The 57671-nt window shown below is 66.4% G+C and carries 51 protein-coding genes (1 of these 51 running past the window's edge); 20 read left to right on the top strand and 31 right to left on the bottom strand.

All coding sequences use genetic code 11. The features are described from left to right. On the bottom strand, window positions 1-132 hold the beginning of the coding sequence (locus tag KK488_RS12820) for a cytochrome-c peroxidase (RefSeq protein WP_250890381.1). The gene continues 843 nt to the left of window position 1, outside the view; the window shows 132 of its 975 coding nt (coding positions 1-132); it begins with the start codon at window positions 130-132; its stop codon lies off the left edge, out of view. Further along, window positions 129-668: a homogentisate 1,2-dioxygenase gene (locus tag KK488_RS12815; RefSeq protein WP_214624082.1), complete on the bottom strand. Its 540-nt coding sequence runs from the start codon at window positions 666-668 to the stop codon at window positions 129-131. Before KK488_RS12815 ends, KK488_RS12820 begins: the two co-directional genes overlap by 4 nt. A 120-nt stretch (window positions 669-788) precedes the next feature. Here KK488_RS12815 and KK488_RS12810 point away from each other — a divergent pair, with 120 nt between their 5' ends. Then, window positions 789-2891 carry a TonB-dependent receptor plug domain-containing protein gene (locus KK488_RS12810; protein ID WP_349356892.1) on the top strand — a complete coding sequence of 701 codons (2103 nt, stop codon included), beginning with the start codon at window positions 789-791 and terminating at the stop codon, window positions 2889-2891. A 43-nt stretch (window positions 2892-2934) separates the two neighbouring features. Here KK488_RS12810 and KK488_RS12805 read toward each other — a convergent pair whose 3' ends face one another. The 6 genes from KK488_RS12805 to KK488_RS12780 all read right to left on the bottom strand — a co-directional run bounded on the left by KK488_RS12805 (window position 2935) and on the right by KK488_RS12780 (window position 11751). Beyond that, entirely contained in the window at window positions 2935-3609 is a 675-nt protein-coding gene (locus KK488_RS12805; RefSeq protein WP_214624081.1) for a PA4824 family protein, read from the bottom strand. After that, window positions 3606-4097, bottom strand: coding sequence for a DUF1003 domain-containing protein (locus KK488_RS12800; RefSeq protein ID WP_214624080.1), 492 nt, complete (start codon window positions 4095-4097; stop codon window positions 3606-3608). The genes KK488_RS12805 and KK488_RS12800 overlap by 4 nt, the downstream gene beginning before the upstream one ends. Before the next feature lie 236 nt (window positions 4098-4333). Then, window positions 4334-6808, bottom strand: coding sequence for a TonB-dependent receptor (locus KK488_RS12795; protein ID WP_349356891.1), 2475 nt, complete (start codon window positions 6806-6808; stop codon window positions 4334-4336). Further along, entirely contained in the window at window positions 6790-7758 is a 969-nt protein-coding gene (locus tag KK488_RS12790) for a FecR family protein (RefSeq protein ID WP_214624079.1), read from the bottom strand. Before KK488_RS12790 ends, KK488_RS12795 begins: the two co-directional genes overlap by 19 nt. Further along, entirely contained in the window at window positions 7748-8245 is a 498-nt protein-coding gene (locus tag KK488_RS12785) for a sigma-70 family RNA polymerase sigma factor (RefSeq protein ID WP_250890380.1), read from the bottom strand. The genes KK488_RS12790 and KK488_RS12785 overlap by 11 nt, the downstream gene beginning before the upstream one ends. A gap of 302 nt (window positions 8246-8547) precedes the next feature. Next, the gene (locus tag KK488_RS12780; protein ID WP_214624077.1) at window positions 8548-11751 is read right to left on the bottom strand and encodes an autotransporter outer membrane beta-barrel domain-containing protein; all 3204 of its coding nucleotides are present in this window, start codon (window positions 11749-11751) and stop codon (window positions 8548-8550) included. Between the two features lie 154 nt (window positions 11752-11905). Here KK488_RS12780 and KK488_RS12775 point away from each other — a divergent pair, with 154 nt between their 5' ends. From KK488_RS12775 to KK488_RS12765, 3 genes are all read left to right on the top strand, one after another. Further along, entirely contained in the window at window positions 11906-12079 is a 174-nt protein-coding gene (locus KK488_RS12775; protein ID WP_214624076.1) for a hypothetical protein, read from the top strand. 171 nt (window positions 12080-12250) lie between these two features. Continuing rightward, window positions 12251-14176 carry an outer membrane protein assembly factor BamB family protein gene (locus KK488_RS12770; RefSeq protein ID WP_214624075.1) on the top strand — a complete coding sequence of 642 codons (1926 nt, stop codon included), beginning with the start codon at window positions 12251-12253 and terminating at the stop codon, window positions 14174-14176. 23 nt (window positions 14177-14199) lie between these two features. Continuing rightward, entirely contained in the window at window positions 14200-15099 is a 900-nt protein-coding gene (locus KK488_RS12765; RefSeq protein ID WP_214624074.1) for a VOC family protein, read from the top strand. A gap of 3 nt (window positions 15100-15102) precedes the next feature. On the opposite strand, the gene KK488_RS12760 is transcribed toward KK488_RS12765, so the two are convergent. Beyond that, a complete protein-coding gene (locus KK488_RS12760; RefSeq protein ID WP_214624073.1) occupies window positions 15103-15462 on the bottom strand; it encodes a c-type cytochrome in 360 nt (119 codons plus the stop codon). Window positions 15463-15689: 227 nt separating this feature from the next. Here KK488_RS12760 and KK488_RS12755 point away from each other — a divergent pair, with 227 nt between their 5' ends. Beyond that, complete coding sequence (locus tag KK488_RS12755) at window positions 15690-16100, top strand: GFA family protein (protein ID WP_214624072.1); 411 nt, start codon at window positions 15690-15692, stop codon at window positions 16098-16100. 53 nt (window positions 16101-16153) lie between these two features. Here the strand turns inward: KK488_RS12755 and KK488_RS12750 are convergent, their stop codons facing one another. From KK488_RS12750 to KK488_RS12720, 7 genes are all read right to left on the bottom strand, one after another. Then, window positions 16154-17566, bottom strand: coding sequence for an MFS transporter (locus tag KK488_RS12750; RefSeq protein ID WP_214624071.1), 1413 nt, complete (start codon window positions 17564-17566; stop codon window positions 16154-16156). A 171-nt stretch (window positions 17567-17737) separates the two neighbouring features. Next, window positions 17738-18667, bottom strand: coding sequence for a TauD/TfdA dioxygenase family protein (locus KK488_RS12745; protein WP_214624070.1), 930 nt, complete (start codon window positions 18665-18667; stop codon window positions 17738-17740). A 10-nt stretch (window positions 18668-18677) separates the two neighbouring features. Continuing rightward, window positions 18678-21386 carry a TonB-dependent receptor gene (locus KK488_RS12740; protein ID WP_214624069.1) on the bottom strand — a complete coding sequence of 903 codons (2709 nt, stop codon included), beginning with the start codon at window positions 21384-21386 and terminating at the stop codon, window positions 18678-18680. Between the two features lie 234 nt (window positions 21387-21620). Then, window positions 21621-22418 carry an N-acyl homoserine lactonase family protein gene (locus KK488_RS12735; protein WP_250890376.1) on the bottom strand — a complete coding sequence of 266 codons (798 nt, stop codon included), beginning with the start codon at window positions 22416-22418 and terminating at the stop codon, window positions 21621-21623. A 55-nt stretch (window positions 22419-22473) separates the two neighbouring features. Continuing rightward, entirely contained in the window at window positions 22474-23382 is a 909-nt protein-coding gene (locus KK488_RS12730; protein WP_214624068.1) for an NAD(P)-dependent oxidoreductase, read from the bottom strand. After that, window positions 23375-24175: an SDR family NAD(P)-dependent oxidoreductase gene (locus KK488_RS12725; RefSeq protein ID WP_214624067.1), complete on the bottom strand. Its 801-nt coding sequence runs from the start codon at window positions 24173-24175 to the stop codon at window positions 23375-23377. Before KK488_RS12725 ends, KK488_RS12730 begins: the two co-directional genes overlap by 8 nt. Further along, window positions 24168-25532, bottom strand: a complete 1365-nt coding sequence (locus KK488_RS12720) for an MmgE/PrpD family protein (protein WP_214624066.1) — start codon at window positions 25530-25532, stop codon at window positions 24168-24170. The genes KK488_RS12725 and KK488_RS12720 overlap by 8 nt, the downstream gene beginning before the upstream one ends. 182 nt (window positions 25533-25714) lie before the next feature. Here KK488_RS12720 and KK488_RS12715 point away from each other — a divergent pair, with 182 nt between their 5' ends. Together KK488_RS12715 and KK488_RS12710 are read left to right on the top strand one after the other, a co-directional pair. After that, a complete protein-coding gene (locus KK488_RS12715; protein WP_250890374.1) occupies window positions 25715-26734 on the top strand; it encodes a LacI family DNA-binding transcriptional regulator in 1020 nt (339 codons plus the stop codon). Between the two features lie 84 nt (window positions 26735-26818). Continuing rightward, the gene (locus KK488_RS12710) at window positions 26819-27547 is read left to right on the top strand and encodes an SDR family NAD(P)-dependent oxidoreductase (RefSeq protein ID WP_214624065.1); all 729 of its coding nucleotides are present in this window, start codon (window positions 26819-26821) and stop codon (window positions 27545-27547) included. Between the two features lie 98 nt (window positions 27548-27645). On the opposite strand, the gene KK488_RS12705 is transcribed toward KK488_RS12710, so the two are convergent. Both KK488_RS12705 and KK488_RS12700 read right to left on the bottom strand, forming a co-directional pair. Then, window positions 27646-29277, bottom strand: a complete 1632-nt coding sequence (locus tag KK488_RS12705) for a thiamine pyrophosphate-binding protein (protein ID WP_214624064.1) — start codon at window positions 29275-29277, stop codon at window positions 27646-27648. Beyond that, a complete protein-coding gene (locus tag KK488_RS12700; RefSeq protein ID WP_214624063.1) occupies window positions 29277-30203 on the bottom strand; it encodes a TauD/TfdA dioxygenase family protein in 927 nt (308 codons plus the stop codon). The genes KK488_RS12705 and KK488_RS12700 overlap by 1 nt, the downstream gene beginning before the upstream one ends. Before the next feature lie 169 nt (window positions 30204-30372). Here KK488_RS12700 and KK488_RS21390 point away from each other — a divergent pair, with 169 nt between their 5' ends. Beyond that, window positions 30373-30810: a PaaI family thioesterase gene (locus KK488_RS21390; protein WP_214624062.1), complete on the top strand. Its 438-nt coding sequence runs from the start codon at window positions 30373-30375 to the stop codon at window positions 30808-30810. A 130-nt stretch (window positions 30811-30940) separates the two neighbouring features. Here the strand turns inward: KK488_RS21390 and KK488_RS12690 are convergent, their stop codons facing one another. Then, window positions 30941-31510, bottom strand: coding sequence for a carboxymuconolactone decarboxylase family protein (locus KK488_RS12690; RefSeq protein ID WP_214624061.1), 570 nt, complete (start codon window positions 31508-31510; stop codon window positions 30941-30943). 141 nt (window positions 31511-31651) lie between these two features. On the opposite strand from KK488_RS12690, the gene kce reads away from it, so the two are divergent. The 4 genes from kce to KK488_RS12670 all read left to right on the top strand — a co-directional run bounded on the left by kce (window position 31652) and on the right by KK488_RS12670 (window position 34473). Beyond that, a complete protein-coding gene (gene kce, locus KK488_RS12685; RefSeq protein ID WP_214624060.1) occupies window positions 31652-32575 on the top strand; it encodes a 3,5-dioxohexanoate:acetyl-CoA acetone transferase in 924 nt (307 codons plus the stop codon). 210 nt (window positions 32576-32785) lie between these two features. Further along, entirely contained in the window at window positions 32786-33733 is a 948-nt protein-coding gene (locus KK488_RS12680; protein WP_214624059.1) for a LysR substrate-binding domain-containing protein, read from the top strand. A 32-nt stretch (window positions 33734-33765) separates the two neighbouring features. Next, window positions 33766-34224, top strand: coding sequence for an NUDIX domain-containing protein (locus KK488_RS12675; protein WP_214624058.1), 459 nt, complete (start codon window positions 33766-33768; stop codon window positions 34222-34224). An 84-nt stretch (window positions 34225-34308) separates the two neighbouring features. Next, window positions 34309-34473: a hypothetical protein gene (locus KK488_RS12670; protein WP_214624057.1), complete on the top strand. Its 165-nt coding sequence runs from the start codon at window positions 34309-34311 to the stop codon at window positions 34471-34473. Between the two features lie 46 nt (window positions 34474-34519). Here the strand turns inward: KK488_RS12670 and KK488_RS12665 are convergent, their stop codons facing one another. Continuing rightward, the gene (locus tag KK488_RS12665) at window positions 34520-35296 is read right to left on the bottom strand and encodes an SDR family NAD(P)-dependent oxidoreductase (RefSeq protein ID WP_214624056.1); all 777 of its coding nucleotides are present in this window, start codon (window positions 35294-35296) and stop codon (window positions 34520-34522) included. A 235-nt stretch (window positions 35297-35531) separates the two neighbouring features. Here KK488_RS12665 and KK488_RS12660 point away from each other — a divergent pair, with 235 nt between their 5' ends. Beyond that, window positions 35532-36383, top strand: coding sequence for an EthD domain-containing protein (locus tag KK488_RS12660; RefSeq protein WP_214624055.1), 852 nt, complete (start codon window positions 35532-35534; stop codon window positions 36381-36383). Between the two features lie 46 nt (window positions 36384-36429). Further along, the gene (locus tag KK488_RS12655) at window positions 36430-37137 is read left to right on the top strand and encodes a CoA transferase subunit A (RefSeq protein WP_214624054.1); all 708 of its coding nucleotides are present in this window, start codon (window positions 36430-36432) and stop codon (window positions 37135-37137) included. A gap of 515 nt (window positions 37138-37652) precedes the next feature. Here KK488_RS12655 and KK488_RS12650 read toward each other — a convergent pair. The 4 genes from KK488_RS12650 to KK488_RS12635 all read right to left on the bottom strand — a co-directional run bounded on the left by KK488_RS12650 (window position 37653) and on the right by KK488_RS12635 (window position 40966). Then, complete coding sequence (locus KK488_RS12650; protein WP_214624053.1) at window positions 37653-37988, bottom strand: hypothetical protein; 336 nt, start codon at window positions 37986-37988, stop codon at window positions 37653-37655. A gap of 25 nt (window positions 37989-38013) precedes the next feature. Further along, window positions 38014-39180 (bottom strand): iron-containing alcohol dehydrogenase, encoded by a 1167-nt coding sequence (locus tag KK488_RS12645; protein WP_214624052.1) that lies wholly within the window; start codon window positions 39178-39180, stop codon window positions 38014-38016. A 115-nt stretch (window positions 39181-39295) separates the two neighbouring features. Further along, entirely contained in the window at window positions 39296-40219 is a 924-nt protein-coding gene (locus tag KK488_RS12640) for a LysR family transcriptional regulator (RefSeq protein ID WP_214624051.1), read from the bottom strand. Window positions 40220-40309: 90 nt separating this feature from the next. Next, on the bottom strand, window positions 40310-40966 hold the full coding sequence (locus KK488_RS12635) for a sulfite oxidase-like oxidoreductase (RefSeq protein ID WP_214624050.1): 657 nt from the start codon (window positions 40964-40966) through the stop codon (window positions 40310-40312). A gap of 126 nt (window positions 40967-41092) precedes the next feature. On the opposite strand from KK488_RS12635, the gene KK488_RS12630 reads away from it, so the two are divergent. The 5 genes from KK488_RS12630 (at window position 41093) to KK488_RS12610 (ending at window position 48063) form a co-directional block, all read left to right on the top strand. Beyond that, complete coding sequence (locus tag KK488_RS12630; protein ID WP_214624049.1) at window positions 41093-42280, top strand: BaiN/RdsA family NAD(P)/FAD-dependent oxidoreductase; 1188 nt, start codon at window positions 41093-41095, stop codon at window positions 42278-42280. A gap of 99 nt (window positions 42281-42379) precedes the next feature. Beyond that, entirely contained in the window at window positions 42380-43387 is a 1008-nt protein-coding gene (locus tag KK488_RS12625; RefSeq protein ID WP_214624048.1) for a DUF6282 family protein, read from the top strand. A gap of 16 nt (window positions 43388-43403) precedes the next feature. Continuing rightward, window positions 43404-44360, top strand: a complete 957-nt coding sequence (locus tag KK488_RS12620; RefSeq protein ID WP_214624047.1) for an aldo/keto reductase — start codon at window positions 43404-43406, stop codon at window positions 44358-44360. A gap of 57 nt (window positions 44361-44417) precedes the next feature. After that, window positions 44418-46037: a hypothetical protein gene (locus KK488_RS12615; RefSeq protein WP_214624046.1), complete on the top strand. Its 1620-nt coding sequence runs from the start codon at window positions 44418-44420 to the stop codon at window positions 46035-46037. 73 nt (window positions 46038-46110) lie between these two features. Continuing rightward, window positions 46111-48063 carry a CocE/NonD family hydrolase gene (locus KK488_RS12610; RefSeq protein WP_214624045.1) on the top strand — a complete coding sequence of 651 codons (1953 nt, stop codon included), beginning with the start codon at window positions 46111-46113 and terminating at the stop codon, window positions 48061-48063. Window positions 48064-48250: 187 nt separating this feature from the next. On the opposite strand, the gene KK488_RS12605 is transcribed toward KK488_RS12610, so the two are convergent. The 3 genes from KK488_RS12605 to KK488_RS12595 all read right to left on the bottom strand — a co-directional run bounded on the left by KK488_RS12605 (window position 48251) and on the right by KK488_RS12595 (window position 52194). Then, window positions 48251-49756 carry a CoA-acylating methylmalonate-semialdehyde dehydrogenase gene (locus tag KK488_RS12605; RefSeq protein ID WP_214624044.1) on the bottom strand — a complete coding sequence of 502 codons (1506 nt, stop codon included), beginning with the start codon at window positions 49754-49756 and terminating at the stop codon, window positions 48251-48253. 23 nt (window positions 49757-49779) lie between these two features. Beyond that, window positions 49780-50466: a hypothetical protein gene (locus tag KK488_RS12600; protein WP_214624043.1), complete on the bottom strand. Its 687-nt coding sequence runs from the start codon at window positions 50464-50466 to the stop codon at window positions 49780-49782. Between the two features lie 102 nt (window positions 50467-50568). After that, window positions 50569-52194, bottom strand: coding sequence for an NAD(P)/FAD-dependent oxidoreductase (locus tag KK488_RS12595; RefSeq protein ID WP_214624042.1), 1626 nt, complete (start codon window positions 52192-52194; stop codon window positions 50569-50571). 109 nt (window positions 52195-52303) lie between these two features. On the opposite strand from KK488_RS12595, the gene KK488_RS12590 reads away from it, so the two are divergent. After that, window positions 52304-53161, top strand: coding sequence for a dienelactone hydrolase family protein (locus tag KK488_RS12590; protein ID WP_214624041.1), 858 nt, complete (start codon window positions 52304-52306; stop codon window positions 53159-53161). Between the two features lie 328 nt (window positions 53162-53489). On the opposite strand, the gene KK488_RS12585 is transcribed toward KK488_RS12590, so the two are convergent. The 4 genes from KK488_RS12585 to KK488_RS12570 all read right to left on the bottom strand — a co-directional run bounded on the left by KK488_RS12585 (window position 53490) and on the right by KK488_RS12570 (window position 57573). Then, on the bottom strand, window positions 53490-54461 hold the full coding sequence (locus KK488_RS12585; RefSeq protein ID WP_214624040.1) for an aldo/keto reductase: 972 nt from the start codon (window positions 54459-54461) through the stop codon (window positions 53490-53492). 304 nt (window positions 54462-54765) lie between these two features. After that, window positions 54766-55635, bottom strand: a complete 870-nt coding sequence (locus KK488_RS12580; RefSeq protein ID WP_214624039.1) for a helix-turn-helix domain-containing protein — start codon at window positions 55633-55635, stop codon at window positions 54766-54768. A gap of 13 nt (window positions 55636-55648) precedes the next feature. Continuing rightward, window positions 55649-56215 (bottom strand): nuclear transport factor 2 family protein, encoded by a 567-nt coding sequence (locus KK488_RS12575; RefSeq protein WP_214624038.1) that lies wholly within the window; start codon window positions 56213-56215, stop codon window positions 55649-55651. Then, complete coding sequence (locus KK488_RS12570) at window positions 56212-57573, bottom strand: MFS transporter (RefSeq protein WP_214624037.1); 1362 nt, start codon at window positions 57571-57573, stop codon at window positions 56212-56214. The genes KK488_RS12575 and KK488_RS12570 overlap by 4 nt, the downstream gene beginning before the upstream one ends. Between the last annotated feature and the right edge of the window lie 98 nt (window positions 57574-57671).

Genomic DNA, 57671 nt, shown 5'->3' with positions numbered 1-57671 from the left:
ACCCAGCGCGATCCGCGCCGTCTCCTTCCTGGCATTGGGAGGCAGCGCGCGCCGATCCACCGCCTGCGCGGCGGCCAGCCCGAGGACCAGCGCCACTGCCGCCAGCAGCGGCGTCGCGACGCGGCGGATCATCTGGATGCTGTCGTCACCAGGACGCGGATCCGCGGACTGCCATTACCGACGATCTGCAGCACATAGACGCCGGGATCGAGCCGGAAATCGACCATCTTGCGCACGCCCGAGCAATCCGGGCCATGGCCGTGGCTGATCGATTCAAGGCTCTTGCCGTCCGACACGACATCCAGCCACGCCGCGCTGTCGATCGCGACGCGATAGACGCCCGCCTTCACGACATGGAAGGCCGCCACGCCGCCGCTGCTGACCGATCCGCCCGGCCGCTCAGGGCGCAACGCATATGTGACGCTGGGCGTGGGCGCGAGGGCGAGATCGACGGCCTGCCCGATCTCCAGGCCCGCTGCCGATGCCGCTGCGCCATCTGTCGCGGCAGTCAGCGCATTGGGCGTCTTCCAGCTCGCCAACTCCGGCGGCAGCGCGGCCGAGCTCGCCGGGCAGGCTGCGCCTGATGGCTCGGCCATCTGCTGCGCAAGGGCCGGCGCCGACGCGGCGGCAAGCAAAGGCAGCGCGAGGAAGGTGAGGCGTTTGCGCATCAGTAATGGCCCTTTTGAAATTGGTCTATATTTTGACATATACAGGATACTATCTCCCTTCATATACGGCCTGCCGCGCCGTTCGGCGCATAAAAATTGAAGACCGAAGGGGAAAATCTCGTGAAAGCCCGCCTGCCGTGCGCCGTCAGCCTGCTCATCGCTTTGCCCGCCGCCGTCCAGGCGCAGGAGGCCGGGAATGATGCGGACGCCAAGTTCCGGCTCGGCGAGATCGTCGTGACCGGCCAGCGCGGCGAGGGCGTCGCGATGGGCAGCGACACGGTCAGCCAGGCGGCGCTGGAAGCCTTCGGCAAGGTGCGGCTGGACGAGGCGGCGAACCTCATCCCCGGCGTGACAATGGGCAACAGCGGCGGATCGCGCAACGAGCGGCTGATCTTCGTGCGCGGCTTCGACCGCTTTCAGGTGCCGCTCTCGATCGACGGCATCCGCGTCTATCTGCCCGCCGACAACCGCCTCGATTATGGCCGCTTCCTGACGCCGGACGTTGCCGAGATCCAGGTCGCGAAAGGCTATGCATCGGTGCTCGACGGGCCGGGCGCGATGGGCGGCGCGATCAACCTCGTCACTCGCAAGCCGGCCAAGGAACTGGAAATCGAGGGCCGCGCCGAGATCGATCTCGACCGCAACGCCGACTATGCCGGCTACACCAGCTTCGGGCTCGTCGGCACGAAGCAAGGCACATGGTATGCGCAGGCGAGCTATGCGCGCAACGTCACCGATCACTGGACCTTGCCGGCGAGCTTCGTCGCGAAAGTCCCGGCCAATGAGGATGGCGGCGACCGCGACTTCTCGAAGAGCGCGGACAGCCGCGTCAACCTGAAGGCCGGCTTCACGCCTAACGCGACCGACGAATATTCGATCAGCTACACGCATCAGGAAGGCACGAAGAACGCCCCGCTGCACATCAGCGACACCAGCAACGCCTCGCTGCGCAACTGGAGCTGGCCCTATTGGGACATCGAGAGCTACTATTTCCTCTCGACCACCGCGCTCGGCGACAAGGCGACGCTCAAGACGCGCGCCTACTACAGCAATTACGACAATCTGCTGCGCTCATGGGACAATCGCAACCAGAACAGCCAGGCGCTCCCGCGCGCCTTCAACAGCCCCTATTCGGACAATGCCTATGGCGGCTCGCTCCAGATCGATATGAACCTGGTGCCGCAGGACCGGCTCAGCCTCGCGTTCCACTATCGCCACGACGAGCATCAGGAGACGCAGACCAGCCGGCCGGATTCGGTCACGCCCGCGCCGACCGTCGAGCCGGTCCAGACCAGCGACGAGCGCAACTGGAGTATGGCGGCCGAGAATCGCTACGCCTTCACCCCGCAGATCACGCTGACCCTGGGCATCAGCTATGACTGGCGCGACACGGATCGGGCGCAGGAATATGGCGTGCCCGCCGGCCAGACCGGCGCATCGCGGCTCTACCAGTTCCCGCTGCGCAATGCCGAGGCGGTCAACGGCCAGGGCCGGCTCGACTGGACGGGCGAAAATGGCGACAAGCTCTATGCCAGCGTCTCCTCGCGCGCCCGCTTCCCGACTCTGTTCGAGCGCTTCTCCAGCCAGTTCGGCACCGCCGAACCCAATCCGGACCTCAAGCCCGAGCGCGCGATCAACTATGAGGTCGGCGGCGCCAAGAACTTCGGCGCATTGCACGTCTCGGGCGCGGTGTTCGTCTCGCGGATCAAGGACGCGCTCGTCTCGGTACGCCTCGCCAGCAACCGCAACCAGCGCGTCAACATCGGCTCGGCCGACTATGCCGGCGCCGAGATCGCGACCGACTATAGACTCGGCGACACGCTGCAGGTCGGCGGCAACTACAGCTATATCCACCGCAGCTTCGATGTCGGCACGGCGCCGATCGGCGGCTTCATCCGCCAGTTCCAGCTGACCGACGTGCCCGATCACAAGGGCTTCGGCTATGTCTCGTGGAAGCCGCTGCCGGGCCTCGAACTGCTGCCCAGCGTCGAATGGGCGGGCAAGCGCGTCACCGTCACCCCGGCGACCGCGAACAACGACGTGCCAGTCTATTACAAGACCGGCCGCTATGTCCGCGCGGATGCGAAGATCAGCTACGCCGTGCTGCCGAATGTCGAGGTGGGCGCGGGCGTGCGCAACCTGTTCGACGAATATTATGTGCTGACCGACGGCTTCCCGGAAGCGGGGCGCAGCTACTTCTTCAGCCTCAGGGCGAAATATTGATCGGCCGCCACCCCGGCTCCGGCCGGGGTGGCACAAAGGCGCGCTATCGCCGCACCGTCACCCCGAAGGTGACGGCATTGGGCGTCGCGCCGTCGAGATAGCGCCCGGCCAGCAGATCGAGATCGACCCGGCCGCCGGCAACCGTCCAGCGCAGGCCGGTCTGGCCGCCCATCTTGCCGCGGCTCCGGCCGAACGTCTCGGCCATCAGCCCGAGCCCGGCGCTGATCCGGATTTCCACCTGACCGCCTGCGAAGAGGTCATGCGCATCGGTCGCCCGCGACCATTGCCAGCCGGCATCGACGTTGAAGCGCAGGATGTGGCCGGCGGGGATCGTCAGCGGCATGATCAGCGATGCCGTCTCGAACCGGCCCCGGTCGAGGCCGAAGCCGAGGCTGCCCGACAGGCCGATGCCGAGGCCGCGCTGCTCCGGTCGCAGCACCAGCTTCGACGACAGGCCGGCGACCGTGTCCTGCTCGCCTGCCGACCAGCCATGCGTGACGAGCCCGCCCATCTCCAGATTGGGCCAGGCCGTCCGCGTGCAGCCCGGCGTCACGTTGACGAGGCCACCGTCGCTCGTCGCCGATACCCAGGTCTCGACATGGCAATCCCCGGGCGTCTCGACAGCGGCATCGTCCACGACATGCGCACCGCCCGCCCCGAAAGCCGGTGCGGCGGTGAGCAACGCGCACGGCAGCCAGGCACCGCGCGCGCCCTTCACAAAGTGGCGTCGTTGGCTGTGTCGGTCAGGTCGTCGGCGCGCGGTTGCGACGACAGATTGAGATGCTGGTCGCCCGCCATCGCCAGCAGCAGGTCGATCTTGTCGTGAAGGTTCGCGATCTGCGCCTCCGAGCGGAGATTGGTTTCATAGTCCATGCGCGCGTCGAGCCTGTCCTTCGCTGCCTGGCGGTTCTGGCTCATCATGATGATCGGCGCCTGCAGCGCGGCCAGCATGGAGAGCATCAGGTTCAGAAATATGAAAGGGAAGGGATCGAAGGCGTGGCGCGCGAGCACCACCGTGTTGAGGATGGCCCAGGCGACCAGCAAGACACTGAAGCCGATGATGAAGGTCCAGGAACCGCCGATCGACGCGACGCGATCGGCCAGGCGTTCGCCGAAGGTCGAGCGCTCGTCGAACAGCTCGTTGACATCCTGAACGTGCGGAGCCCGCAGGAAGGGGCCCGTGAAGAAACGGAGTGCTGCATTCATGTGCTCACCTCAGGCGACCGTACCGCTTGGCGGCGCCGGTGAGCTGATTGTCAGATCAGGTCGCCAGCTCCCTCGGCGGGACGGTCCTTCGACTATGGTCGTTGTCAGACATTGGTCCCTCAGAGAGGAAGTTGCGGATCGACTCCGCGCGGAGCCGCGGCCCAGATGGTCCGCTTCGCAAGCCGCGTCAAGACGGCGGAAAGGCCCCCGGACATTTCTTCCGGGCGGGCCCTGACTCAGTAGCGATAGTCAAGCGCGATGCGGATCGTGCGCGGCCGCTGCGGCGTCACGAAACCGCCGGACGAGGTCTCGAACGGCGTGCCCAGCGCGAACTGGTTGCCCTTGGTGTCGAGCAGGTTGGTGAGCGTCACCGAGACGCCGCGCCGGTCATTGCCCCACCGTGCGGTGGCGCCGGTGTCGACATAATCGCCCTGTTCGTCGCCCAGCTTGGGGCCGATGCCGAGGCGCGAGGGGCCAAGATATTTGAACCAGGCGTTGAGGCGCAGGTCGTTCGCCCCGCCCATCGGCACGCGATAATCGATGCTGCCTTGCATCGCATAATCGGCGACATTGGGAATGCGGCCCAGCGCCGCCGTTGGTCCGAACGTGCCGATCGTGCCGAGCGCGGGCATGCCGAAGGATGGCCCGGTGACCGGCAGCGCGAACGTAGCAAAATAGGGCAGGCGCGCGATTTCCGGCGAGAGCGCAAGTACCTTGCTGTGATTATAGACGGCGTTCAGCTCGATCTTGAGATCGTCGGACGGATAGAAAGTGATGCTGCCTGCGATCGACGTGATCCGTCCGTCGCCGATATTGGCGGTGCTCGGCAAGCCGTTGCCGTCGATGAAATCGGCCTGAATGTCGCGCCAATAGGCATGGGCGAGTGAGAGGCTCGCGGCGACGCCCCGCTGCGGATCGCTCCAGCGCGCGCCGCCCTCCCAGCTTTCGACATGATCGTTGCGGAACTGGCGCACGAACATGCCCTCGATCGCGAGGCCCCCGGGGCGGAAGCCTTCCTCGTAGCGGACATAGAGCGTCACATCCGGCGCGACGCGGGCGAGCAGTTCGGCCGAGGGCAGCAACTGCGTCTCCTGCCGCTCCGCCGTGATGTCGATGCCCGCCGCCCGGAAGAAGGGCTGCACATCTTCCGCCATGCCGCCCAGGCGGCTGTGCGTCAGCCGGCCACCCCCGCTCAGCAGGATGCTCGGCAGGAGCTCGATGCTGAGCTTGCCATAGGCGGTGAACTCGGTGACCGTGTTGGTGACGCCGGTCGTGGTGGCGCGGGTGCGGCCCTGCTCGAAGGACCGCTTCTGCACCGTGTTGTTGTCGATCGCGCTGAAGCCGAGCACCCAGCCCAGCCCATCCTCGACCGGATGCCACAGCCGCGTCTCGTTGACCCACATATGGGTGCGGTTGCGCTGCTCGAATAGATTGGGCGCGTCGCCCGGCTTGGTCGCGTTGAAATGCTCGTCGAGCACGTGGTTCACATAGGCGTTGGACGTCTGGAACTTGATGTCGCCCCAGTCCTTGCGCACGACGATCGTCGCCATGCCGTAATGGGCGTCGCTGCCCTCGACCACCGGGCTGGAGCGGGTGAGCGGCGGTCCACCCCGATCGGCATATTGGCTGTCGTCGATGACGGTCGACTGATAGATGCCGCCGACGTCGAGCGTCCAGGCATTGCCGAGGTCGAACCGCACGTCGCCGCGCCCGCCGGCGATCCGCGAGCGATTGACGTCATTCTCGCCGCGCAGCGGATTGTCGATATAGCCGCCCTCGCTGATGCCATAAGCGGTGAAGCGGGCGGCATGGCGCCCGTCGCCGAAGGGCAGGTTGACCGTCGCGGCCAGATCGCCACCCGGCGCACCATGCTGGGTCGCGCTGACCCCCGCCTCGGTCTGCAGCATGAAGCCGCGCGGATCGGGGTCGTTCGGCACCATCCGGATGATGCCGCCCAGCGACCCCGCGCCGTAGAGCGTGCCTTGCGAGCCTTCCAGCACCTCGACCTGCTTGATGTCGTGCAGGCGCAGGTCCGGATCGGGCGCGTTGTAGGAAAGGCGCAGATCGCCATAATATTGGCCGACCGTCGCCTGGGTCGGCCCGGTGAAACTCGAATCGGCAATGCCGCGGATGAACAGCTTGTTGCGCCCCGGCCCGAGATGCGTCGAGGCGACGCTGGCGAGGCGCGAGAGCACGGCCTCGGTGCCGCGCTCGCCGCCGAAATTGAGATCCCGCCCGTCGAGCATGTGCACCGTGCCGGGGAAGTCGCTGTACGGCTGGTCGAGCTTGCTCGCGGTAACGATGATCGCCTCGCCGTCGTCATTGTCGACGGTCGGCAAAGGTTGTGGCGCCGGGCGATGCTTGCGCACGCGAACCTCCTGCGCGCTCGGCATGACCGCATCGATCCGCCAGCTCGTCGCGCTTAGTTGCACCGCGCGACTGTTCGTGCCGGCCAGCATACGCGCCAGCGCCTCGCCCGCTGACATGGTGCCGCGCACGCCGCGCACCCTCGCCCGCCAGAGCATGTCGCTGGTGACGCTGATGCTGATCCCGGTCTGGCGCGCAAGCTGCGGCACGCGATCGGAGAGGCGGCCCGATGGAAGATCGATCTTGCGCTGCTCCTCTGCGCACGCGGGCGCACCGGCGCAAACCAGCGCGACGGGAGCCACCAGCCCGATGGACGACAGCCTCATCACCTGGAGAGCGTCCACCCCCCTGACTCCTGCGTCGCGCGCGTGCCGGAGAGCGCCGCGAGATCGCCGACGACGCGGGCCTCATCCGTCCCTGTCTGGAGCGCGCCGCGGAACAGGATCGTCGCCGCTGCGGGCGAGGTGCGCACCTTGATGCCGGTCGTGCGGGCGAGTTCGGCAGCGACATCGCCCAGCGGCACGCCATCATAGACGAGCTGCCCGCCCCGCCAGCCGCCGACCGCTTCGGCATTGACCGTGGAGAGGCGAGCCTCTGAGCCGTCGCGGACCGCGAGGCGTTTGCCGGCATCGACCCGGACATTCTGCGCGCCGGGATTATAGACGACCGCGCCTTCCGACACGGCGACGACGAGCTGGCCATCCGTGCGCGTCACGTCGAACACCGTGCCGACATCGACGAGCTGCACGTCACCGACCGTCACGCGGAACGGCGCATCGACCCGATGGACGACCGAGAACAAGGCCTGCCCTCGCTCCACCACGGCCTTGCGCGGATCGTCATGGCTGAGCACCACCGACGAACCGCCATTGACCGCGATGCGGCTGCCGTCCGGCAGCTTGATTTCCTGCATCTCGCCCATCGCCGTCTCGATCCGGTAGCTGTCGGTCTCGCGACTGAGCATATTGAAGCTGATCACGCCGACCAGGCAGGCCGCGACCGCTCCGCCCATCCAGGCCCGACGGCTGAAGCGGCGCGGCGCGAGGGGAACGATGGTCTCGTCGACATCGTCATTGGCGGCGCCGTCGGCAGGCAACGCCACGACCTCGACCGGCGCCCGCACGGACAGATCGCCCAGATCGCCATCCAGCGCCGCGAGCTCATAATAGATATCGCTATGCGCCGGATCCTGCGCCATCCAGTCGGCGAAATCCTCCCAGGCATCGAAGGACGGATCGCGCTGGCGGATTACCCAGTCGAGCGCGCTCGCCTCCACGTTGGGGTCATGCGTCATCGGATTGCCTCCGCACGGCAAGCAGGGCGGCATAGGCGCGGCGCAAATCGCTCTCCACCGTGCTCAGGCTGACACCCAGCTCCACGGCGATTTCCCGCTGAGGTACGCCATCCAGCCGGAAACGCCGGAAACAGCGCGAGGCCCGCTCGCCGAGCGCGCTCAGCGCCGCATCCATGCGAGCGAGTTGCTCGCGCACGATCAGCCGCTCCTCGGCGCTCGGATCGGGCGTCACATCCTCCACCGCGCCGCGCGCTTCCGTCCAGGCCTGATCGCGCACCCGCGACTGCCGCTCGGCGCGATAGCGATCGACCATCAGATTGTTGGCCGCGCGATAAAGATAGGCGAGCGGATTGCCGACCGGCCCGCTCGGCCGCTGCGTCACGCGCATCCACAACTCCTGGAACAGATCCTCGGCGGCATCCCCGGCGCCATGCGATTCGAGAAAGCGGATGAGCTGCGCGCGATGCGCCAGCAACACGGCGTCCATGCCCTGCCCGGCGATTTTCCCTGCCTCGCTTGTCATGATCTGCCCGTCGCGGCTTTCCGGCCTGATCCTGCGCGCGCCGCTTCCAAGCGCCGCGCGCACACCCAACCCCCCGGTCGACCGGGCATATAACGCGGTGGCCCCCGCGCGCAAGGGTGGTCCGGTTCTCGGTCTTTCTGGGTTCATGATCGGACTCATCGGGCACGGGACGGACATCTCGCTAGGTTGGGGTTGGGCAAGAGGGAGCTGCGTGGTGGGGGGCACTTCAAAAACTCCCTCTTGCCCGCGCATCGGCTCTAGGGGCGCTAGAGACCGATGCGGAGACTGGCGCGAATGGAAAGAGCCCAGTCGCTTTGATACTGCTCGGCGCCGAGCTCGCCACCGACCTGGAATCCGCTGTTGCCGGCGACGCCGCGCAAGTGACCGACCCAGCCGCTCGACTGATCTTCGGGCAGCAGAGTGAACTGGGTGCCTCCATTGAACTGGGCAACCGTGTTGCCGAGCTTGCCGCCGACGATCTCGCGACGGCCGGCCTCCAGCTCGAGGCGCGACCAGCCGGCCCACTGATCCTCGCCCCCGAAGTTGAGGCCGATGACGCCACTGCCGGTCACGGCGAACTGCTCGCTGGTGCGCGATCCCACGATCAGATTGAAAGCGTCGCCGCCACCGGTCTCGGCATAGCCTTTCTCGTGCAGGCGGAAATAATCGACATTGACGACCGGGCGCAGGGCGATGCCGCTGCCGTCGCCGAAGTCATAGGACAAGGTGCCCGAGGCCGAGTAGAGCCGCGCGGTCCGATCACCGCTCGCCGTCAGCGCCACCGCCGTCGTGCCGTTCATGCCCGAGAAGTTGCGCGTGCCGTCGAGATCGACGATGCCGACCGAGCCACGCGCCGTGGCCCGCAGTCCGCCCTTCTTCAGGCGCCAGTAGCCGGCAAGCTCATAGGTGCTGGCGACGACTTCGTTGGCCGCTTCCGTGCCGCGATTGCGGCCCCAGTAATAAGCCAGCGACGCGCCGAAATTGCCGAGGCCGGTCTTGATCTCGCCGCCAGCGCCAATGCCCCAGCCGGACGTCTCGTAGGCGGCTGTGTCCCCGCGCCCCTTCTCGCCGCCCCAGGCGATCTGGTTGATCCAGTAGCCCCATTTGCCCTCATCCTTGAACGGCCCCGTCGGATCGTCGAGCATGCGGCTGAAGGTGCGGACGCCCTGGACCACGGCCTGGAAAGTGCCGCCGGCATGATCGGGCAGCATCTGACGCAGGGTCGAGCGGAACGTGTCGCCATCGGAGATGCTGAGGAAGGCGCCGGCAACGTTCGCATCCTTGGACAGCGCAGCATAGACCGGATCGAACGCGGCGGCTTCCGAGCGATTGAGGCCGAGGTCGCTGGTCGACTTGCGGCCAAGCGTGACGTTGAGATTGTTGCCGCTGGTCGAGAGCGTCGCGGTGTAAAGGAACGGAACGAGCGTGGTATTCGCAGTGACATTGCTCGCGCCGGTCAGGGTTCCGGCGGTGAGCGCGACATGCGTACCGACAGCGGTGTTGATGTCCTTCACCTTGATCGCGAGCACCGAGCCGGTGTCGAAGCTCGCCGTGCCGGTGACGGTGAGGATCGGCACGCCGGTCCCGGCGACACCCAGCGTCACGCCGAGGATGCCCTTATTGTTGACGGTCAGGCTGGAGATGGTGCTCGCCGCGTTCACGTCCAGCTTACCGCCCGCCAGAGTAACGGCGAGATTGCCCGCATTGGCGAAGCTGCCGGTATAGATCGACCCGCTGGCGACATTCAGCGTGCCGGCCGCGCCGCCGAAATCGCTGATGCCGCTGAACTGCGACGTGCCAGCCAGCGCCATCGTCGCGCCACCCGTGCCGAAGAAGACATTCCCGGTGTAGATGGTGTCGCCGCTGAGGTTCAGCTTGTCGGCGCCGCCCTGGAAATAGGTATTGCCGGTGACGGTGCCGTCGGCGAGGTCGAGCAGATTGTTGCCGGAGCCGAAGCGGATGTCGCCGGTGATGCTCGGCGCAGTCGTGGTGGTCACCACGGTCTGCTTGATCGTGCCGTCGGCCGTATTGCCGGACAGGTCGATGGCGATGTTGCGGCCGGTGCCGGCCGTCGCGCCGGTCGCCGAGATGGTCCCGCTATTCTCGATCAGGGTGAGCGTGTTCGACTTGTCGAGGATGGCCGTGGCCGATCCGTCGACGCCGGTCGTGACTGCCTTGATCGTGCCGCCATTCTTGATGTTCGGCAGCGAACCGCCCTGGTCGATGATGATCGCGGCGGCGAGCGAGCCGGCCGCATTACTGCCGGTGCCCGAAATGGTGCCGGTGTTCTGGAGGAGCGGCGTCGTGGCGCCCGCGCCGATGCGGATGCCCGTCGCCGAGACGGTGGTGGAGGTGGCTGAGATGGTACCCGTCACGCCGATTCCGCCGGCGATGTTGACCGTGCCGCCCAGCCCGCCGACCTGAAGGCCGGTCGCGGCGACGCCGGTGTAGAGGCCGATGCCCGAAATGCCGCCATCGACGATCAGGCCATAGCCCGTTCCCGTCGCCGGGACGGCGCCGATGGTGATGTTCTGGCTGGCCGAGCCGATGACCATGGCCGGCGCGGCGCCATAGGATGTGACCGCGGCGGTGGTTTCGTTGGCGTCGAGAATGCCGTCCTTGTCCACGTCCGTGTCGGTCGTGCTGGTCGTCGGCGGCTTGGCGAGGATGATGCCGCCGGCGACATTGCCCTGGACGATCACGGCCGATCCGCCCTGCAGCAGATCGTCGGCATCCAGAGTGGCCGTGGAGGCTGGCACCGTGGTGTAGCGATAGCCGGTCGCGCTGATCGCGCCCTGGATGGTTAGCGTGCCGCCGATGTCGCCGCCGAAGCGCGCGCCGATCGCGTCGACACCTTGCGCGGAGACGGTCCCGGCGAGGCGGACGTTGCCGCTGACGCTGCCCGCCTGCACGCCGATCGCGCGGTCGCCGAGCACGGTGGTAGTGCCATCGTGCGAGAAATTGCCGGTGAGCGGACCGCCAAGGCGGATGCCATAGCTGTCATTGCCCTCGACGCTGATCGAGCCAGCCGTCGTCTGGGTGATGTTGCCGGTGAAGGCGCCCGATGTCGCAATGCCGGTACGGCCCGTGCCGACCGCGAAAGGCCCGTCCAGGTCGCCGTCATTGTCGGTGTCGGTCGCGGTATAGGTTTCGTCGACCGTGATCTTGCCGGCATTGGAGATGCCGCTGGAAGCCCCGGCCAGGGCCACGATGCCCGTGGCACCATCGGCATTGCTGATCGCGATCGAGCCCTCGTTGTTCACCTTGTTGGCGCTATCGATCAGGACGCCCGGCCCGGTACCGGTCAGCTGGATCACGCCGGTGGAGGTGATGTGGATGTCATCGGCGGTGCCACTGTTCGCAGTCGAGGTGCGCGCCGAGGTGGTCACCGTGGTGGTGATCGTCGTTTCAGCATGACCGGCGGTGGCGAGGGCGATGCAGCAGGTCGAGGCAAGCAGAAAATGACGCATGAAGGCTCCGGTTGATAATTCCCCCAAGCCGGCCGACCGCCAGCTTGCAGTCCCATGACGGAGCCGTGGCCGCGCAACCTTGGCGAGGCGCCCCTTGTCGCGTGGAAAGCAGAAGTTGATTGCGCGTACGTTTTTATGAGCGATTACGTAGAGAATGACACCTGCTCCACGCCTTGCCACCAGCGAATCGAGCATGCGCGGGACGCTGCGCAGCTGGCGCGCGGCGCTGCGCCGTACATTCCTGCAGCCGGACAGCATCACCCTGCTCTCGCTCGCGCCCGAAGATGTGGCCAAGCGGCTGGCTGGAGCCCACTCACCCTCCGCCTGAAATTCCTACCTTCGCTCGGCACGAAGGGGGGAGATGAGCGCTCCTGCCCGCCCCGTGAAATGCCCGTGAAAAACAAAGATTGAATCTGTCCTCCATCAGTGGCTTGATCATTTCAGATCGAACGATAGCGCGGCTAGAGATTGGCCGGACGAATCCCGGGGAGGCTGTGCCATGAAACGAGCGATTGCGCTTTTGCTGGGCGCGGGCCTCCTTGCCCCGTCCGCCTCCGCTCAGACGATCGATGCCGCCGACTGGCCGCGCTATACTCGCGACATGGGCGGCACGCGCTTTTCCCCGCTGACCCAGATCAACACCGGCAATGTCGGCAGCCTCGCCAGCGCCTGGTCGTTCCAGGTCCGCCCCGAAGGCGGCGGCGCGATCGTCTCCAGCGCGACGCCGATCGCGATCGGTGGCACGCTCTATCTGCCGATCGGCAACGCGATCGTCGCGCTGGACGGCAGCACCGGCAAGCCGCTCTGGCGCCATCCGGTGACCAACGGTCTCGCCCGCCGCGCTGTCTCCTATTGGCCGGGTGACAAGGGCCACGCGCCGCGCATCTTCTACAGCAACGGCCCCAGCCTGTTCGCGCTCGATGCCAGGACCGGCGAGGCAATCGCCAGCTTCGGCAAGAATGGTGCGGTGGCGATGGGCGTGCCCTATAACGGCCCGCCGACCATCTACCAAAACGTCCTGATCGTCGGTGCCAACACGCAGGAGATGCAGGTCGGCCCGCCCGGCAACACGCGCGCCTTCGATGCGATTACCGGGTCGAAGATCTGGGAATTCCATACCGTCGCCCAGCCCGGTGAAGTCGGGCACGAGACCTGGCTCGACGATGGCTGGAAAGGCCGGTCCGGCACGAATGTGTGGATCTGGTACATGACGCTCGATGAGAGGACGGGTACGCTCTACATGCCGGTCGGCGGACCCTCGGCCAATTATTATGGCGGCGACCGCAAGGGTGCGAACCTGTTCGGCAATTCGCTCGTCGCCGTCGATGCGCTGACCGGCAAATATAAATGGCACTTCCAGACGATCCATCACGATCTCTGGGACTCCGATCTCCCCGCCCCGCCGGTTCTGGTCGACCTCAAGGTGAAGGGCCGGACGGTGCATGCGCTCGCCGAGACCGGCAAGCCGGGTTTCATGTATATTCTCGACCGCACCACCGGCAAACCGGTGCATGGTGTCGAGGAAAAGCCGGTCGCGGCTGGCGATCTCCCCGGCGAGTGGTACTCCCCCACCCAGCCGATCCCCGCGATGGAGGATCTGGTCCGCCATAGCTGGACGAGCAACGACATCGTCACCGCCGCTGACACCAACGAGACCCATGCCGCCGCCTGCCGCGCGCTGCTGGCGAGCTATGGCGGCTTCTTCAACAGCGGACCTTTCACGCCCTTCTTCCTTCATCAGGAGGGCGGTCCGGTGAAGGCCTCAATCAATCTGCCCAACAATGGCGGCTCCAATTGGGGCGGCAGCGCGGCGGACCCGAAAAGCGGCCTCGTCTTCATCAATGTGAGCGAGGGCGGCAGCATCGGCTTCGTCGAGAAGCGCAAGGATGGCGCCGACTATGGCCGCGGCACGGAGGGATCGAACCAGCTCTATGATCGCGGGAGCCTCGCCGGCCCGGGCGCCTATTCGACCTTCTCCGCGCCTTACAAGGATCCGGCGACGGGCCGCACGACGACCATGCCCTGCATCCGCCCGCCCTGGGGGCGCCTGATCGCGGTCGATGCGAACAGCGGCAAGATCGCCTGGGCTTCGCGGCTCGGCGTCACCGAGGCGCTCGGCAAGGACAAGGAACTGACCGGCCGCAACAACACGTTCGGCGGGCCGATCGTGACGGCCGGCGGCCTCGTCTTCATCGGCGCGACGGACGATCGCCGCTTCCGGGCTTTCGATGCAACGACCGGCAAGGAGCTATGGAGCCAGACGCTGGACTATGCGCCGCTCTCGGTGCCGATCACCTATCGCGGCAGGGACGGGCGCCAATATATCGCGGTGGTCGCCGCGACACCGACCGACCAGTCGCCACGCACGGCCGACGGCAAGCCGGCGAACGGAGAAGCGCTGATTACCTTCGCCCTGCCACGATAGCCGCCAACAGACGGAGAATCGCCATGCCCTCGCTTTTCAGAACGGTGTTGCTGCCGGTCTCGCTACTGGCGGGCACCGGCGCGATCGCGCAACCCGACACTGCGCCGCCAGCCGTCGCGCCTGCGCCGCCCCATTTCGCCATGCCGGGCATGAACGTCTATCGCCGCTTCGAGCCTGATGTGACCGCGCAGATGGTCAAGTTCTACCATCAGGCGCTGGCGCTGAAATCGCTGCAGCCGATCCAGCTCAATGCCAACCAGCAGATGATCCTGTTCGGCATCGGCCAGGGCCAGATCAAGCTTGCGGCCGGCCTCAAGGAAGGGCGGCAATATCAGATCGGCACCGGCTGGGACAAAGCGGTCGGCATCCGCATGTTCACGCTGCACTTCCCCGACGAGACCGCTTTGAGCGCGCGGTTCAAGGCGGCGGGCTTTGCGCCGCCGGTTTTCAAGCCGATCGGAGGCGGCAGGCGCGGCGCATTGGTCAAGGATCCAGGCGGGTTCGCGCTGGAGCTGATTATCGATGCCAAAGCCCCGCCGGGCGTCGAGGTCGGCATCAATGCTTCGAACCTCGATCGCAGCCGCGCCTTCTATCGCAGCTTCGTCGGCCTCGAGGAATTGCCGCCCGTGCGGGACGCGCTGCTCGGCGTCACCAAATATCCGTTCCGCCATGGCGAAACGACGCTCAATCTCTTCTCGGTCGGCGAGGATCTGCCCGCCGACACGGGCAGCGCCGGCATCCAATATGTCGTCGACAATGTCGATGCGATCAACGCGCGTGCGCTGGCGCAGAAGGTCGCGGTCGAGGAGCCGCTCGGCGGCCTCCCCAATTTCAGCATCCGCTTCGTCTGGCTGAACGACGCGGACGGCGTCACCAATTATTTCGCCCAGCTGAGCCCGCGACCCGCACCGGCGGGACAGTAAGCGCTATTTGGCAGCGGCGCTCAGGACGTAAGCCGCGATATCGTCGACCTGCGCTTGGGTGAATTGCTCGCCGAACGAAGGCATCGCGCCCTGACCGGATGCAACGCGGCTGACGATCAGCGCGTGGGTGAGATGGTCATTATGATCGAGCGCGGGGCCGACTTCGCCCGAAGCCCCGGCGGCGGCGAGCGCGTGGCAGGCGCCGCAGGAAGCACTCTCGAACAGCGCCTTGCCCTTGGCAGGATCGCCCGTCGCCACAGGGGCCGGCGCCGGCGCCGGCGTCGATGTGGGGGTCGCCGCGCTTGCCTTCTGCTGCTGTGCGAGCACAGGGGCCAGCGCCATGGTGAAGACCAGGGATGCCATGCCCAGCCTTATACTTGTCCTTGCCCTGTTCGACATCATGTGTGCGTCCCTCTTCGATGAAAATTCGTTTGATTTCACAACCAATTGCCGTTGCCTCCGGCCAACCGGCGTGGAGAGTCCAGGCATTCATGCCAGCGCCCGCCTGAACGGAAAATGATCGCACTGCAATCGTTCTGGGCTGACCGGAGCCGATCCGGCCGCTATGACGAAGAGACAGGAGACCGTCCATGCCAGATCAAACCGCACCGACCTTTCCCCAGAGCGGCGGCTGCCAGTGCGGCGCGATCCGCTATGAGCTGCGCGAGGCGCCATTCGGCGTCTGGGCCTGCCATTGCAACCTTTGCCGCAAGCAGAGCGGCAGTGCCTTCGGGCTCTCCATGGGCGTGGGCCTCGATACCTTGGTCTTCACGCAGGGCGAGCCGGCGACCTGGACGCGCACTGCCGAGAGCGGCCATGTGCTGGACTGCCTCTTCTGTCCCGACTGCGGATCGCGCCTGATCCACCGCCGCCACGAGCATGGCGGCCGCCAGACGCTCAAGCCCGGCACGCTCGACGATACGAGCTGGGTCGTGCCCGGGCGGCATATCTTCACCGAGTTCGCGCTGGATTGGGTGAAGCCGCTCATTCACGAGGAATAACGGCATCTCGTCTTCGTCGTCATGCCCGCATTCACGGGAATGACGACGCAATTCTACTCCTGCGCCATCTGCGCGCGGTACAGCTCGCCATAAGGCTTGAGCGTCCGCCAGATCAGCAGCAGCGCTATCGGCGCGGCCACCGCGACCGCCGTCACCATGGCATAGCGCAGGTCGTGCTCGGACTTGAACAGATAGTCCGTCATCAGCGCGATGACCGATGGACCGATGCCCGAGCCGAACACGCCCACCGTCACCATGTAGAGCGCGTTGACCTGAGCGCGCAGCTCGTTGGGCGTCACCACCTGCATAGCGGCGAGCTGGGCGGGCGCGGCGGCGATGGTGATGAGGAAGCCCAGGAAGGAGCAGCCGATCGCCAGCTCGAAGCTCGGCATTAGCGGTCCGGCAAGGCCGAGCGGCAGGCCGATCATGTGCGACCAGAGGCTGATCCGCATATTGGCGTCGTAACGCCCGGACTTCGTCATCCGCTCGTTCAGCCAGGCGCCGAAGATCAGGCCGATCGGCGTCAGGATGAAATTGCCGATGCCGACGATCGGCGCGACCTGGCCGGCGGTCAGGCCGTAGGTGCGCTCGTAGAAGGGCATCCGCCACGACCCGATGCCGACCGCCTCGATCTGCAGGATCGCGGAGGCGAGCAGGATCGGGACCAGCACCTTGCCGGACGGGCTGCGGAACAGGAAATGGACCACCTCCCGCAGCGGCACCGATCCCTTGATCTTGCGGCCGTGGCGCGCGGGCTCGTGCGCGAAGGTGGCGAACACCAGCGCGAACAGCACGCCGGGCACGCCGAAGGTCAGGAAGACGAGATGCCAGGTGTGCAACGTGCCGAGCAGCGGCACGGTGATCGCGCCCATCGCCGTGAAGAACAGGATGAGCCCGCCGCCGATGATGTTGGCCAGCGCGTCACCGCCCTGGATCGCCCAGTTGTAGACGGCGAAGGCGCGCGGCGCCTTGTCGCGCGGGAAGAGGTCGGAGATCATCGAGACCGCGCTCGGCCCCTTCACCGCCTCGCCGCCGCCGACCACCATGCGCGCACAATAAAGCTGCGTGAAGTTGGCGGACATCGCGCAGAAGGCGGTGCCCAGGCTCCAGGCGGCGAGCGCGCCGGCGGCGATGAACTTGCGCGGGCCGACGTCGATCCAGCGGGCGATCGGCAGGCCGCAGATGAAATAGGCGCTGGAATAAGCGGCGCCCATCAGCACGCTCATCTGCGTGTCGCTGAGCAGCAGGTCCTTCTTGATCGGCGAGACCAGCAGATAGAAGACCGCGCGGTCGAACTGGCCGAAGACGGTGAAGAGCGCGATCAGGATCATCGTCTTCCAGGCGACCGACGGCGAGGCCCAGGCCGGCTCGGCGCTGGCGGGCGTGGCGATGGCCGTGGCTTCCTCGAGCAGCGCTTCCTCGTAGGAGGCGCCTGCGTCTGCGCTGGAGGCGACGGTGCCGGTCATGGATGGAGCGGGAATGCGGAGGCGAAGCCATTCCCCTCCCGCTTGCGGGAGGGGTGAGGGGTGGGCAAACAACGCTTCAGCGTTGCGCCCCGCCGAGATGTCGCAAGCCCACCCCCGATCCCGCCCGCAAGCGGGAGGGGGGGCAGGCAGCGCATCGCCTGCGCGTCTGTTTCACGCATCGACCATCGCCTCGAATTGCGCGGGGTCGAACCGGTCCTTGAAGCGCGGGTCCATCACCACCGGCGGTGGCGGATAGGCCATGACGGTGGTGCGGCGCATGTCGCGGCGATGATGAATGTCATCATATTCGCCGCCGCGATGCATGGTGCAGAAATTGTCCCAGATCACCAGGTCGCCCGGCTTCCAGTAATGGTTGAAGGTGAATTGCGGCTGCGTCCCGAAGTCCAGCAGCTCCTTGATGAGAGCGCGGCCCTCTTCCTTCGCCATGCCGGTGATGCGCAGCGCGTGGCTGGCGATGTACAGGCTCTTGCGGCCCGAGCCGGGATGCGTGTGGACCAGCTTGTGGCGGGCGATCATCCCGTTCTCCACCTCTTCCTCGGTGACCGGGAAGCCGGCGAGGCTGCGCGAATAGAGGTAACTGTGCTCTGCCTCGAGATGCTCGATCCTGTCCTTCATCGCCTGCGGCAGCGCGCCATAGGCACCGCGCATGTCGGCGAAGCCGGTCTCGCCGCCCTCGGCCGGCACTTCATGGGCGAGCAGCAGCGAATAGGTCGTGCGTTCCTTGGTGAAGCTCGAATCGGTGTGCCAGAGCCGATCGCCCGCGCGGCGCTTGCGCGCCATCTCGTCGGTGCTGATGCCGCCTTCCGGGGTCAGGTTGCCGGCCTCGAACAGGTGCGGATAGTCGAAGCGCGAGAGGCGCGTCCCCTGCCCGCCGATCGTCCAGAGATTGCCGAACATCCGGCTGAACCAGATATGCGTCTGGTCGGTGAGGCCGGTGTTGGGATAGACGCACACGCCATATTCCGCGATAGCCGAGACGATGTCAGCCTCCTGCTCGGGTGTGAGCGGCTGGTTGAGATCGATGCCGGTGATCTCGGCCCCGAAAGTCGGCGTGATCTTCCTGATGTTGAGCGTCGACACTCCACTCTCCTCAATATTTGATCGTGGCCGTGAGGCCCACCGTGCGCGGCCGCAGCGCCGTCCCGTACACCAGCGGGAAATAGGAGCCGTAGGTCGAGCAGCCATTGGTATCACGGCACGACGTGCGCCCGACCAGGTCAGCCTGGCGCAGCGTCTTGTTGCCAAACAGATTATCCGCAAACAGCGAAATGTCCCAGTGCTCGTTGCTCATGCCGACGCGGGCCAGCACGTTGGGAATGGCCGGCGTCGTGAAGCTGTCGGGCGAGTAGCTCAGCACGCCCGGGCCGAGCGTGTTCTTGTACGAGCCGGTATATTGGTAGGAGCCGAACAGATAGGCCTTCCAGCCGTCATTGACCGCGAACTCGTAGCGCGCGCCGAGCGAGCCGGTCCATTCCGGCACTTCCATGAGCTTCATGCCCTTGCCGACGAGGAGCTGGCGCACGCCCTGGGCATTGGGCTCGGTCAGCACGTCCTGGGTGAAGTGCGCGTCGGTATAGCCGAGCGCGAAGTCGATCGAGAAGCCGTTCGCAACCCGCAAGGTACCCTGCAGATCGAAGCCCTGGCTCACCGCCTCGCCGATGTTGGTGGTGAACTGGAAGGCGCAGGTCGGCAGCGTATAGGGCGTCTGCGGCCTGCTCCACTTGACGTAGAAAACGCTGCCCGACAGCTGGAGGCGACGGTCGAACGCGCGGACCTTGGCGCCGGCCTCATAGTTCCACACGCTGTCCGATCCGTAGGTGGACGGCGTGTTGGTGATGCCGAGCGCCGCCAGGTCGTTGGCGCAGACCGTGGGGCTCGCCTGGCCCTGCACGCCGCCGATGCGATAGCCCTTGGCGGCCGTCACATAGAAGAGATCGTCGTCGGTCGCCTGATAGGACAGGCTGATCTTGGGCGTGAACGGCTTTTCGAGCGACCCGCCGCTGATGAGTGTGCCGACGCCGAAAGCGGAATTGTAGAGCAGGCCCCAGGTGCGCTGGTCATATTTGATCTTTTCGTGCGAATAGCGCGCGCCAAGGGTGAGCTTGAGCTTGTCGGTGAAGGCATAGCTCGCCTCGCCGAAGATCGCCGTCGAGGTCTCCTCAAGATTCTGGACAACTTCCTGCTGGATCAGCGAGGCGATGTCGGCGGCCGTGTGGACCGGGAAGAAGGTCTGGCCGATGCCGAAGGTGGCGAGGCGCGCGGCCGAGCGATCGTTGGTGTTGATGCTGGTCGAGACCGTGGTCGCGTTGTTCCAGTAGCCGCCGACGACGAAGCTGATGCCGCTCTCGTCCTGGGGATAGGTGAGGCGCACTTCCTGCGTCTTGGCCTCGCGCCTGGCGTTGAAATCGAACAGGCTCACGATCGGGCCGGCCGCATCGAAGATGAAGGGAGAGTTGACCGACGGGGCATAGCCGACGGTGGACGTCGCGTTGACACCGGAGATGAGCGATGAGGTGAAAGTGCCCTTGCCGGTGTCCTTCAGATAGCTCGACACCGACTTGATGTTGAGCTTGCCGACGTCGAGCTCGAGGGCCAGGTTACCCATATACATTTCGTTCGTGCGGCCGTTGCGCTCGCGCGAGACGGGGCCGCCATAATTGTCGGCCACGTTGGTCGTTTCGAGCGAGTCATAGTCGCCGAGGTTCAGCGCCGGATAGGTATGGGCGGCATGGATCCAGACGCGGCGGCCGACGCTGCCGGGCACGTCGGTGACGATGCCGCTGGTCGTTGGCGGGACATAGCCGACGGGCAGCAGGCCGCCGGTCGCGCCCGAAGTCCAGCGCCCGCCGACCGGCGAGCCGCGACCGAGCGCGGCGGTCGGGCTGCCGACCGGCGCGGCGTCCAGATAGGTGCCGTAAGCCGGCGTCGTATAGGCCGGAATGCTACGGTAGAGCGTGTCGAACGCGTTCTTCTTGTCAAAGGCATAGACGAAGGACGGGTTGATCTTGAGGTCCGTGACCGGCTCGATGGCCAGCGTCGCGCGCAGCAGCCGCTGCTCGCGCCAATTGTCGTCCTTGCTCACCGGATTGGCCGTGTTGCGGCGATCGATATAGTTGATGTAGCCACCGGTGTGGCGCTCGAACGCGGCGATGCGCAGGCCCATCACCTCCTGGATCAGCGGCACGCCGACCGCGACGCCGACTTCATAGCCCGGCTCGCCCTTCTCGACCTGATTGACTTCCGCGCGACCCGAGACGGAGCTGGTCGTCAGGCTCGGCTGTACGCTGATGAAGCGCACCGTGCCGCCCTGGGAGGAGCCGCCGTAAAGCGTGCCCTGCGGCCCCTTGAGCACCTCGACGCGCTGCAGGTCGAAGATCGGCGGGATGAAGGCGCCACCGCCCGAGGCGGAGCCACCGAGCGTGCGCGCCTGCAGCGGCGTGTCGTCGATATAGACGCCGGTCGTCGCCGAGCCGACCTCGGAGCGGACGCCGCGGATGGAGATGTTGGAGGAGCCGGAGGTAACGTCATCGATGCGGAGCGCCGGCACGATGCGGGAGAGGTCGGCAGCGACCTTCACGCCCTGCTGATCGAGCGCTTCCTGCGTCTTGGCGACGATGCTCATCGGCACCTTGCTCAGCAACGTGTCGCCCTGGCGGTTCGCGGTAACAATGATGTCGTCGGTGCCGGGGGTTGCGGCCTGCGGAGCAGTGTTGGCCTGGCCGAAGCCGGGTGTCGCCGTCCAGACCAGCGCGCTGGTCGCCATCAGCACGCGGAACCCTCTCGATGCGGAAACCGCCATATCCACTCTCCCCTTGTTGCCTGTCATTTTTCCCGGATTCTATCGTCCCGGGCGTCGACTGATCGTTGCAAGCGGAATGAATAGAAGCGCGGCTCGTTTTCCTGTCTATTGCAAAGTTGCACAGGGGCCATACCCTGCCCGTATGCCCGGCCAGACGGTCGGAAAGAAAGCGCGGCGAGACCGGTAACAGAGGGTTACGAGGTAGACGCGCGCCTGCGGCGCGATGAGCTCGGCTTAGTAGGCGACTGGCTCCAGATCCAGTCGCACGATGTCGGCGATGCCGTCGCGCGCCTTGGGATAATAGTCCGTCACCAGCGGATCATGGCCCGGCACGATGTGGCGGATCGAACTCGCCAGATCACGCATCCGGTCATAGCCCGCCATCATGTCGGCGACGCTCTCGACCACCGGAAAAGGTCGGTACTGCTCGAAATTGGCATAGAAATGCGCCGCATCCGAGCCGAGCACGACCCAGCCGCGCTGCGTCTTGACGCGCACCACCTGCAGCCCGCGCGTATGCCCGCCGATATGATGCACGGTGAGGCCAGGCTCGATCTCCTCGTCGCCATCGTGGAAAGCGACCTTGCCGGCATACACGCGCCCGACCATCGCCTGCACGTCCTTCGGATCGAAGCTGTGGTTCATGAACGGATGGCACATGCAGCGCCCGGTGCAGAATTCCATCTCGGCGTCCTGCACATGATAAGTGGCATGCGGGAACATGTCGCGATTGCCGGCATGGTCGAAATGCATGTGCGAGATGATGATGTCGGAAATGTCGCCCGGTGCAAGGCCGATGGCGGCCAGCCCCGCCTCGATCGGGCGCACGATCTGGCGATTGCGCTGCTTGCCCATCGCCGCATCGAAGCCGGTGTCGAGCAGATAGGTCTTGCCCGGTCGCTGGATGGCCCAGACATAATAATCGAGCGGCATCGGCCCGTCATGCTCGTCGCCGCCGATGAAGTTGGCAGCCGCATTGCGATCATGATGACCATAGCGGATGGCCGTGATCTCGAAGGTGGATTCACTCAACTGCTATGTTCCTCGTCCAATCTACTGGCTTGGAGAAGAGGCGCCAATGTCGTCCCTACCGCTCCGAGCGGATCTTCACGCCGGCCCATTGCTCCACCACCTTCGCCATGGAGGTAAAGTCCGAGTCCGGACCATAGCTCGCCTGCGTGATGTTGAGCATGGCGCGCGCCGCAGGCCCAACGATCATCGGCACACCCGCCGCTTCCGCCTCGTCGAGGCAGAGCTTCATGTCCTTGAGCGACAGCTGCGTCGCGAAACCGAAATCGAAGCTGCCGGGCAGCACGGCGCGCGGCATCTTGTCGGTGGTCGCGCTGTTCCTGCCGCTCGAGGCATTGAGCACATCCAGCATGACAGCCGGGTCCAGCCCGGCCTTGACGCCCATCGCCATACCCTCGCTGGTCGCGGCCAGCGCGACGACCGAGAGCATGTTGTTAACCAGCTTCATTGTCTGCGCCTGCCCGGCGCCCTCGCCGACGTGGAAGGTCTTGCCGAACAGAGCGAGCAACGGCTGCACCTCGTTCCAGATCGCGAGCGGGCACGCGACCATCAGCGCGAGCTTCGCGCCGAGCGCGCCCGCCCTGCCGCCGCTGACCGGCGCATCGACGAAGCCGATGCCGGCCGCGCCCAGTTCCTGCGCCACGGAGATCGAGGCGCGTGGCCCGGTCGTCGAGAGATCAACGACAATGCGCGGCTTGCCCGGGATGACCTGGCGCGCGACCTCCTGCACGATCGCAGGGGTCGGCAGACTGAGGAAGACGATGTCCGCCTGCGCGCTCAGATCGGCAGCGGAGGCAGCGACGTCCCCCCCGCCTGCCCTGAAGGCATCGACCGCCGCGGCGGACGGATCAAACGCCACCACCTTGTGTCCCGCCGCCAGCAGATGCGGCGCCATGGCACTGCCCATGCTTCCAAGTCCGATAAATCCCAGAACCGTCACGCGCGTCTCATCCTTTCCGTCAGCCATTGGCCAGCCATCCACCCTCGATCGGCACGATGGCGCCATTCATGTCCGGGCCGACCGGCCCGCACAGCATCAGCATGACCTGCGCGACGCTGTCCGGGCTGACGAAGGTGCCGCTCGGCTGCTTGCCGTCGAGAAACAGGGCCTCCGCTTCCGGCCGGCCGATGCCCTTCTGCGCCATCAGGTCCGCGACGCGCTCGTCCCAGATCGGCGTCAGCACCGAGCCGGGGGTGAGCGCGTGACAACTCACCGGGCTGCCCGCCGTCTCCAGCGCGACCGCGCGCGTCAGCCCCTGCAGGGCGGTCTTGGTCGTCACATAGTCGACCCGCTGCACGGTCGCGCGCGATCCATAAACCGACGTCATGTTGAAGATGCGCCCATAGCCCCGCGCACGCATGGCGGGCAGCACAAGCTGGATCGCGATCAAGGCGGCCGAGAGGTTCACGGCCAGCGCCCGGTCCCAGGCCTCCAGCGGAAATTCCTCGACCGGTGCGAAGTGGCGGACCACCGCATTATTGACCAATATGTCGATCGCGCCGCACACCTCCTGTGCTCGCCCCACCAGCGCCCGCAGCGCGTTGCGGTCGGTGAGATCGGCCCGGATATAATGGACCGGCACGCCCGCCTCGGCCGCCAGCGCGGCGCGCTGCGGCTCGGCCGTCTCCGGGGCATCGAGGCTGGTCAGCACGATGCTCGCCCCAGCCCGGGCCAAATGCCGTGCCATCGCATAGCCTAGCCCGCCGACCGAGCCCGTGATCAGCGCTGCGCGCCCGTCGAGCCGTGTGCCGTCAGCCATGCGCCGGCACCAGCAATGCGCTCAGCGCTGAGGCATCAGGCACCGTCTCGATGCCCATCACCATCCCGACGACGCGGCTCGCCTGATCCTCGCTCAGTACGCCGCCGACATTCTCCCTGAACTTGGCCTCAATCGCGGCGTCGCTCATCGGATTTTGCGGCGAGCCATGATTATGTTCCTCAATCTCGGTCCAGCTGCGCCCGTCGCGCGTCACGATCTCGACCACGCCCTTGAACTGCTCCGATCCCGGCATGCCCGGATCGGGCATGAACTCGACCCGGTCGGCCAGCGCCAGGATCACCGGATCGCGCAGCGAGTTTTCGGCATAGGCGTCCTTGCCGATCCGGCCCAGCGCCAGCGCTTCTGCCAGCGTATATTGAATGCTGACGCGGCCGTGAGAATCGGTGTTGGGCCGGCGTTTCTCCTCGACCGGCTCGCACACAATGCTGACGATATAAGGCGCGACCGGCACGGTGATGCGCTCGATCATGTCCGGCGTCAGGCTGTGACGCGCACGCAGGCGCAGCAACGCGTCGATATAGGGATGGATCACATGCGCGACCGGGAAGGGCTTGAACGATGAGGCGCGGCTATCCCAGCGCACACCGAGATCGACGGTCAGCCGATCGAAATTGGGCTCCGGGTCGGCCGCTTGCAGATGCGAGGCGAAGAGGCCGAAGCGTCCCTCGAACACTTCGCTCGGGCCGGTCACGCCATTTTTGCCGAGCGTCGCGGCGATGATGCCCGACTGCGCCGCCCAGCCGGGGTGCAGGAATTTGGACTGGGTGCCGTCCACCCAGCACTGGATCAGTCCCGCGGCGAAGCTGCCGGTGATGCCCGCCGCGCGGCTCATTTGCCCGGCATCCAACCCCAACAGATGTCCCGCCAGCCAGCAGACACCGAACGGCGCAAATAGACCGGACGGATGGAAGCCGCGCTTGTGGAATTGCTGCGGCGTCACGCTGCCGACGCGGCAGGAGAGTTCGTTGCCGATCGCGATCGCAGTGACGATGTCGCGCCCGCTCGCCTTCGTCTCGTCGGCGAGCGCCAATGCGGCGGCGACGGCCGGACTGCTCATGTGCACGATCGATTCATTGTGCGTGTCGTCATATTCCAGCGCCTGCGAACAGGCCCCGTTGACGAAGGCGGCGCCCGCCGCGCTCGCAGTCCCGCCCGTACCCCAAAGCCGCGCCGCCGTGCCCGGCCAGGCGCTGGCCGTTGCACGCACACCCGCGCCGAACGGTGTCTCGCCACCGGCGATCGACAGGCCGATCACGTCGAGAATGCGCAGCCGCGTGCTCGCCACGACGTCGGCCGGGATGTCGTCAAAACCCGTGGACGCCACCCATGCGGACATGGCTTCGGAGGCGCTCGCCAAGATGGATTCCTCTCTAGGGACTCAAAAAGATACCGGTATCAAAATTCTCTTACGGCGCTTTACGCGGCGTGACAAGCCTCACTCATGGCTTTGTAGCCGTTTCGGCGGGCGAGCCTTGCTCCGGCGCACGAGCATGGTAACAGAGCGCGAGGAGTATCAGCTTGCGGTCCAGATCGTCTTCGTCCCGCGGTGGTGGCGGCGTGCGCATGCACGAAGTGGCCGAGCTTGCCGGCGTCTCGCGCATGACCGTCTCGCGGGCGCTCAATCATCCTGAAAAGGTCAAGGAGAAGGTGCGCCAGCGCGTCTTCGATGCCGTGAGCCAGCTTGGCTATGTGCATAACCATCTGGCGCGCAGCCTTTCGTCCAGCAAGTCGAATGTCATCGGGCTGGTGCTGCCCAGCCTCGAAAATTCGATCTTCTCGGCAACGGTGAAGGCCATTTCGGACGTGCTGCGGCCTGCCGGTTTCCAGCTCATGCTCGCCGAAAGCAGCGACGATCCCAAGGATGAGGAGATCGTCATCTCCAACTTCCTGGCCCAGCGCGTCGCGGGACTCGTGCTCCACTCGACGCGTCACAGCCCCGCCGCGATCCGCATGCTGCGCGGCGCCAACGTGCCGGTCGTCGAGAATGGTGACATGCCTGTCGACCCGATCGACATGGTCGTGAGCTATTCGAACCGTGCGGCCGCCAAGGCGATGACGCTGCACCTCGCGCGCATGGGCTACAGCAAGATCGGCTTTGCCAGCCTCGCCAATCCGCGCGCGACCGAGCGGCAGCTCGGCTATCTCGATGCGCTTGCCGAAGCCGGGCTGGCGCCCGATCCCCGCCGCATCGTCAACGTCTCGCGCGGCTTTGGCGGCGGTGCCGAGGCGATCGCGCATATCGAGCATGTCGCGCCTGACACCGACGCGTTGTTCTGCGCCGGCGACGTGCTCGCCGTCGGCGCGCTGCTCGAATGCAACAGGCGCGGCTGGGCCGTGCCCGGCCGACTCGCCATAGCAAGCTTCGACGATCTCGACCTGCTGCGCCACGTCAATCCGGCGATCACGGCGCTGCGCCTGCCCCGCGCCGAAATCGGCCGGCGCAGCGCAGAAATGCTGCTCGCCCGCATCTTCGAGCGCGAGATACCGGTCCAGTCGGTCGATCTGGGCTTCGAGATCGTGCAGCGCGCCAGCAGCTGATTGCGCCCATCAACGCGACGAACCCTTGTCGATGCGGGCGCGATCCGTTACCGGTAACAGATATCAAGGCCGAAAGGGATCAGGATGAAGCTGCAAGGACGCCATGCCGTCGTCACCGGCGCCGCACGCGGCATTGGCGAGGCGATTGCCGCCGCGCTGGCCGCACAGGGCGCGCAAGTCATCTTAGCCGACATCGACGGCGCCGCAGCCGAGCGCGCTGCGCGGGCGATCGGTGGCGGCGCGCGCGCGGTCTCGCTCGACGTGACCGACGGCGCGGCCTGCGAGGCGCTGGCGACGTCGCTCAGCGACACGTCCATTCTCGTCAACAATGCCGGCATCATCCGGCAGGGCCGCATCACCGATCCCGGCGCGCCGGAGATCTGGGCACGCACACTCGCAATCAACGCGGGCGGCGCCTTCAACATGTGCCGGGCCTTCCATTCCCAGCTCGCGGCCACGCGGGGCGCCGTGATCAATCTCGCTTCGATCCGTTCCTTCACCGCCGCGGCAAATGCTGCGGCTTATGCTGCATCAAAGGGCGCCGTGCTGCAGCTCACCAAGGCGCTGGCGGTCGAGTGGGCAGCCGAGGGAATCCGCGTCAATGCGATCGCGCCCGGTTTCATCGAGACGCCGCTGATCCCCGATGATGAGAAGACGCCGCAGCGTGAAGCGATGATCATGGCACGCACGCCAATGAAGCTCATCGGCGATCCCCGGGATGTCGCGGGCGCCGCAGTCTTTCTGGTCTCCGACGAAGCCCGTTATATCACCGGCGCGACCCTCCCGGTCGACGGCGGCTATCTGGCGGGGTGAAACCCTCTTCTAAGCCCCTCCCCTGAAGGCGAAGGGGGAAGGGGTGGGGGCGATGCGCAGCGTCGCTCGCGCAACGATAATTCGGGACCGTCCAACCCCTACCCCCGGATGGCCAGGATCTGACCCTCATATTGCGCGGGATTGATCACCACGTCGATCAGCGCCGCGCGGCCCGCTGCCTGCGCATCCGCGAACGCGGCGGCCAGATCGCCGGCGTCCGTCACGCGCCGCGTCCACCAGCCGAAGCCGGCCGCCACCGCCGCGAAATCCGTGTCCGAGAAGTCCACGCCCGCAGCGGCGAGCTGCCGCCGCTTCTGCTTCGCCCCGATCAGGGTGAGCGAACTGTCGTTGAACACGATCACGATCGGCGTCGCGCCATACTGGATCGCGGTGCCGAGTTCGCCCAGGCACATCATGATGCCGCCATCGCCGGTGAACGCGACGGTCGGCCGGGCCGGATCGACGAGACTCGCCGCGATGGCCGCGGGCAGCGCGAAGCCCATGGTCGAGAGACCGCGCGAGATCAGCGACTGATTGGCCTCGCCGCTCTGCCACAGGTGGAGCACCGGCAGCATATGGGCGCCGGCATCGATGGTGATCCGCGTCTCGGGCGGGAAGGCGGCGCGGGCGGCATCGACGAGCTGCGAGGGCGCGATGCCCTCGCTGGCCGGCGTGCGCGCGGCGGTCCAGAGCCGGTCCTTGGCGGCGGCCAGCTCGGCGGCGGTCCAGGCCCGTACCGGCAGCGCGTCGGCCAGGCTGTCGAGCGTCCTGGCAATGTCCGCGACCAGCAACAGCTCGGGATCGAGCAGGCTGTGCGCATGGGCATGCTCGGACAGCTCCAACGTCGGCGTGCCGCCATAGCGCCAGGGTGACGGCGGCCCTTCCACGGGGTCGAACCCATAGAGGATGATGAGGTCCGCCGCCGTGAGCAACGGTGCCTCCGGCAGCCCATTGGCATAGAGACCAAGACCGAGCGGCGTCCGCTCGGAGACCACGCCCTTGGCCTTGTATGTGGTGAGGACCGGACAGCCAGTCGCCGCGACGAAGCGATTGAGCGCGGCGGCGGCCTCGGGCCGGCGTGCCTGCAGCCCGGCAACGACGACCGGCCGCCGGGCCTCGCCCAGCAGGGTGCGCGCCTGCTCCAGCGCATCGAGATCCAGCGCCGGTCGCGAGTGCGTCGCCGCAACCGACCGTGCATCCGCTGCCGGCCGCCGGATGCGCGATCCCGCGACCTCCAGATAGGCGGGCCCCGGCGGCTGCTCGCTCGCCGCCGCCAGCAGCCGGTCGAGTTCGCCCAGCGCATCGCCGCTGCGCAGATCCGATTGCGCGCGCAGCATCGGCGCCAGCACGGCGCCCTGATCGATCCGCTGGTGGCTGATATAGGCCTGATCGTCCTCATAGCCGTCCGCTATCAGCAGCAGCGCGGCGCGATCGAGATCGGCATAGGCGACACCATTGGCGGCGGCACAAAGGCCCGGCCCGCGCGTGGTCATGGCAACGCCCGACGCGCCGGTCAGCTCGCCCGCGACGCAGGCCATGATCGACGCCGAGGTCTCGGTGCGCGTGAGGACGAAGCGGACGCCCGCCCGGTCGGCTGCGGCAATGAAGTCCAGATTGCACTCGCCGCCGGGCACGCCGAACATGTGCGTGACCCCGCGCCGCGCCAGTTCCTCGACCATGGCATCGGTGACGCTGAGCGATGCCGCGCCGATCTCCGGTCTCGCCGCCATCAGGCCGCCTGCTCCAGCGTCGGCGCGACATCCTCGAGCGTCACCCGGCGCAGGTCACGCGGATAGACCTTGTCGTCGTAGCGCAGGCCACGATGCATCGTGCAGCGATTGTCCCAGATGACCAGGTCGTGGACGGACCAGCGATGCTGATAAACGAAGGCACGCTGCGTCGCGAACTCGGTGAGATCGCGGATCAGCGCCATGGCTTCAGGCGTCGGCATGCCCTGGATGCGGCCGATATGGGCCGAGAGATAGAGCGCCAGTCGACCGCTCTCGGCATGCCGCCGCACCAGCCGCTGGGGCACGGGCGTGCAGCGCGCAATCTCCTCCGGGCTGAACGCCTCGAAACCGAGCTGCATGCGCGAGAAGATGAGCGAATGCTCGGTGACGAGGTCGCGGATCTCCGCCTGCATCTTGACCGGCAGATGCTCCCAGGCGACGCGCGTGTCGATAAACTCGGTCTCGCCGCCCTCGGGCGGGATCACGCGCGCATTCAGCATCGACCAATAGGCCGGCGTCGGCTTGAAACTGCTGTCGCTGTGCCAGAGCAGATTGCCGAGGTTGAACATGCGGCGGCGATCGTCTGCGGCGAGGATCTGGCCGTCCGCGCCCAGGTTTGAGATGTCGTTGATCTGCATGTTCGGCAGCCGCCGGCGCTCCTGGTCGACCAGCGTCGGGGTCGCCTCGATCGTGCCGAACTGCGCCGCGAAGGCCGCCTCTTCTTCATCGGTCAGCGCCTGGCCCGGCAGGACGAGCACGGCATAATGATCCATCGCCGCGCGCAGCTCGTCCATCTGCGCCTGCGTCAGCGGCCGCGAGAGATCGAGACCTTCGGCGCGCGCCCCGAAATAGGGATTGAGCGGCGTCAGCCTGAGGTACTGCGTGGCGGGCGCTGCGGCCGGCTTGCTGGCGGTAGAAACGGACATAAGCTCTCCAGGAGCGCCGCGCGGGTGTGCGGCCATCTATCACTATGCTCATAATGTCCGCCCGTCGCCGGACTTAATCACGAAAGCTGATACCCCATAGTCGACAGCTATTCCTCGTAAGACAGGAAGGCGCGCTAGACCGGACCGGACAAAGGATGAGGAGAAGGACGTGATCGAGACCAAGGGGCCGTGGCGCGCCGAGGATTGGGAGATCTGGCACAAGGACGATCCGTTCGAGGCGATCAACGGCGCCATTTATCGCAACATCCATTTCACGCCGGACGGGATGGAGCTGACCCGCGTCGGCTTCCGCGTCGAGCAGAAGAACTGCAACATGCTCGGCACCGCGCATGGCGGCCTGATCGCCGCGCTGATGGACATCGCCATGGGCCGCAATGCCTGGTCCGTCGCCGAGCGTCCCGCGCCGACCATCAACATGACCGTCGATTTCATCCGCGCCGCGCAGGTCGGCGAATGGCTGGAAAGCCGCTGCCGGGTGATCCGCAAATCGCGACGCTTCGTCTTCTGCGACGGGCTGCTGCTCGGCGACAAGGGCGTCATCGCGCGCGGCAATGGCGTGTTCGCGATTCCGGACGCGCCGGGGTGACTCTAACTCAGCCCCTCCCCTTCAGGGGAGGGGTTGGGGTGGGGCTGAACGGTCCCGCATGATCGCAGCGCGAGCGATGCTGCGCATCGCCCCCACCCCTTCCCCTCCCCTGAAGGGGAGGGGCTAGAGCTCAAGGCCGCTTCCAGGTCTGCACCGCTGCCTCATCCATCCCGATGCCGGTCACGCCGATCACGCGCGCAATCATCATATAGTAACCGACGATCAGCACGACCTCCATCACCTGCGCGTCCGAGAAATGCGCCCGCATACCCGCCAGGGTCTCGTCGGCCGGCGTGATGTCCAGCACCGTCTCGGTCACGAACTGCGCCAGCGCCCGTTCGGCTTCGTCCAGCACGCCGAAGTCCCCGGTCCGCATCGCATCGCACTTGGTATTGGACAGGCCGGCGGTCCGGCCGAGCGGCAGGTGGTGATACAACTCATAGTCGGAGTTGGAGAGATAGGCGACACGCAGGACCAACAACTCGCGGTGCTGATCGCTGATCGTTGTGTCGACCACGGCCGAGCGCCCCAGCGCGCGCTGCCCGCGCCAGAAGGGATCGGGGGCGACCATCAGAATCTTCATGATGTTCAGCATCGGGCTCATCCGGGTGAGGATGTCCCGCTTCTCGTCGGAAAGCATTTCGGGATCGGGATAGGGGATGCGCGGCTTGACGGGCGTCGGAGCGATTTGATCGGTCATGGCTTATCTTCTTGTCCCCCGCGCGCAAGTCAATCGGACCCGCCCTCCCCGGCATTCATATTGCGCATCCACTATGCGCTTTGAGTCGCGTGTCGCCAGACTGATTTGTGATACCGGTAACCAAAATCATGAGGAGAGGTTATGGCAAAGGTCATCATCAGTTGCGCCAGCACCGGCAGCATGCACACGCCGACCATGTCGCCCTTCCTGCCGATTACGCCACAGGAGATCGCCGAGCAGTCGATCGCGGCCGCCAAGGCGGGCGCCGCGATCCTGCATCTCCACGCGCGCGATCCGATCGACGGCCGCCCGACGGCGCTGCCAGAAGTCTTCATGCAGTTCCTGCCGCAGATCCACGCCGCGACCGACGCGGTGATCAACATCAGCACCGGCGGTGGCCCGGGCATGTCGATGGAGGACCGCCTCAAGGCAGCCGTCGCGGTGAGCCCCGAGCTTTGCTCGCTCAACATGGGCACGGTCAATCCCGCCCTCTACCCGCTCGCGCCGCGCTACGAGCCCTATCGCTTCGAGTGGGAGCGGCCTTTCCTGGAGGGGATGGAGGACATCATCTCCAAGAATACCCATCGCGACATCCGCAACATCATCGAGACGCTCGGCCCCGGCGGTACGCGGTTTGAGATGGAGTGCTACGAGATTGGCCATCTTTATAACGTCGCGAGCTTCGCCGACCGGGGGCTCTTGAAGCCGCCTTTCCTCATCCAGTCCGTCCTCGGCGTGCCCGGCGCGATGAGCGCCCATCCCGAGAGCGTCTATTATATGCGCACCACCGCCGACCGGCTGTTCGGCAAGGATTATGTCTGGTCGCTGTTTGGCGCCGGCCGCCACCAGATGCCGACTTGCACGATGGGCGCGATCATGGGCTCGTCGGTGCGCGTGGGTCTGGAGGACAGCCTGTTCATCTCGAAAGGCCAGCTCGCCAACAGCAATGCCGAGCAGGTGCTCAAGATCCGCCGCATCCTCGACGAACTGGGGCTGGACATCGCCACCCCTGCCGAGGCGCGCGAGATGCTGGGACTGAAAGGGCGGGACAACGTCAATCTGTAGCACGACTTCATCCCCCTCCCTTTCAAGGGAGGGGCTAGGGGTGGGTGCGAGCGAAGCGAGGTCGTCGACGTCCAGATCGCTGCGCGACACCCACCCCCGTCCCCTCCCTTGAAAGGGAGGGATGATCAAGGTGCGCGCAACGAGGCTATGCATTTCCTCCAGCCTCCGCCAGTATGTCATGCACCACAAGCATAGTGCCTGGGAGAGCCTGTGAAGCTTCAGCAGCTCCGTTATGTCGTCGAGATCGTCCGGCGCGGCAATCACCTGTCCGCCGCAGCCGAGGCGCTCAACACCTCGCAGCCGGGTGTCAGCCGCCAGATCCAGCTTCTGGAGCTGGAGCTGGGCTTCGAGATCTTCGTACGCACGCGCAACCGCATCATCGGCCTTACTGAGCCGGGCGAGATCGTCTTCACCATCGCGCAGCGCGTCGCGACGGATATCGCCGCGCTCAAGCGCCTCAAGAGCGACATGACCTCCGGCAACAGCGGCGTCTTCACGATCGGCACCACCCATTTTCAGGCGCGCTACACGCTGCCGCGCGTCGTCGAGCAGTTCGTCAAGCGCTATCCCGACGTGCGGCTGGAGCTGCGCCAGGGTGATCCCGAGGAAATCCGCCAGATGGTCGAGGCCGGCGACGTCGACTTCGCGATCGGTACGGAGACCAACCGCGATTTCCCTAATCTCGTGAAGCTCGACTGCTTCGAGGTGCGCCGCATGGTCGTGGCGCCCAGGGGCCACCCGATCCTTACCGTGCCCGAGCTGACCCTGGCCGAAATCGCGAAATATCCGATCATCACCTATGACGCGCGCTACTCCGGCCGCTGGAAGGTGATGAAGGCGTTCCACGACGCCGGCGTCGAGCCGCATGTCATCATGAGCGGCATCGATGCGGACGTTTGCAAATCCTATGTCGGCCTCGGCCTCGGCATCGGCATCCTCGCCACCATGGCCTTTGATCCCGAGCGCGACGAGGGCGTGGCGATCCGCGAGCTCGGCGATCTCATGCCGCCCAGCACCGTCCAGATCGCCCTGCGCCCCAACACCTATCTGCGCCCCTTCCAGCTCGAATTCATCCGCGCCATCGCCCCGCACCTGACGCCGGTCAGCGTGCGCCAGGCAGTGCAGACCTTCCAGAATTCACGGACGGCGGCGGATTAGAATTTGCCCCGCAAGCCCCTGCGACATGCCGAATGACCAGTCATTGCGACCCACAGCCGACAGCATCGGAGGCCGGAAGAAGTCCAGCTCTGAGGCCGAGCGTTGCGGCGATCATCCACGACGACCATGGCCGATTGCTCCTTCAGGAAAAGGCATTGGACGAAGGATGGAGCCTGCCCGCCGGCGGGATCGAAATCGGCGAAACACCGCGAGAAGCCGTCATTCGCGAAGTGCTGGAAGAAACCGGTTGGGATGTCGTGGTGTCGCATATCGTGGACGTCTTTGGCGGCCACGACTTCCGCTACACTTATCCCGACGGGCATCACGTGGAATATGTCGTCATCCTGTTCAGATGCGATATAGTTGGCGGGGATGGTATTCCCCGCGACGAAGAAACCAGAACCACGAGATATTTCTCACGGGACGAGATGCCCGAGTTGGCACTGCCCTATCCGCTCTCGGCATTGTTCGATGCCAGAAGCCCAGGCTGATTTCAGATGTAACCATTCTGTGCCCAATGCGGATCGGGCCATTCGACAGCGTCTTATCGGCGATCACATGCGAGGGCATGCGTCATGGAGTTGCATAACTCGGAGCACTACAACGAAATTGCCGGAGCGCTAAGACTACGCGCGCGTCATTCCGGCGATCTGGATCTCGCGCGACGTTTGCGCGAAGCGGCGATCAAACATGAGCGCCATGCGCGACGATTGGAGTGGCTCGAAGCCGGCAAGCTGTGAGCGAGATGCCGGCTGACGAACGTCCCGATGCAATTCGCGCAGCGCCCTAGACCGCGACCACGCCGCCATCGATCGAGACCAAAGTCCCCGTCACATAAGAGGACGCATCCGACGCCAGCCAGACCACCGCGCCGGCCATTTCGTCCGGCTCTGAGACACGGGCCATAGGGACGGATGCCCCACCGGTCTTGCTCGGCAGCGCCATGCGGCCCGCGCGCATCGAGGCGAGCAGGCCGGTATTGACCGGGCCGGGCGCGATGGCGTTCACGCGGATGCCCTGGTCAGCCAGCTCCAGCGCGACCGACTTGGTGAGGCCCGCCACCGCATGCTTGCTCGCCGCATAGGGTGCGCAGAAAGCGAGGCCGTTGATCGCCGCGGTCGAGGCGAGATTGATGATCGAGCCCTTGCCGCCCTTGAGCATGTGCGGCACCTGATATTTCATGCCGAACATCGCGCCGCGCACGTTGATCGCGAACAGCATGTCGAACTGCTCGGCCGTCTGGTCCTGGATCGCGCCGGGCCAGCCGGGGATGCCGGCATTGTTCATCGCCACGTCGAGCCCGCCGAGGCGCTTGACCGCTTCCTCGACGGCGGCGGCGACCTGCTCCTCCCTGGTCACGTCGACCGCGACATAGCTAACCTTGGTCCCGCTCTTGGCGGCAATCTCGGCGGCGAGGTCCCCGCCCTTGCCCGGATCGATACCGCCGATGACGAGGTCCGCTCCGGCGTTGGCAATGGCTCGCGCACAGGCCAGGCCGATGCCCGAATCCGCGCCGATCACCATCGCCTTGCGGCCGGCGAGAGAGAAGCTGATGTCGCCCACGGTCCTTGCTCCTGAACATTGTCGTTAGGCGTCATGCTTAGCATTGCGGCCGCATCCCTGTCAGGCCGGTTCGACATGCAGCATGACGATTGGCGATACTTCGCCGCGCAGGCATGATTTCGAAAGATGTGCCGGTTCGGGCAAGCAGGAACGCCGCATGCCTTTATGATCATCCCGGAGGCGCAAACCGCATAAGCCGCGCATCTAGGATGAAACGACGACCGGGAGAGACGCGATGGACGCAATGGACGAGGGACTCTCGAATCTGGGCTCGCATTTGGGCGCGACGCGCCGCGACCTCATGGCGGCGATAGCGGCCCTGCCCGCCGCGCTGGCCCTGCCGGGCGCGCTGAGGGCAGCAACCACGCCGCTGCCCGCCAGCATCAAGCTCCTCTCCATCGTCGCGCGCAGGGAGGCGCTCAGCCAGGACAAGTTCCGCCAGCACTGGCTCGGCATTCACGGACCGATGGCGCGCGAGGTGCCCGGCCTCAACGGCTTCATCCTCTCCGAGGCGGTGGGCGACAGCGCCGCCCCGGCGCCCGGCGCCAACTACGCCAGCCGGTTCGATGGCATCGCCCATATCTGGTACCCGAGCCGGGACGCGATGCGTGACGGCATGGCGACGCCCGGCAGCCGCGCCTGGATCGCCGATGGCGACCTGTTCATCGATCGCGCTGCCTCGCGCGGCTATTTCGTCAGCGAGCAGGTCGTGGTGCCGCCGCCGCGCGGCGAGGGCGGCCTCAAGCACACCGCGCTGCTGGTCCGCAAGGCCGGCACGACGCACGAGCAGTTCATGGCGCACTGGGCCGGCCGGCATGCCGAGCTGGCGCGCGGTGTCCCCGGCCTGGTCGGCTGCGTGTTCAACCATATCGAGACCGGGATGGGCGCCCAGAACCCCTGGGCGGAGATCGACGGCATCGCCGAAATCTGGTGGGACAGCGGGGCGGTCAACATGGGCGGTCGCGTCGACTCGCCGCAGGCGACCGCCTGGCTCGCCGACGGCGATCTCTTCATCGATCGCGCCAGGAGCCGCAACATCGTCAGCCTCGAACACGCGATGATCGATCCGCCCGCTGTGCACGGCTGAGGCCGCATGAAGACGGACGGGAGCATCGCATGAAGAGGTACCCGCCTTGGTGAACAAGCTCTACGAGACGCCAGCCGCGGCGCTCGCCGGCCTGCTGTTCGACGGGATGACGATCATGTCCGGCGGCTTCGGCCTCTCCGGCAATCCCGAGAGCCTTATTCCGGAAGTGCGCGACGCGGGCGTCAGGGATTTGACCTTCATCTCGAACAATTGCGGCGCGGACGGCTTCGGCCTGTGGATGCTGCTTGCCAACGGGCAGATCCGCAAGATGATCAGCTCCTATGTCGGCGAGAACAAGCTGTTCGAGCAGCTCTATCTGGACGGCAAGCTGGAACTGGAACTGAACCCGCAGGGCACGCTCGCCGAGCGCATCCGCGCGGGGGGCGCCGGCATCCCGGCCTTCTACACCAAGACGGGCGTCGGTACGGTCGTGGCGCAGGGCAAGCCGGTCGAGATGTTCGAGGGACTGGACTATGTCCGCGAGACCTGGCTGCGCGCCGACCTGTCGATCGTGAAGGCATGGAAGGCCGATCCCTCCGGCAATCTCGTCTTCCGCAAGACCGCGCGCAATTTCAATCCGGTGATGGCGACGGCGGGCAGCGTGACCGTTGCGGAGGTCGAGGAGATCGTCCCCCTCGGCGCGCTCGACCCCGACCATGTCCACACGCCCGGCATCTATGTCGACCGGATCGTGCGCACGACGATCAACGAGAAACGGGTGGAGCACCGAACGACGCGGGCGCGGCCGAACTAGGTTAGGTTCAGTGCGCCTGCCAAGGCAGGAGCACGAATTGTTCGCAGTCGCTAGGCCCGCGTGGACAAATTCCCGTTTCAATGACTGTCCGGTCTTACGCGCTGACACTCGACGCCCTATGGCTGAAAAGTCGCGGTGAACGGCCATTAGCCCCTCCTCTTCAGAGGAGGGGTTGGGGTGGTGCTGGACAGTTCGCCTGATCGCCGAGCGAGCGATGCTGGCGCATCGCCACCACCCCCTACCCCTCCTCTGAAGAGGAGGGGCTGGTGACGGCAATGGCGTCGCGCCCTGACTATCGAGTTCGGAAGAAAATTCCGGACAGCCGTCGTTCTAGGGCGGATCGACATTCAGGTCAGATCGAGTCGGAGTCGAAGACGACCGCAGGGCAAAATGGTGCTTTTGCGTGACCCGGAGCGCAGCGTACTTATGGTACGTGAGCACCGGAAGCACGCGAAAGTGCCGTTTGCAGGCCGATATGGGCTGAATGTCGATCCGCCCTAATTTGTCCACGCCGCTTAGGCCCCCAGCCGCTCCAGCCACGCCCTGGCCTGCTTCGGCTCGCCGACGGCATGCGACGAGACCTTGCCCCGCGCCGCCATGAACGCGCGGTGCAGCTCGAACGGCGGCATGGCCAGCGTCTCGCGCAGATCGTCGATCGCTCCGGCGATCTCGGTCAAGGTCTCTATGGCCGGCGCCGCGTTGGCGCGCGTCCGTTTGTCCTGACCGTGATCGAACAGACCCCAAACGCCGGATGCCGTCACCTTCAGCGCCTCGATCAGCGCCGCGCGATACTCTTCCTCCAGTTCGGCGCGCCGGATGTCCATGCGTTCGAGGCGGTCTGCTCTGGCCATGCAGCGCCTCTACAGGCGACGCGCGTCAGGCGCCAGCCCAGGCCCGCTCATACAACGCGCGCATCTCCTGTGGCGTCGGCACGCGCGGATTGTTCGCCGGCGAGCCGGAGGCGATCGCCTGCTCGACCATCAGCGGCGTCAGCCGCTCCCAGGCATCGCGCGCGATGCCATAGCCCCTCGGATCGGGCACCGCGAGATCGCGGTTGAGGGCGGACAGCTCCTCCACCAGCCGATTGACTGCCATCTGATCGCCCTCGCCCTCCTGCGCGATGTCCATCGCTCGCGCACAATCGGCATAGCGACGCACGTCACCCGAGGCCGAGAAGGCCGTGACCAGCGGCAGCAACATCGCGTTGGAGAGCCCGTGCGGCACATGGAAATGCGCGCCGATCGGCCGGCTCATGCCGTGCACCAGCGCGACCGAGCTGTTGGAGAAGGCGATGCCTGCATAGGTCGCACCCAGCATCATTGCCTCCCGCGCCGCGCGATCCTGCCCATCGGCCCAGACCCGGCGAAGATTGGGCGCCATCAATTGGATCGCCTGCAACGCGAAGCCGTCCGAAACCGGATTGGCACGCTTCGAGACATAGGCCTCGACCGCATGCGTCAGCGCGTCGATGCCGGTGTCGGCGGTGAGGCGCGGCGGCATGGAGAGGGTCAGCTCATAGTCGACCAGCGCTGCGACCGGCAGATAAGCGAGGCCGATGCAGAGCATCTTCTCGTCCTTCTCGCTGTCGGTGACGATGGTGAAGCGCGTCGCCTCGCTACCGGTCCCGGCGGTGGTGGGGATGGCGATCACGGGCAGCCCCGGCGTGTCCTGCTGGTGCGGCGCCTTATAGTCGCGCATCGCGCCGCCGTGGGTTGCGAGCACCGCCACCGCCTTGGCGCTGTCGATCGGGCTGCCGCCGCCAAAGCCGATCACGCAGTCATGATCGCCCGCGCGCAGCGCCACCACGGCGCGCTCGATCGAGGCGACGTCCGGCTCCGGCATCGTGTCGGCGAACAGCCGCGCCGGCATGCCCGCGTCCGTCAGCGCGTCCAGCAACGCCTGTGCCATGCCGCCCTCAACCAGATAGGCGTCGCTCATCAGGAACGGGCGGGACAGGCCGAGCTGGGTGAGTATATCGGGCAGCAGGCGCGATGCGCCAGCGCCGATGCGCAGAATTCGCGGGAAAGCGGCGGCAAATGACATCAGGCTTCCCCCTCCCGGACGATGCGGACCGTTCCGGTCCCCTTCCACGATTCCTACGATCAGCGGTGAGGGCGGGCAAACGGACAATATCGCCGCCGCGCTGTGCGCGTTTCCCCTATTCCGCGTTCTCGATGCGGCGCAGCGGCCCGAGGAAACTGGCCTGATGCGCATCCACTTCCGCCCGGATGAACCGCCGGACCGCCTGTATCCGCGGGCTGGGCGCGACATCCGCGCCAATCACCAGCCAATAGCTGCGCCGCAGATGGAGCTCGTCCGGCAGCACCGGCACCAGTTCGTCGTAGCGCGCCGCGATATAGGCGGGCAACACGCACAGGCCATAGCCGGCGATCGCCGCCTCGGTCTGGGCGTGCAGACTCGAGCTCTGCAACTTCGCGCGGATGCCCTTGGCGATTTCGTCGAGATAGTTGAGTTCGCGCACGAAGACGAGATCATCGATATAGCCGCAGAAGATATGATCGTGCAGATCCTCGCGCACCCGGATCGGCGGCTTCCCGGCGAGATAGTCGCGGGATCCATAAACGAACAGCGCATAGTCGGTGAGCTTCTCGCGGACGAAACGGCCGACCTCGGGCGGCTGCAGGCTGATCGCGATGTCGGCCTCGCGCCGCGAGAGCGCGACGATCTGCTGCAGGGTCAACAGCTCGATCGTGAGGTTGGGATATTGCTCCGCGAATTTGGGCAGTCGCCCGGCCAGGAAGAAATTGCCGAACCCTTCCAGCGTGCTGATCCGCACGATGCCGCCCACGCCATGGCTGCTCGCCAGCATCTCCGTGCCGATCTTGCGGGCTTCGGTGTGGATCGCCTCGGCCGATGGCAACAGGCGCTCGCCATTGACCGTCAGATAATAGCCGCGCGGCGTACGCTCGAAGAGCTTGACGCCCATCGCCCGCTCAAGCGCGTCGATCCGGCGGATGATCGTCGCATGATCGACGCCCAGACGCCGCGCCGCCTGACTGACCGTGCCGGACTGGGCGACGCTCAGGAAATAGCGCAGATCATCCCAATCGAATGGCCGCATGTCGACGAGCTTCCCGCGTTTCTGCACAGCACTCGTGCGGTATTGCCTATTTCAGCGCCCGGCACAACTCCTCGCTGCAGCCGCCGATGGTCACGAATAGCGTTCCTCGGCCCACGGGTCGCCGCGCTTGTGATAGCCGTTGACCTCCCAGAAGCCCAGTTTGTCGGCGCCGAGCAGCTCGATGCCGCTGACCCATTTGGCGCTCTTCCAGAAATAGAGATGCGGAATGACGAGCCGCACCGGCCCGCCATGTTCGCGCGTCAGCGGCTGGCCTTGCCAGCCATGCGCCAGCAGCGCCTCGGGCGCCGCGAAATCGGCGAGCGGCACGTTGGTCGTATAGCCGTCATAGCCATGCAGCAGCACGAAAGCCGCTTCGTCGCGCGGCTGGACGAGATCGAGCAGGTCGCGCGTCGCCACGCCCGTCCAGTCATTGTCGTAGCGCGACCAGGTCGTGACGCAGTGAATGTCCGATCGCATCTGTGTCTGCGGCAGCGCCATGAAGGCGGCCCAGTCCAACGTCACCGGCGCCGCGACCATGCCGCCGATCTTCAGCCGCCAGCGCTCGTGCGACACGTCCGGCTGGCGGCCGAGATCGAGCACCGGCCAGTCGCGCACCAGATGCTGGCCCGGCGGCAACCTCTGCTCCCGCGGCCGCGCGACGGCGCCGGTGATGAACTTGTGCTCGCTCGCCCAGCGCTGCTTGGAGCGGGTCAGCTTGCTGTCGGGCGGGGGTGTCTCATCGTCCATGGAGTTCGACTCAGGAGGTTTCCCAGCGGAGCATCCGGGAAAGCTCCCTCACGCGCAAGCATAGCTCGTGTCCCCCCACGGAAGGCCATGCTTTCGTTTGCGCCGGACAGCCTCTAGGGCATCGACATGGCGCAGCCCAACCCCGCCCCTTTTGACGCGATCGTCCTCGGCGCCGGCGCCGCCGGCATGATGTGTGCCGCGCTCGCCGGGCAGCGCGGCCGCCGGGTCGCTCTGATCGAACATGGCGAGGAGCCGGGGCGAAAAATCCTGATTTCCGGCGGCGGGCGCTGCAACTTCACCAATCTGGAAGCGGCGGGCGACCGCTACCTCTCGCAGAACCCGCATTTCGCCAAGTCCGCGCTCAGCCGCTACACGCCGCAGGATTTCCTCGCTCTGGTCGAGCGCCACGGCATCGCCTGGCACGAGAAGACGCTCGGCCAGCTCTTCTGCGACGGCTCGGCGCGCCAGATCGTCGCGATGCTGCTCGCCGAATGCGCGAAGGGCGAGGTCGCCCTCGCCTGCGGCGCCGCCATCGCCGACGTCGGCCATGGCGACGGCCTGTTCCGCGTCACGGCCGGCGGCCGCGCCTATGCCGCCCCCTCGCTGGTCATCGCCACCGGCGGGCCGGCGATTCCCAGGATGGGTGCCACCGGCTTCGCCTATGACCTCGCCCGCCAGTTCGGCCTCAAGGTCGTCCAGCCGCGCCCCGCGCTCGTGCCCCTCACCCTCAGTGGCGAGGAGGCTCTGTTCCAGTCACTCTCCGGCGTCTCGACGGAGGTCATCGCCCGTAGCGGCAGGATCAGCTTCCGCGAGGCGGCCCTGTTCACGCATCGCGGCCTGTCCGGCCCCGCGATCCTGCAGATCTCCAGCTACTGGCGCCATGGCGAGCAGATCGGCATCGATTATCTGCCTGATCAAGCCGCCGACTGGCTGCTCGCCGCCAAGCGCGTGACGCCCCGCGCGACCCTACGCCGGCTGCTGCGCGACGCGCTGCCGGAGCGCCTCGCCGACACGCTTTATGACCAGATTGGTCTCGATGGCGACCTCGGCAATCTGCCCGACCGCGCCCTCACCGCCGCGCAGGCGCGCCTTGCCGACTGGCGCTTCACCCCCAATGGCAGCGAGGGCTATGCCAAGGCCGAGGTGACGGCCGGCGGCATCAGCACCGCCGATCTCTCCTCCAGGACCATGGAAGCGCGCCGCGTCCCCGGCCTCTATGCGATCGGCGAGGCGGTCGACGTCACCGGCTGGCTCGGCGGCTATAATTTCCAGTGGGCCTGGGCGAGCGCCTGGGCCGCGGCGCAAGCGCTCTGATCCGTAACGGAAAATCCGCGCCGGATTGCTTTGACAGTGTCCGCCGGATCGCTAGACATCCCGCAAGGAAAAACGGGGAGGTTGCCAATGTCCATTCGAATGACTCGCGGTCTTTTTGCCACGGCGGCCATGCTGCTGCTCGCATCGGCGGCCGCCGCGCCGGCGCAGCTGACCATGCCGGCCGAGGCGCTCCCCGCCCCCACCGCCGCCGATCGCGCGCTGCTGAAGGATGCCATCGATATTCACGCGCATCTTGATCCCGACAGCTTCGGCCCCCACAGCGCCCAGGCCGCGCGCGCGCTGGACTCGGTCGACATGGCGCTGCGCGCCCGGACCGTCCACATGCGCGGCTTCGTCGTCAAACATCATTACGACGAGACGGCCGGCATCGCCTATCTGACCCGCAAGGCCGTGCCGGACATCGAGGTGTTCGGCCAGCTCTGCCTCAACCTGACGGTGGGCGGCCTAAACCCGGCGGCGGTCTATCAGTTCGCCGAGGTGAAGGGCGGCTTCGGGCGCATCGTCGCCATGCCGACCTGGGACAGCGAGAATAATATCCGCAGGTCCGCCCACCCCGACCTGCCCTTCGTCACCGTCTCGAAGAATGGCGCGCTGCTGCCCGAGACCAAGGCAGTGATCGCCGCGGTCGCCGCCGCCAAGGTGCGCGACAGCGGGGCCTCTCTGGCACTCTCGACCGGCCATGTCTCTGCCGAGGAAGCGCTGATGATCATCCGCGAAGCGCGCAAGCAGGGCGTCAAGCAGATCGTCGTGACCCATGCAATGGGTCATCCCGTCAACATGACGATCGCGCAGATGAAGGAGGCCGCTGGCCTTGGCGCCTTCATCGAGTTCGTCGGCGGCTTCGCCGTCGGCTCGCGCGCCGAGTTCACCATGCAGCAATATTATGACGCGATCCGCGCGGTCGGTCCCGAGCATGTCATCCTGAGCAGCGACAGCGGCCAGATGAACCGCCCTTTCCCCGACGACATGATCGCCTATGTCGCCGGCCAGCTGCGCGCCAAGGGGATGACGACCGCCGAACTGCACAAGATGATGGTCGAGAATCCGACGACCCTGCTCGGCCTCCCGCAGCCGGGCATGAAGTGATCGAGAGGATCAGGCAATGGACTATGTTCGCCTCGGCCGTACTAACGAGCAGGTAAGCGCGGTTGGCCTCGGCTGCGGCGGCCACAGCCGGCTCGGCATGGCGCGCGGCGCGAGCGCCGAGCAGGCCGGCGATCTGGTGAAGCATGCCATCGACCTCGGCATCAATTTCATCGACACCGCCTTGGTCTATCGCACCGAGGAAGCCGTCGCGCACGGCATCCAGGGCCGCGACCGCAGCAAGCTGTTCCTCTCGACCAAGAGCTGGGTCGGCAAGGGCGGCGCGGAGAGCAATCCGGAATACTTCACCGCCGCCGAGTTCACGGAGAATCTCGAGTCCAGCCTGCGCCGCCTGCGCACCGATTATGTCGACCTCTTCCATCTCCACGGCGTCTCGCTCGACCAGCTCGATTATGCGCGCGAGGTGCTGCTGCCGGAGGTGCGGCGCCAGCAGCAGGCCGGCAAGCTCCGCTTCGTCGGCATCACCGAGGTGTTCCGCTACGACACCGACCACAGGATGGCGCAGGCCGCGCTGCCGACCGACGATTTCGACGTGATCATGGTCGGCTTCAACCTGCTGAACCCGAGCGCGCGCAAGACCGTCTTCCCGCTGACGCTCAAGCATGACGTCGGCACGCTCATCATGTTCGCGGTCCGTCGAGGCCTCAACAGCGTCGAGAATACCCGCGAGGCGATCGCCGAGATGATCGCGAAGCACGACATCGATCCCGCTTCGATCAACCCCGACGACCCGCTCGATTTCCTGCGCGCGACGCCCGGCATCAAATCGCAGATCGAGGCGGCCTATCGCTTCTGCCGCCACGAGCCGGGGGCGGACGTCATCCTCACCGGCACCGGCAGCGCCGCGCATCTGGAGGAGAATGTCGCCTCGATCCTGGCGCCGCCCCTGCCGCCCGAAACGCAGGCGAAGCTGAAGGCGATCTTCGGCGATGCGAGCTCTGCATCCGCCAACTAGGCAGGTCCTGCACGAGGGGATGCGTTTCCTCGAAGGAAGGCCTATGCTGATTGTCTTATGAGCCGCCGCCCCGTCCTTCCCGCGCCTCTGCTCGTCTCGCGTCGCGGCACCCTCGCAATGCTGTCCTCCTCTGCCTTGCTCGCCGCGTGCGGCGACAGCGGATCGCCCGCGCCGGCACCGACCCCAACACCCACCCCCACCGCAACCCCGTCTCCCACCCCGACCCCTTCCCCGGTCGTGGGACCGGCCTGGTTCGGCTATGGACATGACGCTCAGCACACGGCGGTGAGCGCGATCGCGTCGCAGGATCTCGGCCGCATCAGCTGGTCGGCCACGGTCGACGCCGCCCCGCAATATACATCGAGCGGCGCGCTGCTCACCCATTATGGCTCGCCGGTCGTGACGACGCGCAACACCGTGGTGATTCCGGTGAAGACCGGGGCCACCGGCGGCTATCGCGTCGAAGGGCGGAGCGGCGCGACCGGCGTGCTCGTCTGGTCGGTGGCCACCGACTATGTCACGCCGCCGCACAACTGGCTGCCGCCATACAATGTGCTGCTCACGCCGCAGGGCCGCCTCTATGCGCCGGACGTTGGCGGTAAGCTGCTGCTACGCGACGACGCCGACGCGGCGACCAGCACGCAGGCCTCGCACATCTTCTATGGTGCCGCCGCCTACAACGCCAATCCGGCGGCGTTCAACGCCAGCCTGTTCATCAACACGCCCCTCACCGCCGATGCGCAGGGCAACATCTTCTTCGGCTTCCAGGTGACCGGCACGAACCCGGCCGGGCTGGTGAGCGGCATCGCGCGCGTCGCACCCGACGGCACCGGCACATGGGTCGGCGCCGCCGCGGCCGCAGGCGACGCCGCGATCCAGAAACCAGCGATGAATTGCGCGCCGGCCATCTCGAACGACGGCACGGCGGTCTATATCGCTGTGAACACGGCTTCCGGGACGGGCTATCTGCTCGCGCTCGACAGCGTGACGCTTGCGACGCGCGCGAAAGTCGCGCTGACGGACCCGAACCTGCTCACCGCCGCCCGCGTGAGCGACGACGGCACGGCGGCACCGGTGGTCGGACCGGACGGCCGCGTCTTCTACGGTGTGCTGGAAGCGCAGTTTCCCTCGCACAATGCACGCGGCTGGCTGCTGCAATTCGATGCGCTGCTCAATCCGGCGGGCGTGCCGGGCAGCTTCGGCTGGGACGTTTCGCCCAGCGTGATCCCGGCCACGATGGTGCCCTCATACTCCGGATCGTCGACCTACCTGCTCGCGGTCAAATATAATAATTACGAGGGAGCGGGCACCGGCGACGGGCTGAACCGGCTCGCCGTGCTCGACTCGAAAGCGAGCCAGGCCGACCCGATCATCCCGAGCGTCTCGGTAATGCGCGAAGTGATGACGATCCTCAGCCCGACCTTCGACGAAGGCTCGACGACGGCGCGGCGCGAATGGTGCATCAACACCATGGCCGCCGACCAGCAGCGCAAGTCGATCCTCGCGAACAACGAGGACGGCATCCTGTATCGCTGGGACCTGACGACCGACACGCTGTCGCAGAGCATTCGGCTGACCTCCGGCCTAGGCCAGGCCTATACGCCCACCGCCGTCGGTGCGGACGGCGCGGTCTATGCGATCAGCAACGCGACTTTGTACTCCATCCGCGCCACCTAGCATCCGCGAGCGGCGGGCGGTGTACGCAGTTGCTGCACTTGCGCGAAAACAGACCCCGCAGTAGCCAGACGGTATGACCCATCTCGCTCGCCTCGCGCTCGGCACCGCCCCGATTCTCGCCCTTCTTACAGCCTCCGTGCCGCTCCTCGCCCGGAGCAAGCCAGCGCCCGCCCCGGCCGCCAGCGGCCCGGTCACACCGATGACGCCGGACGTCGCCCCTGCCTATGACGAAGTCCGGCCCGATGCCGATTTCATCCGCCGCGAGGTCATGGTGCCGATGCGCGACGGCGTGAAGCTCTACACGGTCATCGTCATGAAGAAGGGCACGACCAACGCCCCGATCATCCTCTCGCGCACGCCCTATGATGCCAAGGACGCGACGCACCGCACCAAGTCCCAGCATATCACCGAGATCCTGCCCGCGATGGATGCCGAGTTCGTCGAAGACGGCTATATCCGCGTCTATCAGGACATTCGCGGCATGCATAAGTCGGAGGGGACGTTCATCATGACGCGCCCCCTCGCCGGCCCGCTGAACAAAACCGGCATCGACGAGTCCACCGACGCCTATGACACGATCGACTGGCTGGTGAAGAATGTGAAGGAGACCAACGGCAAGGTCGGCATCAACGGCTCCTCCTATCTCGGCTTCACGACCCTGATGGCCGAGATCAATCCGCATCCCGCACTGAAAGCCGCCGTACCGCAGAGCCCGATGGTCGACACCTGGATCGGCGACGACAGCTTCCACAACGGCGCCTTCCGCGTGAACGACTTCGATTATTATCTGGAGATGAGCACCGGCAAGGGCGACGACGGCGCTGCCATTCCGCATGGCGCCGGCGATGATTACGACCTCTATCTCAAGGCCGGCTCGGCCGGCGACTTCGCCCGGCAATGGGGGATCGACCAGATCCCCTTCACCCGCAAGGTCATGGAAAATCCGGCCTACACCGATTTCTGGTCGCTGCAGGCGGTCGACAAATGGATGGCCGCGCATCCCCTCAAAGTGCCCACGATGCTGGTCGTCGGCCAATGGGACCAGGAAGACAGCTATGGCGCGCCCGCCGTCTACAAGGTGATGGAGCCCAAGGACGCCAACAACGACATGGTCTCGCTGGTCATCGGCCCGTGGCGCCATTCGGGCGTCAATCATTACGGCTATGAGCTCGGCCCGCTGACCCTCACCGGCGACACCGCGCGCGAGTTCCGCGTGCGCTACATGAAGCCCTTCTTCGATCATTATCTGAAGGACGCGCCCGACCCCAAGACGCCGCCAGTGCTGACCTATGCGACCGGCATCGACCAGTGGCAGGTCACCAGCAAATGGCCGGTCGGCGCGCCGACGCCGCTCTATCTGGGCGCCGGCTTCACCGCGAGCTTCGCGCGGCCGGCGAGCGAGGGGCATGACGATTATGTCTCCGATCCGGCAAAGCCCGTACCCTTCCTGCCCCGCCCGCTCGACATGGCGGACACCAGGCAGTGGACGACCTGGCTCGTAACCGACCAGCGCTTCGTCGACGGACGGCCGGACGTGCTGAGCTACACCACCGCGCCGCTCGACAAGCCGGTCCACATCATGGGCGCGCCGCAGGTCGATCTGTTCGCGGCGACCAGCGGCACGGACAGCGACTGGGTGGTGAAGCTGATCGACGTCTATCCGGATGTTACGCCGGAGGCGAACAGCCCGAGCGCGCGGCCACCGCAGCCGGGTCTCGAGCTGCCGATCGGCGTCGAGATTTTCCGCGGTCGCTATGTCCACGGCCTGGCGACGCCCGCCGCTCTCACCCCGGGCAAGGTCGAGAATTATGGCTGGGGCCTGCCCAACGTGAACCATGTGTTCCTGCCGGGACACCGGATCATGGTCCAAATCCAGTCGAGCCTGTTCCCGCTCTACGATCGCAACCCGCAGACCTATGTCGGCAATATCTTCAACGCCAAGCCCGGCGATTACAAGGCCGCGACGCAGAGCATCTTCTTCGGCGGCGCCCATGCCAGCGCGGTGATCCTGCCGGTCGCGGACTGACCGAAAGGCGCTGTCCTACACGGGAGGGGGCATGCCATGGTGCCCGTGCGCCGCCTGGGGCGCACGGCTCTTTCTCATTTCTGGCGGCCGCAAGTTTCTCATTTCTGTCCGCCGGAAGATATTGGTTCACACTGTGACTTTCGTGACCTTCGGGCGAATATGTCGCGGCCACGACATAATCTGCGCGCTATTTCTGCGTCGGCATCAGGAAGTCGGCGCCGGTGCTGGGGCCGGTCGGCCAGCGCATCGTCGCGGTCTTGAGGCGCGTGTAGAAGCGCACGCCTTCCGGGCCGTGCATATGATGCTCGCCGAACAGCGAGCGTTTCCAGCCGCCGAAGCTGTGGAAGGCCATCGGCACCGGGATCGGCACGTTGATGCCGACCATGCCGACCTTCACGCGGGCGAGATAATCCTGAGCGGTGCGCCCGTCGCGCGTGAAGATCGCCGTGCCATTGCCATATTCGTGGGCATCGACGAGGCCGATCGCCTCCTCGAAGCTGCCGGCCCGGACCACCGACAGGACGGGACCGAAAATCTCTTCCTTGTAGATGCGCATGTCGGGCGTGACATGGTCGAACAGGCAGCCGCCGAGGAAGAAGCCTTCCTCATAGCCCTGCAGCCGCAAATCGCGCCCGTCGACGACCAGCTCCGCGCCTTCCTCGATGCCAAGATCGACATAGGAGCGCACCTTGTCGCGATGTACGCCGGTGACGAGCGGCCCCATGTCGTTGCTGGCGTCGCTGCCCGGCCCGACCTTGAGCGCGCGCACGCGCGGCGCGAGCATCTCGACCAGCCGGTCGGCCGTCGCCTGTCCCACCGGCACCGCGACCGAGATCGCCATGCAGCGCTCGCCGGCCGAGCCGTAGCCAGCGCCCATCAGCGCGTCGACGGCCTGCTCCATGTCCGCGTCCGGCAGGATGACCATGTGGTTCTTGGCGCCACCCAGCGCCTGGACGCGCTTGCCGTTGGCGGTGCCGCGCTGGTGGATATATTCCGCGATGGGCGTCGAGCCGACGAAGCTGATCGCATCGACGCCGGGATGATCGAGCAGCGCATCGACCGCTTCCTTGTCGCCATGAACGACGTTGAACACGCCGTCAGGCAGCCCCGCTTCCTTGAGCAGCAGCGCCAGCTCGACGGCGAGGCTCGGGTCGCGCTCGGAAGGCTTGAGGATGAAGCTGTTGCCGCAGGCGAGCGCCACCGGGAACATCCACATCGGCACCATGGCGGGGAAGTTGAACGGCGTGATGCCCGCGACGACGCCGAGCGGCTGGCGGATCGAGACCGCATCGATGCTGCGGCCGACGCTCTCGTTAAACTCGCCCTTTAGCAATTGGGGGATGCCGCAGGCGAACTCGACCACCTCCAAGCCGCGCAGCAGCTCGCCCTTGGCATCGGTGACTATCTTGCCATGCTCGCTGGTGATGAGCGCGGCAAGGCGATCCTCCTCGCGCACGATCAGCTCGCGCAGGCGGAACATGACGCGAGCGCGCAGGTGCGGCGGCGTCGCGGCCCAGGCAGGGAAAGCCGCGGTGGCAGCGGCAACCGCCTCGTCGACCAGCGCGGTCGTCGCGAGATCGACCTGCGCGCTGACCCCGCCGGTCGCAGGATCATAGACGGGCGCGAGGCGGCCTTGCGCGATGCTGCGCGGCGCGCCGCCGATGAAGTGGGGGATCAGTCTGGGGCTGGTCATGGCTCTGCTCTGGTCAGGAAGTGTTACTTGGTCGCCGGGCCGGCATAGAAGACGAGGACGTTGCGGCCGACGCTGCCCATCGGGAAGGCCTTGGTGATGCCGACCTTGAGGCGCCGGTCGACCTCGGCCATCGTCGCCTTGAGATCGTAGCTCTTGAACTCGTAGATCGCGGAGTAGCGCGGCGCGTCGAACGTCTCGGGCGACTGCGAGACCAGCCGGCCACGCATGCCCCACTGCATGCCGGGCACGGCAATCACTTCGGTCAGATGGGTCGCGTCATAGAAATCGTTGAAGGTCTGCTCCTTGCCCTCCGCCGGCTCGAGATGGGCGAAGAGATAGTAAGTGCGCGGCTGCCCCTTCGCGCCCGGCACGAGGCTGGCGGCACCGGCGCGCACGGTGGCGGTGGAAGGCAGATGCGGGCCGAGCGCCTTGTAGATCAGCAGCGGGCCCTTGTTGGGCAGCTGCGCATCGTCATTGACCCGCACCAGCCCTGCCTGATCGGTCTCGATGTAGATAGCGGACGGGCCAAGATCAGCCCGCGTGGGAGCGATGACAGACAGGACGCGCGGGTTCATGTCGGCAAGGGCCGGCGCGCCGCCATCCTGGAAGGCGATCACCTCATAGAGGTCACGTTGCGGCGCCGCCGCAGCACCCAGCGTCAGCGCGCAGAGAACCGCAGCCCCGATCCGCAATGCTGTCCCGATCTGCATCCGCCTCTCCTACATCCGTATCCGCCGTTATGCCGCGCCGCTGCTCATGCATAGACGCAAAGGCGCGGTCATGCTGTGCACAAACGCCGAGGCAGGCAAGGCCTAACGCACGGCCATGATGCTGCTCGCGACCGCCTCCGCGACCTTGATGCCATCGATCGCCGCCGAGAGGATGCCGCCGGCATAACCTGCCCCTTCACCGGCCGGGAAGAGCCGCTCGACATTGAGGCTCTGATAGTCCCTGCCGCGCGTGATGCGGATCGGCGAGCTGGTCCGCGTCTCGACGCCGGTCATCACCGCATCGGGGTGATCATAGTGGCGGATCTGGCGCCCAAAGGCCGGCAGCGCCTCGTGGAAGCTCTCGATCACATAGTCGGGCAGGCACTGGGCGATGTCGGTGAGGGTCACGCCGGGCTTGTAGGACGGAACGACCGATCCGAGCTTGGTCGAAGGACGCCCGGCGAGGAAGTCGCCGACCTTCTGTCCCGGCGCGTTGTAGTTCGAGCCGCCCGCGACATAGGCCCGCGACTCCCAGTGCCGCTGCAGCGCGATGCCGGCGAGCGGGCCATCGGGATAGTCTTTCGCCGGATCGATGCCGACGACGAGCCCCGAATTGGCGTTGAACTCGGCGCGCGAATATTGGCTCATGCCATTGGTGACGACGCGCCCGACTTCCGAGGTCGCCGCGACGACGCGCCCGCCGGGACACATGCAAAAGCTGTAGACCGTGCGCCCGCTCGCGCAGTGATGGGCGAGGCTGTAGGCGGCGGCGCCGAGCACCGGATGCCTGGCATAGCGCCCATAGCGCGCCTCATCGACCCAGCTTTGCGGATGCTCGATGCGCACACCGATCGAGAAGGGCTTGGCCTCGATGAACACGCCGCGCGCGTGCAGCATCTCGAAGGTCGGGCGCGCGCTGTGGCCGACGGCAAGGACGACATGGTCCGCCTCCAGGAAGCTGCCGTCGTGGAGATGCAGGCCACGCAAGCGTTGCCTGCCGTCGCTCACCCGGTCGAGCGCCACATCGTCGACACGGGTCTGCCAGCGATACTCGCCGCCCAGTTCCTCGATCGTGCGCCGCATGCTCTCGACCATGGTGACGAGGCGGAAGGTGCCGATGTGCGGATGCGCCTCGGTCAATATGTCCTCGGGCGCGCCGGCCTTGACGAACTCCTCCAGCACCTTGCGGCCGAGAAAGCGCGGGTCCTTGACGCGGCAATAGAGCTTGCCGTCCGAGAAGGTGCCCGCCCCGCCCTCGCCGAACTGGACATTGCTGTCCGGATCAAGCTGCGCGCGGCGCCACAGGCCCCAGGTATCCTTGGTCCGCTCGCGCACCACCTTGCCGCGATCGAGGATGATCGGACGGAAGCCCATCTGAGCAAGGATGAGCCCGGCGAACAACCCGCACGGCCCGGCGCCGATGACCACCGGGCGCAGGCCGGACCAGCCCTGCGGCGCCATGACCGGGAAGCGATAGTCCGTGTCCGGGCACGGCCGCACGTCATGATCGCCCGCGAAGCGCGCGAGCACCGCCGGCTCGTCGCGCAGCGCCACGTCGACCGTATAGACCAGCAGGATCGCGCTCTTCCTGCGCGCATCATTGCCGCGCCGCACGATCGCGTGGCTCAACAGGTCGGCGCGCGAGATGCCCAGCCGCGCGCAGATCGCCTCGGGCATCGCCTCGTCGGGATGATCGAGGGGCAGCGTCAGTCCGGACAAGCGCAGCATGCCCTGCCCCTAGCCCCGATCACGGCCCGCGCCAACCTGTTGATCCGCTTGACAGGCGTGCGGGAGCGGGAGACCAAGTCTCCAAAGTCAACATCGGGAGAGACTCGGCATGTGCGACAATGAGATCAATCAGGGCATCATCGAGGACTGGAGCCTCACGCGCCGCACCTTCGTCGCGCTAAGCGCCGCCGCCGGCCTGACCAGCGCCGCCTGCGCCGCCGAGAACGTCGTCGAGACCGACGTGACCGTGAAGACGCCGGACGGCCAGGCCGATGCCGCACTCTTCCATCCCGCCGGCAAGGGTCCCTGGCCCGCCGTGCTGATGTGGCCGGACATTATGGGGCTGCGGCCGGTGTTCCGCGAGATGGGCCGGCGACTCGCCGCGCAGGGCTATGTCGTGCTGGTGCCCAATCCCTTCTATCGCAGCGCGACGGCGACGGCGGTCAGCGCTGGCGCCGACTTCAGCACGCCGGAAGGACGGCAGAAGCTGTTCGGCTATCGCGGGGCGATGACCGACGAGGGTGTGGACAAGGACTCCAAGGCCTATCTCGCCTTTCTCGACGCGCAGCCGCAGACGGACAAGAAGAGGAAGGCCGGCGTGCAGGGCTATTGCATGGGCGGACCGCTCTCCTTCCGCACCGGCGCGGCGGTGGCGAACCGGATCGGCGCGGTGGCGACCTTCCACGGCGGCGGCCTCACCACGGACCAGCCGAACAGCCCGCACCTGTTGATTCCGAAGATGAACGCTGCCTTCCTGATCTGCGTCGCCCGCAACGACGATGCACGTGACCCCAAGTCCAAGGACATCCTGAAAGCGGCCTTCGCGGCGGCCAGGAAGGACGCGACGGTCGAGGTCTATCCGGGCGATCATGGCTGGTGTGTGCCGGGCAGCCAGGTTTATGATCAGGCGGCTGCCGAAAAGGCCTGGGCGGAGCTCACCAAGCTTTACAAGGCGAAGCTGGCCTAGGACGGATCGACATGTCTTCCTGCGAAAGCAGGAACGCTGATTCCGCTCACGCAGGACAAGCTCTAATAACCACACTGCCAGTGTTCGCTTGGGCGGAAAAGCTCACAGCATGTGTAAACTTCTCGAATTTGGAAACGGCGGAAAACAGCCGTTTCCTGTTCGGAACATCACGAACATCGCGCATATGACGCATGGCGTTTCGGCCAAAGTTTCGCGCGGAGCGAATGAGGGCATGAATTTTCGGGGATGGCTCTACGGTGTCAAAGAGCGGGGCGCAGCTGCGCGCCCGATGATCATGCCATGAGCTGAGGTCTGTAGGACAGGCGGATCAGCCTTCCGCGGCGGCCGGCTTCGGAACGCTGGCCGCATCGAGCTGGGCGATCTGCGCCTGGGACAGCGTGATCCGGCTCGCGCCCATGATTTCCTGAAGCTGCGTGAGACTGGTCGCGCTCGCGATCGGCGCGGTCACGGCGGGCCGCTGCATCAGCCAGGCGAGCGCGATCTGCGCCAGCCCGACGCCGTGCGCCGCAGCGACATCGTCCAGCGCGGCGAGGATCGCGGTGCCCCGCCCAGTCAGATATTTGCGGATACCGGCACCCCGCGCGCGACCTTCAAGATCCGCTTCCGATCGATACTTGCCGGTGAGGAAGCCGCTCGCCAGCGAATAATAGGAGATCACGCCGACATCGCGATCGAGGCAGAGCTGCTCCAGCCCGCTCTCGAACGGCGCGCGGTCATAGAGATTGTAGAGCGGCTGGAGCGAGGCGAAGCGCGGCAGAGTCTCGCGCTCGGCGATGTCGAGCGCTTCGGCAAGGCGCTCGGGCGTGAAGTTGGAGGCGCCGATCGCGCGGATCTTGCCGGCCTTGATCAGCTTGTCATAGGCGCCCAGCGTCTCCGCGAGCGGCACATTGGCGTCGTCGACATGCGACTGGAAGAGGTCGATATAATCCGTCTTGAGGCGCTTGAGCGAGGCGTCGACGGCGCGCTCGATCCGGTCGGGCGCGAGGCCACCGTCGCCGGGGGCAAGCGGAACGCCGGTCTTGGTGGCGATGACGACGCGCTCGCGGCCACCGCGCCTGGCGAGCCAGCTGCCGATCACCTCTTCCGAGTCTCCGCCCTTGTTGCCGGGAACCCAGATGGAATAGGCATCCGCCGTGTCGATCGCATTGAAGCCGCCATCGACGAACGCGTCCAGGAGCGTGTGGGAGGTCGCCTCGTCCACCGTCCAGTTGAACACATTGCCGCCGAACATCAGGGGCGCGATCATGAGGTTGGAGCTTCCGAGCTTTCTGCGAGTCATGGCTGAACCTCCTTCTCCGGCGTCATGCGCTTCCTACAGCATCGGGCGGAATTGCTCAGCGATTTTCTGGGTTGTGGGGGACTTGATTAGGGGACGCCCAAAGCCTGTCAGGATCCGACGCCATTGTTGCCTTTAGCCCCTCCCCTTTAGGGGAGGGGGTGGGATGGGGCTGAACGGTCCCGCATGATCGCTGCGCGAGCGATGCTGCGCATCGCCCCCACCCCTTTCCCCTCCCCTAAAGGGGAGGGGCTAAGACTGAAAACCTCCCAAAGCGGACGCGCGCAGGCATTCCCGCCGATCCCTCTCAATGCGCTCCCATCATCCGCCGATAGGCGCGGGGCGGCTGGCCGAAACGGGTGCGGAAGCTGCGGCTGAAGTGGGCGGCGTTGCTGAAGCCACAGGCGAAGGCGATCTCGGTGATCGACTTGTCGGCCTGCTCGGCGCGGCATAGTTCGCTGCGACAGCGCTCCAGCCGCTGCGCCCAGATATATTGGTTGAGCGTCTGGCCCTCATCGCTGAACACCTTGTGCAAGTAGCGCTTGGTGCATTGCATCCGATCGGCGATGCGCTCGATGGTGAGGTCCGGGTCCACGAGGTTGCGCTGGACGAAGGTCTGGATGCGGGCGCGGACGGTCTCGCGGACGCTCTCGACGCGCTTCTCGCAAAGCTGTTCGATGATCGCCAGCTTGGCCAGTTCCACCAGAGATTCCCCGACAGCATCAGCGACGGATGGCGCAACGGCCTCATTCTGCGCCAGGTGAAAGCGGCTCAGTTCCAGACACATTTTGGCGGCGCTGCCAAGCGGCATGGCAGCCGATACGCGCGACTGGATCTGGCTCGCGAGGCGGCGAGACAGGAGATCGGCCGGGAAGCTGAAGGCCAGCGTCTGCCCGCCCGGCATCGGTTCGATGCGGCTCGCGGCGGACAGCGTCACCAGCCAGCAGCCCGCATCGAGGCGGAAGGGCCTGCCCGCGACCGAACCGAGCGCGCTGCGGGCGACCTGGAAATAGAGGCTGCAGGTGGCGGCGCGTGGCTCCGCCTGCGCGCCCGGACGCAGCGAGGCGAGGCTGACGGCGCCGAGACGGATCGCCTCGCCATCCGCCGGATCGAGCCGCGGCGAGGGGATCGCCACTGGGCGTTCCGCGAAGGTCGACATGACGGCACTGTTTTGCATGAGCCTGCTCCCCCTAGTCCTTCGGCGCCGTGAGGCCGGTCCGCATCCGCGCCTCGCCTTCCGCCGACAATGCGAAGGGCCGCGCATAGGAGCGGTCGCTGCGGTCGCGCGCGCCCGCGAGGACCCTGGGCGGAAGGTCGCTGGTCGGCGCCGTGAAGTTGAAGTCCATCACCGCCTCGCGATGGGCGATCGCCCAGCGGCCATCGACGCGCTCGAACCGGTCGATGTAGCGTGCGCCGCCGATGACGACGCTGGCGCCCTCATCCTCCAGGCGCGTGGTGATCACATAGCTTTCGCAATGGGCCTCGTCGCCGTCCAGATCGATCGTGAAATTGGTGATGTGATGCGAGGTGTGCGGGAGCGTGCGCAGATAGGCGAGCAGCCAGTCGACCCGCGCCTCGCGCCCGCCGGTGAAAGCGCCGCGATCGTCGGTTGCGTGGGGGTGATAGGCGCTCAGCAGCAGCTCGCGATCGAGCCGGTCGGCGCCGCGCGTGTAGCGGTTCATGCAGTCGAGGATCTCGGCGCGATCTTCCAGACGGCGGACCTTGGCGGCGAGGGCGGCGAGATCGATCTCGCTCATGGCGCTTCTCCGGTGAGGATGACGGCTGGCGGCGGCACGAAATGGCGCCGGGCGAGCAGGATGGCGAGGATCGAGATGCCCACGGGCACGACGAGGCCGAGCAGCATGTGGCGCGGTTCGACCCCGGCGGCGAGCGCGGCCCCGCCGGCGAAGGGCGCTGCGACGGCGCCGATGCGGCTGACGCAGCTCAACCAGCCGGCGCTGGTCGCGCGCAGTTCCAGCGGATAGAGGACGACGGCGATGGCCATCCACACCGCCTGCATGCCCGAGGTGCCGGCACCGGCGAGGACGAGCAGCATCTGCCAGCCGAGCACCGAGCCCGGCAGCAGGCCGATCGCGAGGAAGGCGAGCAGCGCGCAGCCATAGCCGCACAGCACCGCCGGCAGCAGCTTGCGCCGGTCGATCGCCCAGGCCATCAGCAGGCTCGAGAAGATGCCGCCAAGCTGGACCGCCGCCGTGCCGCGCAGCGCGTCCGCGCTCGACCAGTGCGCTTCCTTGAGCATGGTCGGCAGCCAGCTCATCATGAGATAGAGCGAGAAAGCGCCGCTGCCGACCGAGAGCCAGACGACCAGGGTGCGGATGCGATGGGCGGGCATGAGCAGGCCGAAGACGGACTGGCGCGTGGCGCCCTGATCGGTTGAGACAGTGAGTTCGGCAGGATCGAGCGTCGGCGCGAGCTGACGGGCGATGACGGCGATGCGCGGGTCGGCCGGGCGACGCAGGAGCAGCCATTTAAGCGACTCCGCCGTCAGCAGCAGCGCGATGCAGCCGATCAAGATCGGGCCGAAGCCGCCGACATAGAAGATGCCGCGCCAGGTCAAGGCATCGATGATGGCGGGCGCGGTCATCGCGCCGAGGAAAGCGCCGAGCGGCACGAAGCAGGTCAGCACGGTCATGATCAGGAAGCGCCAGCGCGCCGGAGCATATTCCCCCGAGAGCGCGGCGGCGTTCACGCCGGCGATGCCGAGGCCGATGCCGGTGAACAGGCGACACAAGGCGATCCAGAGCGTGGACGGGATGAGCAGCGCGCCGAGGGTGCTGGCGCCGAGGCAGATCATTGCGGCGACCAGCATCGGCTTGCGGCCGATCCGGTCGCCGAGCGGGGCAAAGACGGCGCCGCCGATCGCCATGCCGAACAGGCTGGCGGAGAGCGCGAGGCTGAAGTCATTCGCGGTGACGCCGAACTGAGTGATCAGGCTCGGCACCGCGAGCGCAAGCGACTGCATGTCGTAGCCATCGCAGAACAGCACGAGCGCGCAGGCAATGAAGACGCGAAGCTGCAGACCGGTGACGCGCGGGAGATCGATGGGCGCATCGACGTCGCCGGGCGGACGGGGGATGGGCGTAGCGGCGTCCATGGTGGCGGTCAGCAAGGGGGAAGCCAGACAGCGGCGCCCAAGGTCCGTTCGTGTCGAGCGAAGTCGAGACACGTTAAGCGCCGTGCCAACGTGTCTCG

This window comes from Sphingobium nicotianae (assembly GCF_018603885.1).
GTDB classification, from domain to species: Bacteria; Pseudomonadota; Alphaproteobacteria; order Sphingomonadales; family Sphingomonadaceae; genus Sphingobium; species Sphingobium nicotianae.
Note: the sequence above shows the minus strand (reverse complement) of the source record. Positions and strands in the feature narration are given on the sequence as shown.

Coding starts and splice junctions, on each gene's coding strand:
- KK488_RS12815 (WP_214624082.1), bottom strand. CDS start 668: ATGCGCAAACGCCTCACCTTCCTCGCGCTGCCTTTGCTTGCCGCCGCG.
- KK488_RS12800 (WP_214624080.1), bottom strand. CDS start 4,097: ATGAATGCAGCACTCCGTTTCTTCACGGGCCCCTTCCTGCGGGCTCCG.
- KK488_RS12790 (WP_214624079.1), bottom strand. CDS start 7,758: ATGACGCATGACCCCAACGTGGAGGCGAGCGCGCTCGACTGGGTAATC.
- KK488_RS12785 (WP_250890380.1), bottom strand. CDS start 8,245: ATGGACGCCGTGTTGCTGGCGCATCGCGCGCAGCTCATCCGCTTTCTC.
- KK488_RS12780 (WP_214624077.1), bottom strand. CDS start 11,751: ATGCGTCATTTTCTGCTTGCCTCGACCTGCTGCATCGCCCTCGCCACC.
- KK488_RS12775 (WP_214624076.1), top strand. CDS start 11,906: ATGACACCTGCTCCACGCCTTGCCACCAGCGAATCGAGCATGCGCGGG.
- KK488_RS12770 (WP_214624075.1), top strand. CDS start 12,251: ATGAAACGAGCGATTGCGCTTTTGCTGGGCGCGGGCCTCCTTGCCCCG.
- KK488_RS12765 (WP_214624074.1), top strand. CDS start 14,200: ATGCCCTCGCTTTTCAGAACGGTGTTGCTGCCGGTCTCGCTACTGGCG.
- KK488_RS12760 (WP_214624073.1), bottom strand. CDS start 15,462: ATGGCATCCCTGGTCTTCACCATGGCGCTGGCCCCTGTGCTCGCACAG.
- KK488_RS12755 (WP_214624072.1), top strand. CDS start 15,690: ATGCCAGATCAAACCGCACCGACCTTTCCCCAGAGCGGCGGCTGCCAG.
- KK488_RS12750 (WP_214624071.1), bottom strand. CDS start 17,566: ATGACCGGCACCGTCGCCTCCAGCGCAGACGCAGGCGCCTCCTACGAG.
- KK488_RS12740 (WP_214624069.1), bottom strand. CDS start 21,386: ATGGCGGTTTCCGCATCGAGAGGGTTCCGCGTGCTGATGGCGACCAGC.
- KK488_RS12730 (WP_214624068.1), bottom strand. CDS start 23,382: ATGGCTGACGGAAAGGATGAGACGCGCGTGACGGTTCTGGGATTTATC.
- KK488_RS12725 (WP_214624067.1), bottom strand. CDS start 24,175: ATGGCTGACGGCACACGGCTCGACGGGCGCGCAGCGCTGATCACGGGC.
- KK488_RS12720 (WP_214624066.1), bottom strand. CDS start 25,532: ATGTCCGCATGGGTGGCGTCCACGGGTTTTGACGACATCCCGGCCGAC.
- KK488_RS12710 (WP_214624065.1), top strand. CDS start 26,819: ATGAAGCTGCAAGGACGCCATGCCGTCGTCACCGGCGCCGCACGCGGC.
- KK488_RS12705 (WP_214624064.1), bottom strand. CDS start 29,277: ATGGCGGCGAGACCGGAGATCGGCGCGGCATCGCTCAGCGTCACCGAT.
- KK488_RS12700 (WP_214624063.1), bottom strand. CDS start 30,203: ATGTCCGTTTCTACCGCCAGCAAGCCGGCCGCAGCGCCCGCCACGCAG.
- KK488_RS12690 (WP_214624061.1), bottom strand. CDS start 31,510: ATGACCGATCAAATCGCTCCGACGCCCGTCAAGCCGCGCATCCCCTAT.
- kce (WP_214624060.1), top strand. CDS start 31,652: ATGGCAAAGGTCATCATCAGTTGCGCCAGCACCGGCAGCATGCACACG.
- KK488_RS12675 (WP_214624058.1), top strand. CDS start 33,766: ATGACCAGTCATTGCGACCCACAGCCGACAGCATCGGAGGCCGGAAGA.
- KK488_RS12670 (WP_214624057.1), top strand. CDS start 34,309: ATGGAGTTGCATAACTCGGAGCACTACAACGAAATTGCCGGAGCGCTA.
- KK488_RS12660 (WP_214624055.1), top strand. CDS start 35,532: ATGGACGCAATGGACGAGGGACTCTCGAATCTGGGCTCGCATTTGGGC.
- KK488_RS12650 (WP_214624053.1), bottom strand. CDS start 37,988: ATGGCCAGAGCAGACCGCCTCGAACGCATGGACATCCGGCGCGCCGAA.
- KK488_RS12645 (WP_214624052.1), bottom strand. CDS start 39,180: ATGTCATTTGCCGCCGCTTTCCCGCGAATTCTGCGCATCGGCGCTGGC.
- KK488_RS12640 (WP_214624051.1), bottom strand. CDS start 40,219: ATGCGGCCATTCGATTGGGATGATCTGCGCTATTTCCTGAGCGTCGCC.
- KK488_RS12635 (WP_214624050.1), bottom strand. CDS start 40,966: ATGGACGATGAGACACCCCCGCCCGACAGCAAGCTGACCCGCTCCAAG.
- KK488_RS12630 (WP_214624049.1), top strand. CDS start 41,093: ATGGCGCAGCCCAACCCCGCCCCTTTTGACGCGATCGTCCTCGGCGCC.
- KK488_RS12625 (WP_214624048.1), top strand. CDS start 42,380: ATGACTCGCGGTCTTTTTGCCACGGCGGCCATGCTGCTGCTCGCATCG.
- KK488_RS12620 (WP_214624047.1), top strand. CDS start 43,404: ATGGACTATGTTCGCCTCGGCCGTACTAACGAGCAGGTAAGCGCGGTT.
- KK488_RS12615 (WP_214624046.1), top strand. CDS start 44,418: ATGAGCCGCCGCCCCGTCCTTCCCGCGCCTCTGCTCGTCTCGCGTCGC.
- KK488_RS12610 (WP_214624045.1), top strand. CDS start 46,111: ATGACCCATCTCGCTCGCCTCGCGCTCGGCACCGCCCCGATTCTCGCC.
- KK488_RS12605 (WP_214624044.1), bottom strand. CDS start 49,756: ATGACCAGCCCCAGACTGATCCCCCACTTCATCGGCGGCGCGCCGCGC.
- KK488_RS12600 (WP_214624043.1), bottom strand. CDS start 50,466: ATGCAGATCGGGACAGCATTGCGGATCGGGGCTGCGGTTCTCTGCGCG.
- KK488_RS12595 (WP_214624042.1), bottom strand. CDS start 52,194: ATGCTGCGCTTGTCCGGACTGACGCTGCCCCTCGATCATCCCGACGAG.
- KK488_RS12590 (WP_214624041.1), top strand. CDS start 52,304: ATGTGCGACAATGAGATCAATCAGGGCATCATCGAGGACTGGAGCCTC.
- KK488_RS12585 (WP_214624040.1), bottom strand. CDS start 54,461: ATGACTCGCAGAAAGCTCGGAAGCTCCAACCTCATGATCGCGCCCCTG.
- KK488_RS12580 (WP_214624039.1), bottom strand. CDS start 55,635: ATGCAAAACAGTGCCGTCATGTCGACCTTCGCGGAACGCCCAGTGGCG.
- KK488_RS12575 (WP_214624038.1), bottom strand. CDS start 56,215: ATGAGCGAGATCGATCTCGCCGCCCTCGCCGCCAAGGTCCGCCGTCTG.
- KK488_RS12570 (WP_214624037.1), bottom strand. CDS start 57,573: ATGGACGCCGCTACGCCCATCCCCCGTCCGCCCGGCGACGTCGATGCG.